At 70.2% G+C, this 57,671-nt stretch carries 42 protein-coding genes and 1 tRNA gene (2 of these 43 cut by a window edge); 10 read left to right on the top strand and 33 right to left on the bottom strand.

The window, feature by feature from the left end; genetic code table 11:
* The 3 genes from G3I60_RS12440 to G3I60_RS12430 form a co-directional block, all read left to right on the top strand.
* A protein-coding gene (locus G3I60_RS12440) for a sensor histidine kinase (RefSeq protein WP_164293370.1) crosses the window boundary here: on the top strand, positions 1 to 791 show its 3' portion. It extends 421 nt beyond the left edge of the window; 791 of the gene's 1,212 nt are visible here — the last part of the coding sequence; its start codon lies off the left edge, out of view; the stop codon is at positions 789 to 791.
* Complete coding sequence (locus G3I60_RS12435) at positions 788 to 1,438, top strand: response regulator transcription factor (protein WP_164293369.1); 651 nt, start codon at positions 788 to 790, stop codon at positions 1,436 to 1,438. The genes G3I60_RS12440 and G3I60_RS12435 overlap by 4 nt, the downstream gene beginning before the upstream one ends.
* A gap of 150 nt (positions 1,439 to 1,588) precedes the next feature.
* On the top strand, positions 1,589 to 3,610 hold the full coding sequence (locus tag G3I60_RS12430) for a glycoside hydrolase family 18 chitinase (protein WP_164293368.1): 2,022 nt from the start codon (positions 1,589 to 1,591) through the stop codon (positions 3,608 to 3,610).
* 184 nt (positions 3,611 to 3,794) lie between these two features.
* Here the strand turns inward: G3I60_RS12430 and G3I60_RS12425 are convergent, their stop codons facing one another.
* From G3I60_RS12425 to G3I60_RS12305, 25 genes are all read right to left on the bottom strand, one after another.
* Entirely contained in the window at positions 3,795 to 4,247 is a 453-nt protein-coding gene (locus G3I60_RS12425; protein WP_138355959.1) for a DUF2550 domain-containing protein, read from the bottom strand.
* A 97-nt stretch (positions 4,248 to 4,344) separates the two neighbouring features.
* Entirely contained in the window at positions 4,345 to 4,740 is a 396-nt protein-coding gene (locus G3I60_RS12420; protein ID WP_138355960.1) for a F0F1 ATP synthase subunit epsilon, read from the bottom strand.
* Between the two features lie 143 nt (positions 4,741 to 4,883).
* Positions 4,884 to 6,326, bottom strand: a complete 1,443-nt coding sequence (gene atpD, locus G3I60_RS12415; RefSeq protein WP_164293367.1) for a F0F1 ATP synthase subunit beta — start codon at positions 6,324 to 6,326, stop codon at positions 4,884 to 4,886.
* A 5-nt stretch (positions 6,327 to 6,331) separates the two neighbouring features.
* The gene (locus G3I60_RS12410; RefSeq protein WP_164293366.1) at positions 6,332 to 7,258 is read right to left on the bottom strand and encodes a F0F1 ATP synthase subunit gamma; all 927 of its coding nucleotides are present in this window, start codon (positions 7,256 to 7,258) and stop codon (positions 6,332 to 6,334) included.
* A 2-nt stretch (positions 7,259 to 7,260) separates the two neighbouring features.
* Positions 7,261 to 8,832 carry a F0F1 ATP synthase subunit alpha gene (atpA, locus tag G3I60_RS12405; RefSeq protein WP_164293365.1) on the bottom strand — a complete coding sequence of 524 codons (1,572 nt, stop codon included), beginning with the start codon at positions 8,830 to 8,832 and terminating at the stop codon, positions 7,261 to 7,263.
* A gap of 124 nt (positions 8,833 to 8,956) precedes the next feature.
* Complete coding sequence (locus G3I60_RS12400; RefSeq protein WP_164293364.1) at positions 8,957 to 9,772, bottom strand: F0F1 ATP synthase subunit delta; 816 nt, start codon at positions 9,770 to 9,772, stop codon at positions 8,957 to 8,959.
* Positions 9,769 to 10,314, bottom strand: a complete 546-nt coding sequence (locus G3I60_RS12395; protein ID WP_164293363.1) for a F0F1 ATP synthase subunit B — start codon at positions 10,312 to 10,314, stop codon at positions 9,769 to 9,771. The genes G3I60_RS12400 and G3I60_RS12395 overlap by 4 nt, the downstream gene beginning before the upstream one ends.
* A gap of 33 nt (positions 10,315 to 10,347) precedes the next feature.
* Positions 10,348 to 10,584 carry an ATP synthase F0 subunit C gene (gene atpE, locus G3I60_RS12390; RefSeq protein ID WP_138355966.1) on the bottom strand — a complete coding sequence of 79 codons (237 nt, stop codon included), beginning with the start codon at positions 10,582 to 10,584 and terminating at the stop codon, positions 10,348 to 10,350.
* 66 nt (positions 10,585 to 10,650) lie between these two features.
* Positions 10,651 to 11,466, bottom strand: coding sequence for a F0F1 ATP synthase subunit A (gene atpB, locus G3I60_RS12385; protein ID WP_164293362.1), 816 nt, complete (start codon positions 11,464 to 11,466; stop codon positions 10,651 to 10,653).
* 222 nt (positions 11,467 to 11,688) lie between these two features.
* The gene (locus G3I60_RS12380; RefSeq protein ID WP_138355967.1) at positions 11,689 to 12,102 is read right to left on the bottom strand and encodes a hypothetical protein; all 414 of its coding nucleotides are present in this window, start codon (positions 12,100 to 12,102) and stop codon (positions 11,689 to 11,691) included.
* A 261-nt stretch (positions 12,103 to 12,363) separates the two neighbouring features.
* Complete coding sequence (locus G3I60_RS12375) at positions 12,364 to 13,668, bottom strand: MraY family glycosyltransferase (protein WP_138355968.1); 1,305 nt, start codon at positions 13,666 to 13,668, stop codon at positions 12,364 to 12,366.
* 160 nt (positions 13,669 to 13,828) lie between these two features.
* On the bottom strand, positions 13,829 to 15,130 hold the full coding sequence (gene glyA, locus G3I60_RS12370; protein ID WP_164293361.1) for a serine hydroxymethyltransferase: 1,302 nt from the start codon (positions 15,128 to 15,130) through the stop codon (positions 13,829 to 13,831).
* A gap of 128 nt (positions 15,131 to 15,258) precedes the next feature.
* A complete protein-coding gene (locus G3I60_RS12365) occupies positions 15,259 to 15,897 on the bottom strand; it encodes a protein-tyrosine-phosphatase (protein WP_138355970.1) in 639 nt (212 codons plus the stop codon).
* Complete coding sequence (locus G3I60_RS12360) at positions 15,894 to 16,541, bottom strand: L-threonylcarbamoyladenylate synthase (protein WP_138355971.1); 648 nt, start codon at positions 16,539 to 16,541, stop codon at positions 15,894 to 15,896. Before G3I60_RS12360 ends, G3I60_RS12365 begins: the two co-directional genes overlap by 4 nt.
* 58 nt (positions 16,542 to 16,599) lie before the next feature.
* Positions 16,600 to 17,445, bottom strand: coding sequence for a peptide chain release factor N(5)-glutamine methyltransferase (gene prmC, locus G3I60_RS12355; protein ID WP_138355972.1), 846 nt, complete (start codon positions 17,443 to 17,445; stop codon positions 16,600 to 16,602).
* Between the two features lie 56 nt (positions 17,446 to 17,501).
* The gene (gene prfA, locus G3I60_RS12350) at positions 17,502 to 18,590 is read right to left on the bottom strand and encodes a peptide chain release factor 1 (protein WP_164293360.1); all 1,089 of its coding nucleotides are present in this window, start codon (positions 18,588 to 18,590) and stop codon (positions 17,502 to 17,504) included.
* A gap of 108 nt (positions 18,591 to 18,698) precedes the next feature.
* On the bottom strand, positions 18,699 to 18,926 hold the full coding sequence (rpmE, locus tag G3I60_RS12345) for a 50S ribosomal protein L31 (protein WP_138355974.1): 228 nt from the start codon (positions 18,924 to 18,926) through the stop codon (positions 18,699 to 18,701).
* 201 nt (positions 18,927 to 19,127) lie between these two features.
* Positions 19,128 to 20,249 (bottom strand): LCP family protein, encoded by a 1,122-nt coding sequence (locus G3I60_RS12340; RefSeq protein WP_164293359.1) that lies wholly within the window; start codon positions 20,247 to 20,249, stop codon positions 19,128 to 19,130.
* Between the two features lie 229 nt (positions 20,250 to 20,478).
* Positions 20,479 to 22,575 carry a transcription termination factor Rho gene (gene rho, locus G3I60_RS12335; protein ID WP_343241938.1) on the bottom strand — a complete coding sequence of 699 codons (2,097 nt, stop codon included), beginning with the start codon at positions 22,573 to 22,575 and terminating at the stop codon, positions 20,479 to 20,481.
* 373 nt (positions 22,576 to 22,948) lie between these two features.
* Complete coding sequence (thrB, locus tag G3I60_RS12330) at positions 22,949 to 23,872, bottom strand: homoserine kinase (protein WP_138355997.1); 924 nt, start codon at positions 23,870 to 23,872, stop codon at positions 22,949 to 22,951.
* Positions 23,873 to 24,196: 324 nt separating this feature from the next.
* Positions 24,197 to 25,288 carry a threonine synthase gene (gene thrC, locus G3I60_RS12325; RefSeq protein ID WP_232485219.1) on the bottom strand — a complete coding sequence of 364 codons (1,092 nt, stop codon included), beginning with the start codon at positions 25,286 to 25,288 and terminating at the stop codon, positions 24,197 to 24,199.
* Positions 25,289 to 25,294: 6 nt separating this feature from the next.
* Positions 25,295 to 26,587, bottom strand: a complete 1,293-nt coding sequence (locus G3I60_RS12320; protein WP_138355976.1) for a homoserine dehydrogenase — start codon at positions 26,585 to 26,587, stop codon at positions 25,295 to 25,297.
* Positions 26,588 to 26,699: 112 nt separating this feature from the next.
* Complete coding sequence (gene lysA, locus G3I60_RS12315; RefSeq protein ID WP_138355977.1) at positions 26,700 to 28,091, bottom strand: diaminopimelate decarboxylase; 1,392 nt, start codon at positions 28,089 to 28,091, stop codon at positions 26,700 to 26,702.
* A gap of 14 nt (positions 28,092 to 28,105) precedes the next feature.
* Positions 28,106 to 29,125 carry an ArgS-related anticodon-binding protein NrtL gene (nrtL, locus tag G3I60_RS12310; RefSeq protein WP_164607124.1) on the bottom strand — a complete coding sequence of 340 codons (1,020 nt, stop codon included), beginning with the start codon at positions 29,123 to 29,125 and terminating at the stop codon, positions 28,106 to 28,108.
* 113 nt (positions 29,126 to 29,238) lie between these two features.
* Complete coding sequence (locus G3I60_RS12305; RefSeq protein ID WP_244809421.1) at positions 29,239 to 29,706, bottom strand: response regulator; 468 nt, start codon at positions 29,704 to 29,706, stop codon at positions 29,239 to 29,241.
* A gap of 222 nt (positions 29,707 to 29,928) precedes the next feature.
* Between G3I60_RS12305 and G3I60_RS12300 the strand changes: the two genes are divergently transcribed.
* Positions 29,929 to 30,000 (top strand) — tRNA-Arg (locus tag G3I60_RS12300).
* Between the two features lie 216 nt (positions 30,001 to 30,216).
* Here the strand turns inward: G3I60_RS12300 and G3I60_RS46355 are convergent.
* The 6 genes from G3I60_RS46355 to metK form a co-directional block, all read right to left on the bottom strand.
* Positions 30,217 to 31,899, bottom strand: coding sequence for a hypothetical protein (locus G3I60_RS46355; protein WP_164607122.1), 1,683 nt, complete (start codon positions 31,897 to 31,899; stop codon positions 30,217 to 30,219).
* A gap of 85 nt (positions 31,900 to 31,984) precedes the next feature.
* Entirely contained in the window at positions 31,985 to 33,430 is a 1,446-nt protein-coding gene (ahcY, locus tag G3I60_RS12290; RefSeq protein WP_164607120.1) for an adenosylhomocysteinase, read from the bottom strand.
* On the bottom strand, positions 33,408 to 34,331 hold the full coding sequence (gene metF / locus G3I60_RS12285) for a methylenetetrahydrofolate reductase [NAD(P)H] (protein ID WP_164607138.1): 924 nt from the start codon (positions 34,329 to 34,331) through the stop codon (positions 33,408 to 33,410). Before metF ends, ahcY begins: the two co-directional genes overlap by 23 nt.
* A gap of 53 nt (positions 34,332 to 34,384) precedes the next feature.
* The gene (gene metH / locus G3I60_RS12280) at positions 34,385 to 37,867 is read right to left on the bottom strand and encodes a methionine synthase (RefSeq protein WP_164607118.1); all 3,483 of its coding nucleotides are present in this window, start codon (positions 37,865 to 37,867) and stop codon (positions 34,385 to 34,387) included.
* Between the two features lie 2 nt (positions 37,868 to 37,869).
* Positions 37,870 to 38,862: a carbohydrate kinase family protein gene (locus G3I60_RS12275; protein ID WP_164607137.1), complete on the bottom strand. Its 993-nt coding sequence runs from the start codon at positions 38,860 to 38,862 to the stop codon at positions 37,870 to 37,872.
* Positions 38,863 to 38,903: 41 nt separating this feature from the next.
* Complete coding sequence (metK, locus tag G3I60_RS12270; protein ID WP_138355984.1) at positions 38,904 to 40,103, bottom strand: methionine adenosyltransferase; 1,200 nt, start codon at positions 40,101 to 40,103, stop codon at positions 38,904 to 38,906.
* Positions 40,104 to 40,314: 211 nt separating this feature from the next.
* On the opposite strand from metK, the gene G3I60_RS12265 reads away from it, so the two are divergent.
* On the top strand, positions 40,315 to 40,881 hold the full coding sequence (locus G3I60_RS12265) for a hypothetical protein (protein WP_164293354.1): 567 nt from the start codon (positions 40,315 to 40,317) through the stop codon (positions 40,879 to 40,881).
* Between the two features lie 205 nt (positions 40,882 to 41,086).
* Here G3I60_RS12265 and G3I60_RS12260 read toward each other — a convergent pair whose 3' ends face one another.
* Positions 41,087 to 41,338 carry an acyl-CoA carboxylase epsilon subunit gene (locus G3I60_RS12260; protein WP_138355986.1) on the bottom strand — a complete coding sequence of 84 codons (252 nt, stop codon included), beginning with the start codon at positions 41,336 to 41,338 and terminating at the stop codon, positions 41,087 to 41,089.
* A gap of 5 nt (positions 41,339 to 41,343) precedes the next feature.
* Complete coding sequence (locus tag G3I60_RS12255) at positions 41,344 to 42,972, bottom strand: acyl-CoA carboxylase subunit beta (protein ID WP_164293353.1); 1,629 nt, start codon at positions 42,970 to 42,972, stop codon at positions 41,344 to 41,346.
* A 294-nt stretch (positions 42,973 to 43,266) separates the two neighbouring features.
* Between G3I60_RS12255 and G3I60_RS12250 the strand changes: the two genes are divergently transcribed.
* The 5 genes in view from G3I60_RS12250 to G3I60_RS45350 are tightly spaced (at most 13 nt apart) and all read left to right on the top strand, a layout consistent with a single transcriptional unit that may run on beyond the window.
* Complete coding sequence (locus G3I60_RS12250; RefSeq protein WP_232485217.1) at positions 43,267 to 44,160, top strand: ACP S-malonyltransferase; 894 nt, start codon at positions 43,267 to 43,269, stop codon at positions 44,158 to 44,160.
* Position 44,161: 1 nt separating this feature from the next.
* Positions 44,162 to 45,835, top strand: a complete 1,674-nt coding sequence (locus G3I60_RS12245; protein WP_164293352.1) for an AMP-binding protein — start codon at positions 44,162 to 44,164, stop codon at positions 45,833 to 45,835.
* A gap of 13 nt (positions 45,836 to 45,848) precedes the next feature.
* Complete coding sequence (locus G3I60_RS12240; RefSeq protein ID WP_244809419.1) at positions 45,849 to 47,390, top strand: AMP-binding protein; 1,542 nt, start codon at positions 45,849 to 45,851, stop codon at positions 47,388 to 47,390.
* Positions 47,387 to 48,664, top strand: coding sequence for a type III PLP-dependent enzyme (locus G3I60_RS12235; protein ID WP_138355990.1), 1,278 nt, complete (start codon positions 47,387 to 47,389; stop codon positions 48,662 to 48,664). Before G3I60_RS12240 ends, G3I60_RS12235 begins: the two co-directional genes overlap by 4 nt.
* On the top strand, positions 48,664 to 57,671 hold the 5' portion of the coding sequence (locus G3I60_RS45350) for a type I polyketide synthase (protein ID WP_239069763.1). 1,828 nt of this gene lie beyond the right edge of the window; the window shows 9,008 of its 10,836 coding nt (coding positions 1-9,008); its start codon is at positions 48,664 to 48,666; its stop codon lies off the right edge, out of view. Before G3I60_RS12235 ends, G3I60_RS45350 begins: the two co-directional genes overlap by 1 nt.

Genomic DNA, 57,671 nt, shown 5'->3' with positions numbered 1-57,671 from the left:
GCGCGCTGATCTCGGTGGCCCCGGCCTGGAGCGGGATCATCGTCCGCCAGCACCGCGACACCGCGGACGCGGCGACGCTGCGGGCCGAGCAGACGACGCTGCTGGCCGAGCTGGACCGGCAGCAGGCGGTGACGGCGGAGCGCGCCCGGATGGCGCGGGAGCTGCACGACATGGTCGCCAACCACCTCTCCGCGATCGCCATCCACTCCACGGCCGCGCTGTCGATCGACAAGCGCGAGGGCCCGGCGCGTGACGCGCTCGGGGTGATCCGGGAGAACAGCGTCCAGGGACTCTCCGAGATGCGCCGGCTGATCGGGCTGCTCCGGGACACCGAGGGGGACGCGGCGCCGGCTGCCGCGCCCACGCTGAAGGCGCTGGACGCGCTGCTGGAGCACGCCCGCGTGGGCGGCGCCGAGAGCGGGCAGACGTTCGCCCTGCGGGACGACCGCCCGCACGACGCTCCCCCGCTGTCGACCCCCGTCGAGCTGGCGGCGTACCGGATCGTGCAGGAGTCGCTGACCAACGCGCTCAAGCACGCGGCGCCCGGCGAGGTCCTGGTCGTGCTGGAGCAGGACGAACGGGCCCTCACCGCCACCGTCAGCAGCCCGTTCGGCGACCGGGACGGTCCGCGCGCGCCCGGTTCCGGTTCGGGTCTGATCGGTATGCGGGAGCGGGCGGAGCTGCTCGGCGGCTCCTTCGAGGCGGGCCTGGAGCAGGCCGCGGACAGTGACGGCAAGGTGTGGCGGGTGCGGGCGGTCCTGCCCTTCGACGGCGGGGGACGAGCAGGATGATCCGTGTGGTGGTCGCCGAGGACCAGAGTGCCGTGCGCGCCGGACTGGTGATGATCCTGCGCTCCGCCCCCGACATCGAGGTGGTCGGCGAGGCCGCCGACGGCGAGGAAGCGGTGCTGCTGGCCCGCGAACTGCGCCCTGACGTGGTGCTGATGGACATCCAGATGCCACGTCTCGACGGCGTCGAGGCCACCCGGCGGGTGGTCGCCGAGCAGCTCGCGGACGTCCTGGTGCTGACCACCTTCGACCTGGACGAGTACGTCTTCGGAGCACTGCGCGCGGGCGCCGCCGGCTTCCTGCTCAAGGACACCGACGCGGAGCGGCTGCTGGAGGGGGTGCGGCTGGTGGCGCGCGGCGACGGGATGATCGCCCCTGCGGTCACCCGGCGGCTCATCGGAGCGTTCGCCGGGCAACCGGCGAAGCGGTCCGCCGACCCCGCCGTTCTGGACGTTCTGACCCCCCGTGAGCGCGAGGTGCTGGCGTGTCTCGGCAGCGGGCAGTCGAACGCCGAGATCGCGGTGCGGCTGGAGATGGCCGAGGCGACGACGAAGACGCACGTCAGCCGGATCCTGGCGAAGCTGGAGATGCGCAGCCGGGTCCAAGCGGCGGTACTGGCACAGGAGTTGGGTATGGTCCAGACCTCTTGACCTATGGTCCAGACCTTTCTACGCTCACCCACACAACAGATGGTGAGCGGACCATGACAATCACGCGATGAAACACCGTCGGAATGACTGTCGGGCGTGCTCTCCGGGCGGCGCAGGTTCCCCCCTTCCCCCCAACCTCGAGGAGCACCCTTGAGAACAGGAACCGCACAGCTCATCCGGCGCAGATCAGCGGCGGTCGCCACCGCGCTGCTGCTCCCGCTGGCCGCGATCGTGGGCCTGGCCACCCAGGCGAGCGCGGCCGCGGCCGCCACCGCGACCTACGCCAAATCGTCCGACTGGGGCACCGGATTCGGTGCCGGCTGGACCATCAAGAACACCGGCACGACGACGATCACCTCCTGGACCGTCGAATGGGACTACCCGACCGGCACCTCGGTCACCTCCTTCTGGGACGCGACCGTCACCCACACCGCCAACCACTGGACCGCCAAGAACGTGGGCTGGAACGGCACCCTCGCCCCCGGCGCCAGCGCGAGCTTCGGCTTCAACGGCGCGGGCTCCGGCAGCCCGAGCGGCTGCAAGGTCAACGGCGGTTCCTGTGACGGCGGTACGGTGCCGGGCGACAACCCGCCCTCCGCCCCTGGCGCCCCCACGGCCAGCGGCATCACCAACACCTCCGCCACCCTGTCCTGGACGGCGGCGACCGACGACAAGGGCGTCAAGAACTACGACGTCATCCGCGACGGCACCACCGTGGCGACCGTCACCGGCCTCACCTACACCAACACCGGTCTGACCGCGGGCACCGACTACGTCTACACCGTCAAGGCCCGCGACACCATCGACCAGACCGGCCCGGCCGGCAACGCGACCATCGTGCACACCACCGGCGGAGGCGGCGGCGACCCCGGCGGCACGTACGCCAAGGTCGGCTACTTCGTGCAGTGGGGCATCTACGGCCGCGGCTACACCGTGAAGTCCCTGGTCAGCACGGGCGCGGCGGCGAAGCTCACGCACATCAACTACGCCTTCTCCAACATCGACCCGACCAACCTGACCTGCATGAACGGCGTCACCAAGGCCACCACCAGCAACCCGGAGGACCCCAACCAGGGGGACGGCGCCGGTGACTCCTGGGCGGACTACGAGAAGGGTTTCAGCGCCGGCGAGTCCGTCAACGGCAGCACCGACACCTGGGACCAGCCGCTGGCCGGCAACTTCAACCAGATCAAGCAGCTCAAGGCCAAGTACCCGAACCTCAAGGTCAACATCTCGATCGGCGGCTGGACCTACAGCAAGTACTTCTCGGACGCCGCCAGGACCGCGGCCTCGCGGCAGAAGTTCGTGCAGTCCTGCATCGACATGTACCTCAAGGGCAATCTGCCCGTCAGCAACGGACGCGGCGGCCCCGGCTCCGCGGCCGGTGTCTTCGACGGCGTGGACATCGACTGGGAGTGGCCGGGCTCGCCCGACGGGCACCCCGGCAACCACTACTCCACCGCGGACAAGGCCAACCTCACCGCTCTGCTGGCCGAGTTCCGCACCCAGATGAACGCGCTCACCACGACCACCGGGAAGAAGTACCTGCTCACCGCGTTCACCCCGGCCGACCCGGCCAAGGTCGACCTCGGCTGGGACATCAGCGCCAACGGCATCTTCAAGTCGATGGACTTCGCCAACGTCCAGGGGTACGACTTCCACGGCTCCGGCAGCGACAACAGCTGGGAACCGCTCCGCACCGGCCACCAGGCCAACCTCTATCCCGACACCCAGGACCCGTACACCACGCACTTCAGCGTCGAGGGCGCCGTCAACAAGTACCTCGGCGCCGGCGTCAGCCCGCGCCAGCTCACCATCGGCCTCGCCTTCTACGGGCGCGGCTGGCAGCAGGTCACCGACGGTGGCGTGCACGGTGAATGGCAGGCGGCCAACGGGGCCGCGCCCGGCCAGTTCCCCGAGGAGTCCGGCACCCGCGGCTACAGCAACCTGATCGCCTCGGTCGGCGGCCTCACCGTCTACCACGACGAACAGTCCGTGGCGACGTACGGCTACACCGGCGCCAACGGCCAGTGGTGGAGTTTCGACGACACCTGGTCGATCGGCAAGAAGAGCGCCTGGATCAAGTCCAAGAACCTGCTCGGCGCGATGATCTGGGAGATGTCCGGTGACACCGGAACCCTCATGACGTCCGTGGACAGCGGGCTCAAGTAGAAGCCCCCCGGCCGGGGCCCGACACGCCGCCCGTCGTCCCCGGCCGGGGACACACAGAAAACCCTCAAGCGCCGGGCGGGCTGAATGATCAGCCCGCCCGGCGCTTGAGGGCAAAGCACTAAGCCACATTGACTCTCCCCCAGACTCCGTCCGGGGGTGCCCCCATACAGCGAGGCCTCTCTATTTAAGCCACATTGACTCGCTGGCCGGGAGGCGCGGCCTCCAGCCAGGCCAGGAAGCCCGTCAGGGCGTCCTCGCTCATCGCCAGCTGCAGCCGGGTGCCGCGGTGCGCGCACAGCAGCACGGTGGCGTCGGAGAGCAGTGCCAGCTCCTCCTGCCCCTGCGGGGGCCGGCGGCTGAGCACCTCGATCGCGGGACGGTCCAGCACGCGCCGCGGCCGCGGCGAGTACGAGAAGACCCGGAACCACTCGATCCGGTCACCGCTGTACCGGGCCACACCGTAGACCCAGCCCTTGCCGGTGGACTCGACCTCTTCCCCGTCGGCCGGGGCCGGTCGCAGACTGCAGTCGAAGGTGCCGCCGGGGCGCTGGATCAGCCGCCGGCGGAGCCCGAAGACGAACAGTCCCAGCAGCGCCGCTGCCACAATCCCGCCACACACCTGAAAAGCGAGGATCACGCCCACCGACCTCCTCGCCTAGGAATGGCTACTGCCCTTACTGTGCCGGAGCCGCGGACCGCCCCATGGGCTGTCCGCGGCATCCAGGTATATCCGCTCAGTGACCGCTCGAAACGGCGGCCAGCCGGACCTCGGCGCGCCTTTCGGCGGCTGCGTCGGTGTCGGCCTTGGAACGCTCCAGAGCCCGCTCGGCACGCGCGACATCGATCTCGTCGGCGAGCTCCGCGATCTCGGCGAGCACCGAGAGCTTGTTGTCGGCGAAGGAGAGGAATCCACCGTGTACGGCGGCGACCACGGTGCCACCGTCGCTCGTACGGATCGTCACGGGACCGGACAGCAGCACACCCAGCAGCGGCTGGTGTCCCGGCATGACGCCGATGTCACCGGACGGCGTGCGCGCGATGACCATGGTGGCTTCGCCGGACCAGACACTGCGGTCCGCTGCGACCAGCTCGACGTGCAGCTCAGCCAAGACGGCTCCTCGGTTCGGCACCCACCGCTTCCGGCGGGTGTTGGGTCAAAGAATAGTGGAGGTTTCCCCGGCGTTACCGCCAAGGACCCGCTCCCGCGGGTGCGCAGGGGGTGAAAGGTGCTGTCGTGCGCACCGTCCACCCCCCGCGCGTCGTGCCGCCGGACTCAGCTGACGCCGAGCTCCTTGGCGTTGCGCACCAGGTCCTCGATACCGCCGCACATGAAGAACGCCTGCTCGGGGAAGTGGTCGTAATCACCATCGGCGATGGCGTTGAACGCCGTGATCGACTCCTCGAGCGACACGTCGGAGCCGTCCACACCGGTGAACTGCTTCGCCACGTGGGTGTTCTGCGACAGGAAGCGCTCGATCCGACGGGCGCGGAAGACGGTGAGCTTGTCTTCTTCACCCAGCTCGTCGATGCCGAGGATCGCGATGATGTCCTGGAGGTCCTTGTACTTCTGCAGGATGCCCTTGACGCGCATGGCGCAGTCGTAGTGGTCCTGCGCGATGTAGCGCGGGTCCAGGATCCGGGACGTCGAGTCCAGCGGGTCGACCGCCGGGTAGATGCCCTTCTCCGAGATCGGACGCGACAGAACGGTCGTCGCGTCCAGGTGGGCGAAGGTCGTCGCCGGGGCCGGGTCGGTCAGGTCGTCCGCGGGGACGTAGATCGCCTGCATCGAGGTGATCGAGTGACCGCGGGTCGACGTGATGCGCTCCTGCAGGATGCCCATCTCGTCGGCCAGGTTCGGCTGGTAACCCACCGCGGACGGCATACGGCCGAGCAGGGTGGACACCTCCGAGCCCGCCTGGGTGTACCGGAAGATGTTGTCGATGAAGAAGAGCACGTCCTGGCCCTGAACATCGCGGAAGTACTCCGCCATGGTCAGACCGGCAAGCGCCACGCGAAGACGGGTGCCCGGGGGCTCGTCCATCTGGCCGAAGACCAGCGCGGTCTTGTCGATGACGCCGGACTCGGTCATCTCCTCGATGAGGTCGTTGCCCTCACGGGTACGCTCACCGACACCCGCGAACACCGACACACCGTCGTGGTTGTTGGCGACGCGGTAGATCATTTCCTGGATCAGCACGGTCTTGCCGACACCGGCACCACCGAACAGACCGATCTTGCCGCCCTTGACGTACGGGGTCAGCAGGTCGATGACCTTGACGCCGGTCTCGAACATCTCGGTCTTGGACTCGAGCTGGTCGAAGGCCGGGGCCTTGCGGTGGATCGGCCAGCGCTCCGTGATCTCGACCGTGGACGGGTCCACGTTCAGGATCTCACCGAGGGTGTTGAACACCTTGCCCTTGGTGACGTCGCCGACGGGGACGGTGATGCCCGAGCCCGTGTTGGTCACCGGGGACTGGCGGACCAGACCGTCGGTGGGCTGCATCGAGATGGTGCGGACCAGGCCGTCACCCAGGTGCTGGGCGACTTCCAGGGTCAGCGTCTTCAGCTTGCCGTCCTCGGCCGGGTCAGCGACCGTGACGTGCAGAGCGTTGTAGATCTCCGGCATCGCGTCGACGGGGAATTCCACGTCGACGACCGGGCCGATGACCCGAGCGACGCGGCCAGTAGCCGTGGCCGTTTCAACAGTGGTGGTCATAGTGGTTAGTCACTCCCCGCGCTAGCGTCGGCGAGGGCGCTCGCGCCACCGACGATCTCGCTGATTTCCTGGGTGATTTCGGCCTGGCGGGCCGCGTTGGCAAGCCGGGAGAGCTTCTTGACGAGGTCTCCGGCGTTGTCGGTCGCCGACTTCATCGCGCGACGGCGGGCAGCGTGCTCGGAAGCGGCGGCCTGCAGCAGTGCGTTGTAGATACGGCTCTCGACGTACCGCGGCAGCAGGGCGTCGAGGACGCCCTCAGCCGACGGCTCGAAGTCGTACAGCGGCAGGATCTCTCCCTTGCCGTGCGACTCCTCCTGCGCCTCCAGCGCCTCCGCGTCGAGGCTGAGCGGCAGCAGCCGGTTGTCCACCGGCGACTGCAGCATCATCGAGACGAACTCGGTGAACACGATGTGGAGCTCGTCCACACCGCCCTCGGCCGTGTCCTGCTGCACCGCCGCGATCAGCGGTGCGGCGATCGCCTTGGCGTCCCCGTAGGACGGCTGGTCGGTGAAGCCCGTCCAGGACTCCACGACCTTCCGCTCACGGAAGTTGTAGTACGCGACGGCCTTACGGCCGACGAGGTACGAGTCGACCTCCTTGCCCTCCGAGCGAAGCCGCTCGGTGAGCCGGTCCGCAGCCTTGATCGCGTTGGACGAGTACCCGCCGGCCAGGCCGCGGTCGCTCGTGATGAGCAGAACCGCGACCCGGGTGGGCGACTCGACCTCGGTGGTCAGGGCGTGCTTGGTGTTGGAGCCCGTGGCGACCGCGGTCACCGCGCGGGTGAGCTCGGTCGCGTACGGACCCGATGCCGCCACCTGACGCTGCGCCTTGACGATGCGCGAGGCGGCGATCATCTCCATCGCCTTGGTGATCTTCTTGGTCGCGGTTACCGACTTGATGCGACGCTTGTAGACCCTGAGCTGGGCTCCCATGCTCAGCCCTCACCCAGGAGCTTGCCGTCCGACGTCTCAAACTGCTGCTTGAAGGTGGCAACGGACTCGGCAAGCGCCTGCAGCGTGTCGTCGGACATCTTCGCGCCCTCGACGATGCTGTTCATCAGGCCCTTGTGCTCGCGGCCCATGTAGTCGAGGAGCTCCCGCTCGAAGCGGCGGATGTCCTCGACCGGGACGTCGTCCATCTTGCCGGTGGTGCCGGCCCAGATGGAGACGACCTGGTCCTCGACCGAGTACGGCGCGTACTGGCCCTGCTTCAGCAGCTCGACCATCCGCTTGCCGCGCTCCAGCTGCGCCTTCGAGGCCGCGTCCAGGTCGGAACCGAAGGCGGCGAACGCCTCCAGCTCGCGGTACTGGGCGAGGTCGACACGCAGTCGGCCGGACACCTGGCGCATGGCCTTGTGCTGCGCGCTGCCGCCGACTCGCGAGACCGAGATACCGACGTTCAGCGCCGGGCGCTGGCCCGCGTTGAACAGGTCGGACTCCAGGAAGCACTGGCCGTCGGTGATGGAGATGACGTTGGTCGGAATGAACGCCGACACGTCGTTCGCCTTGGTCTCGACGATCGGCAGACCGGTCATCGAACCCGCGCCCATGGCGTCCGAGAGCTTCGCGCAACGCTCGAGGAGACGGGAGTGCAGGTAGAAGACGTCACCCGGGTACGCCTCGCGGCCCGGCGGGCGGCGGAGCAGCAGGGAGACGGCGCGGTAGGCGTCGGCCTGCTTCGACAGGTCGTCGAAGACGATCAGGACGTGCTTGCCCTGGTACATCCAGTGCTGGCCGATGGCCGAGCCGGTGTACGGGGCGAGGTACTTGAAGCCGGCCGGGTCGGACGCCGGAGCCGCGACGATCGTCGTGTACTCGAGAGCGCCCGCCTCCTCCAGCGCACCGCGCACGGACGCGATGGTGGAGCCCTTCTGGCCGATGGCGACGTAGATGCAGCGGACCTGCTTCTTCGGGTCGCCGGAACGCCAGTTGTCACGCTGGTTGATGATCGTGTCGACAGCCAGGGCGGTCTTGCCCGTCTGGCGGTCGCCGATGATCAGCTGACGCTGACCGCGGCCGATCGGCACCATCGCGTCGACGGCCTTGAGGCCGGTCTGCATCGGCTCGTGCACCGACTTACGCACCATGACGCCGGGAGCCTGCAGCTCCAGGGCGCGACGGGCGTCCGTCTCGATCTCGCCGAGGCCGTCGATCGGGTTGCCGAGCGGGTCGACGACCCGGCCCAGGTAACCCTCGCCGACTGCGACGGACAGGACCTCTCCGGTGCGTCGCACCGGCTGGCCCTCCTCGATACCGCTGAACTCGCCGAGGACGATAGCGCCGATCTCGCGCTCTTCGAGGTTCAGCGCGAGACCGAGGGTCCCGTCCTCGAACTTCAGCAGTTCGTTCGCCATGGCCGAGGGAAGACCCTCGACCTTCGCGATGCCGTCACCGGCCTCGCTGACCGTGCCGACCTCCTCGCGCGAGGCGGCGTCCGGCTGGTACGACTGGACAAAGGTCTCCAGCGCGTCCCGGATCTCCTCCGGCCGGATCGTGAGCTCCGCCATCTGGGTTCCCTGCTCTCCTTGTTGGGCCCGAAGTTTCCTGCGGGTGCCTGGGGGTCGTCCCCGGCAGGCACCTCGCTACGGCCCAACTCGGGCCGCGGTCATGCTCTTGAGTTGGTGGCTGGTCTCAGCCGGCCATCCGCCGGGCCGCCTCTTCGAGGCGGTCGGCGATGGTGCCGTTGATGACCTCTTCGCCTACGTGCACCGTGATCCCGCCGAGGACCGTCGGGTCCACGTCGAGGTTCAGGTGCACCTGCCGGCCGTACAGCTTGGCCAGCGCGGCGCCGAGGCGCTGCTTTTGCTGGTCGGTCAGCGGTACGGCCGAGACCACCACCGCGACCATCCGATTACGGCGGGCGGCTGCCAGCTTGGACAGGGCTTCGAGCCCTGCTTCCAGGCTACGTCCCCGCGGGTGGGTGACAAGCCGGGCGACCAGTCGCTCGGTGACCGGGCTGACCCGGCCGTCGAGCAGTGAGCGCAGCAGCTCGGCCTTGGCCGAGGTCACGGCGACCTTGTCGGTCAGCGCGGCCCGCAGCTCGCTGCTGCCGGAGACGATCCGGCCGAAGCGGAACAGCTCGTCCTCGACGTCGTCGAGAGCGCCCGCGCGCTGGGCGGCGACCAGGTCGGCGGCGTAGGAAAGCTCCTCCACCGCGTCCGTCAGGTCACGCGACCGGGACCAGCGGGAGCGGACCAGGCCCGACACGAGGTCGAGGGTCTCTCCGCCGATCTGGCCGCCGAGCAGCTGCTCGGCCAGTCCTGCCTTGGCCTCGCCGGTCTTCGCCGGGTCGGTCAGGGCACGCCGCAGCGATCCCTCACGGTCGAGCAGCCCCGTGACGGAGGCCAGCTCTTCCCCGAGCTTCGCCGCGTCGACGGACGTGTTGTCCGTCAGCGCGTCGAGCTGCTCGCGTCCGGCGGCCAGTGCCTCGCGGCTCGCGCCGTTCATCGCGTGGCCTCGGCCTTCTCCTCGAGCTCGTCGAGGAAACGGTCGATGGTGCGGCTCTGCCGGGCGCTGTCCTCGAGGGACTCGCCGACGAGCTTGCCGGCCAGGTCGGTGGCGAGCTTGCCCACGTCCTGGCGCAGCGCCTGCGCGGCTGCCTTGCGGTCGGCCGCGATCTGCGCGTGGCCGGCCGTGACGATGTCCTCGCGCTGCCGTTGGCCTTCCGCGCGCATCTCGGCGATGAGCGCGGCGCCCTGCTCCTGCGCCTCCTGGCGCAGTCGCGCGGCTTCGTGCCGGGCCTCGGAGAGCTGCTCGCGGTACTGCTCGAGCGTCTGCTGCGCCTCGGCCTGGGTGGCCTCGGCCTTCTCCATGCCGCCTTCGATGGCCTCGCGGCGCTCGTCCAGAACCTTGTTGATGTTCGGGAGGAGCTTCTTGGCAAGGAAAATGAAGACGATGGCGAAGGCGATCAGCCCGATGATGAGCTCGGGGATCGGCGGGATGAGGGGGTTTTCCGCCTCCTCCGCAGCGAGCTGAACCAGGGGGTTCACATCAGTGCCTTTCGTCGAAGATGCGTCGGCTGATTACTTGCCGAACACGAACGGCATGACGATGCCGATCAGCGCGAGTGCCTCACAGAACGCGAAGCCGAGGATCTGGTTCTGACGGATCAGGCCGGCGGCCTCGGGCTGGCGGGCCAGGGCCTGCGTGCCGTTACCGAAGATGATGCCGATACCGATGCCGGGGCCGATGGCCGCGAGGCCGTAGCCGATCGAGCCGAGGGAGCCGGAGACGGCAGCGAGGTTCTCCACAGCGGACATGCTGTTTCTTCCTTCTCTTTCACAAGCCGGTGGGGGTTGGCCACCGGACGTCTGGGTGGGATGGGCTCAGTGGTGCTCGGCGAGCGCGCCCTGGATGTAGTTGGCGGCCAGGACGACGAAGACGTACGCCTGGACTGCCTGGATGAAGAGCTCGAAGGCGGTCAGCACGATCACCATCACGAACGAGACACCGGCGTAGGCGATACCGACATCGTTGAGCAGGTACCAGCTGGCGATGGTGAACATCAGCAGCAGCAGGTGGCCGGCGAACATGTTCGCGAAGAGCCGGACCGTGTGCGTGAAAGGACGCACAAGGACGTTCGAGAAGAACTCGATGCCGACGGCCATGGGGAGCACCGCGCCGAGCGACTTGTCGTAGCCGGTGATGTTCTTCAGTCCGCCGACGAACCCGTGCGTCTTGAAGGTCAGCGTCATCCAGGTGATGTAGACGATCAGTGCCATCCCCGCGGGGAAGGCGATGATCGACGTCACCGGGAACTGGGCGACCGGAACGATCGACCAGAGGTTCATGATCCAGATCATGAAGAACAGCGAGACCAGCAGCGGAACGTACTTCTCGCCCTGCTTCTTGCCGAGCGACTCGTAGACGATCCCGCGACGCACGAAGTCGTATCCGGCCTCGCCGATCATCTGCAGCTTGCCCGGGACCAGCTTCGGCTTGTTGAAGGCCGCCCAGAAGAATCCGACGACGATGACCGTGCTCAGCAGAGCGAGCAGCATCGGCTTGTTGAAGTCGAAGCTGCCGATACTGAAGATCGGGTCGAAGACGAAGGAGTGCAGACCCGGGGAGGGGAAGCCGCAGTGGCTCGAGTCGAAGATGTGGCAGTCGGTCTCGAAGGCGAGAACCTGGTCAGCACTCACCGCGAGCTCCTTCAGCGTGGCACATGGGTAGGGCAACCTCGATGTGTCGGCGCGGCGTGCAGCCACGGAACGGCACTGGACTGGTCTTGCAGATGTGGGGGCGGCGCATCGGCTTCGAACCGAGAGGCTGGGCAGGCAATCTCGCCGCCCGCGCCAGCTCTGCCGCAGTTGAGACCGGACGATAGCAAATGAGCGGCGACGCCTTTACCGCGCCCCTACCATTCACGACGTGGACCCTGCGGAATCCGGGTCCACGTAGAAGATCTTGGCCTTCATATGAGCGCGAGCCTGGGCAAGGATCCAGACCAGGGACGCAGCGAGCACCGAGAAGGCGAAAGTCGGCAGGTCGAACAGCGTGGTGTGCTTGAACAGCGCAAGGATGATCGCGAGCACCAACAGCTGAGTCGTGTAGAGCATCAGGCCCATGGCCTGGAACAGATGTGGCAGGGACCTCGCGGTCCGCTGCAGCGCGAACAAGCCAATACCCATGAAGATCATGACGATCACAGCACCGAGGGCGCCGCCGATCGCTCCTTTGCCACCGGTGACCATGCCACCGACAGCGACAGCGATGACGCCGGCCGCAACGGTGGGGACAGCGCAGTGAAGGAACGTTCGGACGTCGTTGGACTGCATGGTGGCAGCTCCTCCGGCGGGAGTTGGGGGAAAGCGGCTGGTCGTCGGAGACGAGCGTAGACCCGGACCGAGGACGTGCCTCACGCCGGAAGACCGTCGCACTAGGGTCTTTCGGCTTGTTTCCCGGGTTTCGTGAACGGTATCACAAAGTATTTGATGCGGTCTTTACCTTGTAAGTGTGCTGCCTGTCACACGGAAGGAGTAGTCGGCGTGTCGTCCGGCTGACGTCCAACTCGACGTCTGGTAGAGGCGAACAGCCGATTACCTGCGGCTGTCGACCGGGCGTCGGTCGGGCAGCCGGGAGCGGTCGCCGATGGCCGTCGAACCGTGCACGCCGGCCGCTCCGCCGGCGCGGATCAGCTGCTCGGCGGCGAGCTGCGCGGCCTGCGTCGTCCGGCGCTTGCGGCGGTAGCGCGGCGGCACGAACGCCTCGGCCCAGCGCGGTGCGCGCGGCCGGAACCGCGGCAGCAGCAGCACGACCAGGCCGACGGCGCTGAGGACCATGATCACCAGCACGATCCACAGGCTGGAGGAGTTGAGCGAGAAGGCGACCGCGCCGAACGCGATCAGCGCCGACCAGAAGTACATGATCAGCACGGCCCGGCTGTGCGAGTGGCCGATCTCCAGCAGCCGGTGGTGCAGATGTCCGCGGTCGGCGGCGAACGGCGACTGCCCGTTCCAGGTGCGGCGCACGATGGCCAGCACCAGGTCCGCGGCCGGGATCGCGATCAGGGTGAGCGGCAGCAGCAGCGGCATGTAGACCGGCACCATGAAGTGCACGGTCTCCCGGGTGGACCCCGTCATGTCGGTGATGGCGTCCGGGTCCACCTGGCCGGTGATGGAGATCGCGGACGAGGCGAGGACCAGGCCGATCAGCATCGAGCCGGAGTCGCCCATGAAGATCCGGGCCGGGTGCAGGTTGTGCGGCAGGAAGCCCAGGCACATCCCGATGAGGATCGCGCTGAACAGCGTCGCGGGGGCGGCCGCCTCGACGCCGTAGCCGTACCACATGCGGTAGGCGTACATGAAGAACGCGATGGCGGCGATGGCGACCATGCCGGACGCCAGGCCGTCGAGGCCGTCGACGAAGTTGACGGCGTTGATGGTGATCACGACCAGCGCGACGGTGAGCAGCGTGGACTGGATCGGCGACAGTGAGACGGTGCCCACACCGGGGACCGGCAGCCACAGGATCGTCAGACCCTGCAGCACCATGACGCCCGCGGCGATCATCTGGGCGCCGAGCTTGATCAGCGCGTCCACGCCCCACTTGTCGTCCAGCACGCCCAGCAGCCAGATCAGGCCCGCTCCGGAGAGCAGCGCCCGCGGCTCGTTGGACAGCTCGAAGACGCTGCTGAGGTTCCACAAGTGGGAGGAGACCAGCAGACCCGCGCACAGCCCGCCGAACATCGCGATCCCGCCGAGCCTGGGTGTCGGCTCCCGGTGCACGTCCCGCTCACGGATCTCCGGCATGGCGCCGGCCGCGATCGCGAACTTCCGCACCGGGCCCGTCAGCAGATACGTGACGGCGGCGGTCACACAAAGCGTCAGCAGATACTCGCGCACAGGGCTGCCTCCGGCAGGGTCGGCCGGACGAAGCGGTGCTTCAGGGGCGTCGGGCAGGTCCTCACAGCGTCACACCTTAGTGGCGTCGTACTCCCAGCTGCGAACATCTGCGAAGACTCACAGATACCGGCCCGCGGTTCCAGTGTCGCGGGACGGCCGGTCACGCCGGGTACGGCGGGAAGCCTCCGACGAACTGCGCGACCTCGGCGGCGAGCCCCTGCTCCTCGCGCAGCGCCCGGGCGATCAGGGGTGCGACCTGCGACATCTCCGGTTCCGCCATGCCCTGGGTGGTCACCGCGGCGGTACCGATCCGGATGCCGGACGCGATGTCGGACGGCTGCGGATCGTACGGCAGCGCGTACTTGTCGAGGACGATTCCGGCGGCGGCGCAGCGTCCTCGCGCCTGTACTCCGGTGACACCCAGCGGAGTGACATCGGCGGTGATCAGATGGGTGTCGGTACCGCCGGTGGTGATCGTCATCCCCTCGGCGGCGAGCGCGTCGGCCAGCAGCCGCGCGTTGGCGACGACCTGGTGGGCGTACGCGGCGAACGCCGGGGTCGCGGCCTCGGCGAAGGCCGCCGCCTTCGCGGCGATGGAGTGCAGATGCGGGCCGCCCTGCGAGAACGGGAAGACCGCCCGGTCGATGCGCTGGGCGAGATCGGCGCCGCACAGGATCAGCCCGCCGCGCGGTCCGCGCAGCACCTTGTGGGTGGTGGCGCACACCACGTCCGCGTACGGCACGGGGCTGGGCGCGGCACCGCCGGCGACCAGGCCCAGGGTGTGCGCGGCGTCCACGATCAGATACGCGTCGACCTCGTCGGCGATCTCCCGGAACGTCCGGTAGTCGATGTGCCGGGGGTACGCGATGGCGCCGCACACGATCGCCTTGGGACGGTGCTCCCGGGCCAGCGCGCGTACCTGGTCGTAGTCGATCCGTCCGCCGCCGTCCGGGGCACCGGGCGGCGTCACCCCGTAGCCGACGAAGCGGAACCAGCGGCCGGAGAAGTTCGCCTGCGAGCCGTGCGTGAGGTGGCCGCCGTGCGGCAGCGCCATCGCGAGCACCTTGTCACCGGGGACCAGCAGCGCCGCGTACGCGGCCAGGACGGCCGAGGACCCGGAGTACGGCTGCACGTTGGCGTGCGCGGCGCCGAACAGGCCGGTGGCACGCTCCACCGCCAGCCGCTCCGCCACGTCGACCAGTTCGCACCCGGAATGGTGACGGCGGGAGGGATAACCCTCGGCGTACTTGTTGGCGAGCGGCGAGCCGAGCGCGGCGAGGACGGCGGACGAGGTGAAGTTCTCCCCCGCGATCAACTGCAGCGTGGTGCTCTGCCGTTCCAGCTCGGCGAGCAGCACACCCGCCAGCTCCGGGTCCTGCCGACGCAGCGCGTCGAAGTCCGGTTGCCACGTCTGGGCGGCGGGCCGCAGCGGGGTGGGTGAAGTCGTTTCGGCGACCGGCATGGCTGGACTCCCGCAGGAGGGTCGGGTTACTGCACCCAACTGTAGGGGCGCCGCCGCCGCGGCGCCCGGCGAGCGGAGCATCACGTGCCGGATCCGGCCGCGCCCGGCCTGCCGGGGGGCTCGGGGCCCTACCGGGGGGTCGGGGTACGGATTCCGGTCAGCGCGGTGACGACCGGGTCGAGGGAGCTGTGGATCTCCTCGCCGATGCTGCGGAAGAACCCGATCGGGGCGCCGTAGGGGTCGTAGACCTCGTCGGCCTCGGCGCTCGGGGCCAGCAGCCAGCCGCGCAGCGCGGCGGCGGCACGGACCAGCGCGCGGGCACGGTCGGACACACTGCCCTCGGGGAGGGTCGCGGGATCTATCGCCCGCACCAGCCGGGTGAACTCCTTCAGCGTGAAGGTGCGCAGCCCCGCCGCGTGCCCCATCGAGATGACCTGCGCGCGGTGGTCGCGGGTCGCGGTCAGCACCAGGTCGGCGTCGATGACGTGGTCGTCGAGCAGCTCACGGCCGATGAACCCGGACGCGTCGGCGCCGTACTCGGTGAGGACGGCGGCGGCGTGCGCCTCCATGGGCGCGCCTTCGTGCCCCCAGGTGCCGGCGGACTCGACGAGGATCCCGTCGGCACCGTCACCGAGGCGCAGCGTCAGCTCATGACGGGTCAGCCGCTCGGCGATCGGCGAGCGGCAGACATTGCCGGTGCAGACGTGGAGGATGCGGAAGCGGTCATCGCGCTGACCCGGTATGCCACGCCTTTCGGGCGCGGTCAATTGCGCTCCTCCAGGTCGGGTACGACCTCTCGGAGCTGGTCGGCGCTGATCGCGCCGGCCCGCAGCAGCACCGGGATCTTGCCGGTCACGTCGACGATGGACGACGGGACGGTGGCGGGCGTCGGCCCGGCGTCCAGGTACACCGCGACGGAGTCCCCGAGCATCTCCTGGGCGGCGTCGCAGTCCTCGGGGGAACGGTGGCCGGTCAGATTGGCGCTGGACACCGCGAGCGGGCCGGTGGCGGTCAGCAGTTCGATCGCGACGGGGTGCAGCGGCATCCGGACCGCGACGGTGCCGCGGGTGTCGCCGAGGTCCCAGTTCAGGGACGGCTGGTGCTTGGCGACGAGGGTGAGCGCGCCGGGCCAGAAGGCGTCGACGAGCTCCCAGGCCTGCTCGGAGAAGTCCGTGACCAGGCCGTGCAGCGTGTTCGGGGAGCCGACCAGCACCGGGGAGGGCATGTTGCGGCCCCGGCCCTTGGCCTCCAGCAGATCGCCGACGGCCTGTGCGTCGAACGCGTCCGCGCCGATGCCGTACAGGGTGTCGGTGGGCAGCACGACGAGCTCACCACGCTTGATGGCGGACGTCGCTTCGCGCAGTCCGGCGGCGCGGTCGGTCGCGTCCGAGCAGTCGTAACGCCGTGCCATTAGCTGACCTCCAGGCTGTGCGCCGCTGCGGCGCCGTGCGTGCAGTTGACCCGCGTCATCATGGCGTCGCCTTGCGGGCCGTGGTGAAGCGGGGCCGGTTGTTCAGGTCGGGGTGGTCGGCGGCGTCGGCCCAGCCGGCGTCCTCCTTGAAGATCCACGGAACCTGACCGCCCTGGGAGTCCGCGTGCTCGATCACGACGACGCCGCCCGGCCGCAGCAGCCGGTGCGCCGTGCGCTCGATGCCGCGGATGGTGTCGAGGCCGTCCTCACCCGAGAAGAGGGCAAGTTCGGGGTCGTGGTCACGCGCTTCGGGCTGTACGTACTCCCACTCGGTGAGCGGGATGTACGGCGGATTGCTGATGACGAGGTCCACCTGGCCGTTGAGCTCGGGGAACGCGCTGAGCGCGTCGCCGTGCTCCAGCTGGACCTTGCTTCCTTCGATGTTCTTGCGGGCCCATTCCAGGGCCTTCTCCGACAGCTCCACGGCGTGCACGCGCGACCGCGGCACCTCCTGGGCCAGTGCCAGCGCGATGGCGCCGGAGCCGGTGCACAGGTCGACGATCAGCGGCTCGGCCACGTCCATGGCCCGTACGGCGTCTATCGCCCAGCCGACGACCGACTCCGTCTCGGGGCGGGGGACGAAGACGCCCGGCCCGACCTGGAGCTCCAGATACCGGAAGAAGGCGCGCCCGGTGATGTGCTGGAGCGGTTCGCGGGCCTCGCGGCGGGCGACCGCCTCCCAGTAACGGGCGTCGAATTCGGAGTCGGCGACCGAGTGCAGCTCGCCGCGCTTGACGCCGTGCACGTACGCGGCCAGTTCCTCCGCGTCGAAACGCGGGGACGGCACGCCGGCGTCGGCCAGCCGCTGGGCGGCCTGCGCCACCTCGGCGAGCAGCACGTTCACTGATTGCCCTCCTGTTAGCTCGCGCTGTGGCTGGTCAGCCGGCGCTTCGGCTGGTGTCAGCCGGCGTCGCCGGCCGCGGCCAGCTTGGCGGCGGAGTCGGCATCGACACACGCCTGGATCATCGCGTCGAGGTCCCCGTCGAGGACCTGGTCCAAGTTGTACGCCTTGAAGCCGACGCGGTGGTCCGAGATGCGGTTCTCGGGGTAGTTGTACGTCCGGATCCGCTCGGAGCGGTCCACCGTGCGGACCTGGCTGCGGCGCGCGTCGGAGGCCTCCTGGTCGGCTTCCTCCTGCGCGGCGGCGAGCAGCCTGGAACGCAGGATACGCATCGCCGACTCCTTGTTCTGGAGCTGGCTCTTCTCGTTCTGGCAGGAGACGACCAGACCGGACGGCAGGTGCGTGATGCGCACCGCGGAGTCGGTGGTGTTGACGGACTGGCCGCCGGGGCCCGACGAGCGGTACACGTCGATGCGCAGATCGTTCGGGCCGATCTCGACCTCGACCTCCTCGGCCTCGGGCGTGACGAGCACGCCGGCCGCGGAGGTGTGGATCCGGCCCTGCGACTCGGTGGCGGGCACCCGCTGCACGCGGTGCACCCCGCCCTCGTACTTCAGCCGCGCCCAGACGCCCTGGCCGGGCTCGGTGGCACCGTTGCCGCCCTTGGTCTTCACCGCGACCTGGACGTCCTTGTAGCCGCCGAGGTCGGACTCGTTCGCCTCGATGATCTCGGTCTTCCAGCCGACGCGCTCGGCGTACCGCAGATACATCCGCAGCAGGTCGCCGGCGAACAGCGCGGACTCCTCGCCGCCCTCTCCGGCCTTGACCTCGAGGATGACGTCCTTCTCGTCGTGCGGGTCGCGCGGTACGAGCAGCAGCCGCAGTTTCTCGGTCAGCTCGACGCGCTGCTTGTCCAGCAGCTTGAGCTCGGCCGCGAAGTCCGGATCGTCCTGGGCGAACTCACGGGCGGTCTCGATGTCCTCGCCGGTCAGCTTCCAGGAGCGGTAGGTGCCGATGATCGGCGTCAGTTCGGCGTAGCGCTTGTTGAGCTTGCGGGCATTGGCCTGATCCGCGTGCACCGCGGGATCGGCGAGCCGCTTCTCGAGGTCGGCGTGCTCGCCGATCAGTTCCTCGACTGCCTCGAACATTGCTGTGCCTCTCCTGAACAACCCTGGACTGCTATCGGTACCGGACGACAAAGCGCCGGTCCGGTCCCCCGAGGTGTCGGGAGACCGAGAACCGGCGCTTTCGGGTCGCTACTTCTGGGCGGACCCGGCGGCCTTCTTGCCGAAGCGGGCCTCGAAGCGGGCCACGCGGCCACCGGTGTCGAGGATCTTCTGCTTGCCCGTGTAGAACGGGTGGCACGCGGAGCAGACGTCGGCGCGAATCACGCCGCTCTTCTCGGTGCTGCGGGTCGTGAACGACGCGCCACAGGTGCAGGTGACCTGGGTCTCGACGTACTCGGGGTGGATTTCGCGCTTCAAGGGATGCTCCTAGGTTCGGGAGGGCGCCGGGTCGTGGAGCGGGTTTGCGTCACGTGAACCGGGGCCAGCGGTCCAGTCTGCCAGCACCGGCCGCATCTCCCAAAACGAGAGGCGGCCGGATTTCATTCCCGACGGCCCCGCACGGTCCGGAAAAGGCCCGGAACCGGTGCGGGAACCCGTTCGGGGGGTTCGGGAACGGCTTCAGGAACCGGTTCCGACGACGCCCTTGGCATCGGTCTCGTCGGCGGCGGAGCCCTTGGTGGCGGCGGCCGGTATCGGCAGGTCCGCCTTGAGCGCCTGCCAGACCAGGGCGGCCTGCGAGTCCATGGGCTCGACGCGGTTCGCGTCGCTCTTGGCGTACTGGACCGGCAGCGTCACCATGTTGATGTTCTCGGACTTCAGGCCCTTGAGGCTCCCCGCCAGGCTCTTCAGACCGCTGATGGAGGCCAGGTCCGAGTCCGTGGTGATGGCCTTCGTGGCCTTGTCCGCGACCTTGTAGAGCTGCGTGGGGCTCGACAGCAGGCCCAGGCCGTTCACCCGGTCCATGAGCGCCTTCATGAACGCCTGCTGCAGCTGTATGCGGCCCAGGTCGCTGCCGTCGGCCACCGCGTGCCGGGTGCGGACCAGGCCGAGCGACTGCTCGCCGTTGAGCGTGTGGGTGCCGGCCGCGAGGTCCAGGTGGCTGGACGTGTCGTGGATCGCCTTGCTCGTGGTGACGGGGACCCCGCCCAGGGCGTCGATCAGGCCCTTGAAGCCGGTGAAGTCGACCTCGATGTAGTGGTCCATGCGGATACCGGTCATGGACTCGACGGTCTTGACCGCGCACGCGGGGCCACCGACCGAGTACGACTCGTTGAACATCACCTTGTTCACCTTGGGCGAGGTGCCGCCGCCGGTCCTGGCGCACTCCGGGCGGGTGATCAGGGTGTCGCGCGGGATGCTCACCACGCTGGCCGTCTTGTGGCCCTCGTAGAGGTGCACGATCATCGCGGTGTCGGAGCGGGCGCTGCCCTCGTCCGTGCCGTACTTGTCGTTCGCGCCGGCGCGGGAGTCGGAACCGAGGACGAGTATGTCCTCCGAGCCGTTGTCGACCTGCTCCGGCCGGTCGTCACCGAGCGCCTGGTTGATGTTGACGCCCTTGATGTTGCCGTTGAGCTTGAAGTACAGGTAACCGGCGCCCGCACCGCCCACCACGACCAGTCCCGCCACGGCCCAGACGGCTATTCGCAGCAGGCGGCGGCGCGGGGCCGTCCGCCGGCGGCGGCCGGAGGCGTGCTGGGAGCCGCCGTTCGTCCCCCGCGTATCGCTCGTGTCGTCCGCCATGGCCTCAGTCCTCGTCCGTCGTCGGTGTGCTGCTACCCCCAGCTGTGTCGCTCAGGCGTGGCTTGTCTTGTATGTCAGACGGCGAACCGCCCGACGTGGTTCCTGGCGAGTGTGCACGCCGCACATAAGAACGGGCTCCCAGGGACCCCTTCCGGGGAGCCTGAGAGCCCGTTCCGAGCCTCCTGAGGCCCTTCTGTGACATACGTCTCGGAAGGGTCCCGAGCCCGGGTCAGTCGTTGCTGTTGCCCGGGGTCGTCTTGGCGATCTGCATCAGGAACTCGGCGTTCGACTTCGTCTGCTTCATCTTGTCCAGCAGCAGCTCGATCGCCTGCTGCGAGTCGAGCGCGTGCAGCACCCGGCGGAGCTTCCAGACGATCGCGAGCTCGTCGCGGTCGAGCAGGATCTCTTCCTTACGGGTACCGGACGGGTCGACGTCCACCGCGGGGAAGATGCGCTTGTCGGCGAGCTTGCGGTCGAGCTTGAGCTCCATGTTGCCGGTGCCCTTGAACTCCTCGAAGATCACCTCGTCCATGCGCGAGCCGGTCTCGACCAGCGCGGTGGCCAGGATGGTCAGCGAGCCGCCGTCCTCGATGTTGCGCGCCGCACCGAAGAAGCGCTTCGGCGGGTAGAGCGCGGTCGAGTCGACACCACCGGACAGGATGCGGCCGGAGGCCGGCGCCGCGAGGTTGTACGCGCGGCCCAGACGGGTGATCGAGTCCAGCAGGACGACCACGTCGTGACCCAGCTCGACGAGACGCTTGGCGCGCTCGATGGCCAGCTCGGCGACGGTGGTGTGGTCCTCGGCGGGACGGTCGAAGGTCGAGGAGATGACCTCGCCCTTCACCGACCGCTGCATGTCGGTGACCTCTTCCGGACGCTCGTCGACCAGGACGACCATCAGGTGGCACTCGGGGTTGTTCACGGTGATCGCGTTGGCGATCGCCTGCATGATCATGGTCTTACCGGTCTTCGGCGGGGCCACGATCAGACCACGCTGGCCCTTGCCGATCGGCGCGACCAGGTCGATGATCCGGGTCGTCAGCACACCCGGGTCGGTCTCCAGGCGGAGCCGGTCCTGCGGGTACAGCGGGGTCAGCTTCTGGAACTCCGGACGGCCGCGGCCGGAGTCCGCCGCCATGCCGTTCGCCGAGTCCAGCCGGACCAGCGCGTTGAACTTCTCGCGGCGCTCACCGTCCTTGGGCTGGCGGACGGCGCCGGTGACGTGGTCGCCCTTGCGCAGACCGTTCTTGCGGACCTGGGCGAGCGAGACGTACACGTCGTTCGGACCCGGGAGGTAGCCGGACGTCCTGATGAACGCGTAGTTGTCGAGAATGTCCAGGATGCCCGCGACGGGGATCAGGACGTCGTCGTCGTTGACCGTCGGCTCGTTGCCGAACTGCTGCTGCTCATCGCGGCGGTTGCTGCCCCGCCCGCGGCGGTCGCGGTAACGGCCCCGACGGCGGCCGCGGCCGTCACCGAACTCGTCGTCGTCCTGCGCGTTCTGACCCTGGCTCTGGTCACGGCCCTGACCCTGACCGCCCTGGCCCTGGTTCTGGTCGCGGCCCTGGCCCTGGTTCTGGCCGCCCTGGCTCTGGCCCTGCGGGCTCTGGCCCTGGCCGCCGCCCTGGTTGCCGCGGTTCTGGCGGTTGCCGCCCTCCGCGCCGCCGCCCGCGGCGGCCGCGCCGTTCTCGTCGCCACGGTTGTTGCGGCGCTCGCGCTGCCGCTCCTGCCGCTCGCGGCGGTCGTTCTGCCGGTCGCCGCGCTGGCCGCGCTGGCGGTCCTGGCGCTCCTCGCCGGCCGCGGTCCTGCCGTCGGCGGCGGGCTTGCCCTCGGCACCGTCAACAGCGGCCTCGGCGCGCTCGCCGGCCCGCTCGTTCCTGGCAGCCTTGGGCTGCTCACCGGCGGGCTGGCCGGGAATTTCGATCTGCTTCGCCTCGGACGGCGCGGTGGCGGCCGGAGCCGCGACAGCGGGCTCGGAGCTCTCCACCGTGCGGGCCCGGGAGGTCGCCCGGCGCTTCGGCTTCTCGGCAACGGGCTCGGCGGTCGCCGTCCCGGCTACCGCGGCGGCCTTGGGAGCGCTGGTGGCCGCACCCTTGCCGGCCTGCGTCTCCTTGATCGTCTCGATCAGCTGGCTCTTGCGCATCCGCGCGGTGCCCTTGATACCGAGACCGGAGGCAAGCTGCTGCAGCTCTGCCAGGACCATGCCGTCGAGGCCGGTCCCCGACCGGCGGCGCTTGGGGGCAGCACCGGTGGCAGGCGCGGCAGCGGCGTCCGGAGCGGGCGCGGCGTCTGCACGCACGCCCATCAGATCGGTGGTGTCGCTCACGAAGGGTCCTTCCCTGGAGCGGACGTCGGCCTGTCTGGCTCGGCGACCGGTTGTGCTGTCCGGATCTGGGCGTTTCCGCTGCTCAGAGCCGGGGCGATGGTCCGCCTGATGGCGGAAGAAATACCTACATGGTTCCGGCGCGAAGGTTAAAGGAGATAATTCGCGCCGACTCCGGAGCGTGCTCGACACTGCTTAGGCAGGATGCTCAGGCAGTGTGGGAGGCTCCCGGAAGAGTGGCGGTCCCCAGAAGGGACACAGATCACTTCTGCGTGCACTTCGGCACCATTCGTATGCATGGGCCGTCGAGTGCAGGCTTGACATTAACACTACCGGATCCAACAAACATTCCCCCTCTCTCCAACCGGCAATCGTGTCACTGCCCCACTGCCAGGGGCAGTACACAGGCCCCTGCCGCGTCGAGGGCCAGACGGTTCGCCGCCCACCCCTCGCCCGCGAGCCGGGAGACTTTGTCCGCGGCGCCTTCCTCGGTGAGCGCGAGGACCGTGGGCCCCGCTCCCGAGATGACTGAAGGGACGCCGTCGGCACGCAGCCGGTTCACCAGAGCCACACTTTCGGGCATGGCGGGAGCACGGTAGTCCTGGTGCAGCCGGTCCTCGGTGGCGGGCAGCAGCAGCTCGGGACGGCGGGTGAGCGCCTCCACCAGCAGCGCCGCGCGGCCCGCGTTCACCGCGGCGTCCACATGCGGGACGGTGCGCGGCAGGAGGCCGCGGGCGACCTCGGTCAGTACCGGCTTGGACGGTACGAACACCACCGGGACGACGGAGGCCGCCGGATCCATCCGGATCGCGCGGGCGGCACCGGACTCGGTCCAGGCGAGGGTGAAGCCGCCGAGCAGACAGGCGGCGACGTTGTCGGGGTGGCCCTCGATCTCGGTGGCCAGTTCCAGCAGCGCGGCGTCGTCGAGACGCTCGGGGCCGCCTATCGTCACGGCGCGGGCGGCCATGATCCCGGCGCAGATCGCGGCGGACGAGGAGCCCAGGCCGCGGCCGTGCGGGATGCGGTTGGCGCAGACCACCTCGAGGCCGCGCGGCTGTCCGCCGAGCAGATCGAAGGCGGTCCGCATCGAGCGCACGACCAGGTGCTTCTCGTCGCGGGCCAGATTCTCGGCGCCCTCGCCGGCGATGTCGACATGCAGCCCGGAGTCGGCGACCCGGACCACGACATCGTCGTACAGGCCCAGCGCCAGGCCGAAGGCGTCAAAGCCGGGCCCGAGGTTGGCGCTGGTCGCGGGGACGCGCACTCGGACCGCGGCGGCGCGGAACGCGGGACCGGCCATCGTTCGACGATTCTCCTTGTGCTGGTGCTTGTTCTGGTGCAGGTGGTGCTCGTTGCGCTGGTGCCTGTTGTGCAGGTGCTTGTTCTGGTGCTTGTTCCGGTGCGAAGGGCGGTTCTGCCCCGGAATGCCAGCCATCGGCGGTGTGCGGCGGGGCTGCGGTGTGCGGCAGGAGCGGCAATGCCTGTGGCATGAGCCGGATCGGCGCACTGCGGCGCCGCTGGGGTCAGCCTATCGAAGGAAGGTTCTGCTGCGACATAGGGCGCACGAACAGCGCGTGATGCGTGTCGCGAGCTTCTTCGTGCGCCCCTTCGCCACGGCGCCGCGTCAGACCAGCCCGAGCTTCTCGGCCGCGGCGTCGGCGTCGACCGCCACGGTGACCGGCTGGGGCGCTCCGGCGACCGCCCAGTCCGGGTCCTTGAGGCCGTTGCCGGTCACGGTGCAGACGATCCGCTGACCCGGGTCGACCTTGCCCTCTTCGAGCGCCTTGAGCAGACCCGCGACGGAAGCGGCCGAGGCGGGCTCCACGAAGACGCCCTCCTTGGCGGCCAACAGTCGGTAGGCGGAGAGGATCTGACGGTCGGTCACCGCTTCGATCAGACCGCCGGACTCGTCCCGCGCCTCCTCGGCGAACTGCCAGGAGGCGGGGTTGCCGATCCGGATCGCGGTCGCGATGGTCTGCGGGCTGCGCACCGGAGCGCCGTTGACGATCGGAGCGGAACCGGACGCCTGGAAGCCCCACATGCGCGGCTTGCGGGTGGAGATGCCGTCGGCCGCGTACTCGCGGTAGCCGCGCCAGTACGCCGTGATGTTGCCCGCGTTGCCCACCGGAAGCAGGTGAATGTCGGGCGCGTCGCCGAGCGCGTCGACGATCTCGAACGCCGCGGTCTTCTGGCCCTCGATACGTACCGGGTTGACCGAATTGACCAGCGCCACCGGGTACTTCTCCGACAGTCCGCGGGCCAGGTCCAGGCAGTCGTCGAAGTTGCCGTCGACCTGCAGGATCTTCGCGCCGTGGATCAGCGCCTGGCCCATCTTGCCGAGTGCGATCTTGCCCTGCGGCACCAGAACCGCGCAGACCATTCCGGCGCGCACCGCGTAGGCTGCCGCCGAGGCGGAGGTGTTGCCGGTGGAGGCGCAGATGACGGCCTTGGCACCCTCCTCCTTGGCCCGGGTGATCGCCATGGTCATCCCGCGGTCCTTGAAGGAGCCGGTGGGGTTGGCGCCCTCGACCTTGAGGAACACGTCGCAGCCGGTCAGCTCGGAGAGCAGCTGGGCGGGAACGAGCGGAGTGCCACCCTCCAGGAGCGTGACGACCGGGGAGTCCGCCGAGACCGGCAGCCGGCTGCGGTACTCCTCGATGATGCCGCGCCACTGGTGGGTGCCGGACATTCGGGGGTGGTCGGTGACAGCGTTCATAGTGGGTTACTCCCCTTCCACGCGCATGATGCTGGCGACACCGCGCACGGTGTCGAGCTTCCGCAGTGCTCCGACGGTCGCCGACAGGGCGGCGTCGGGCGCACGGTGAGTGACGACGACGAGGGACGCTTCGCCGTCCTTGCCCTGCTGGCGGACCGTGTCGATCGACACGTCGTGTTCCGCGAAAACGGTGGCGACCTGGGCGAGAACGCCCGGTTTGTCCGCCACGTCAAGGCTGATGTGGTAGCGGGTGACCACATCGCCCATCGGGCTCACCGGCAGTTGCGTGTACGCGGACTCGCCGGCGCCTGTGGTGCCTGCCAGTTTGTTGCGGCAGGCGGCCACGAGGTCGCCGAGTACGGCGGAGGCGGTGGGTGCGCCGCCCGCGCCGGGACCGTAGAACATGAGCTGACCCGCGGCCTCCGCCTCGACGAAGACCGCGTTGTACGCCTCACGGACGCTCGCCAGCGGGTGGCTGAGCGGGATCATCGCCGGGTGGACCCGGGCGGTGACGGACCTGCCGTCGACGCTGCGCTCGCAGATGGCCAGCAGCTTGACCGTGCAGCCCATCCGCTTGGCGGACGCGATATCGGCGGCGGTGACCTCGGTGAGGCCCTCGCGATACACATCGTCCATGGTCACACGGGTGTGGAAGGCGATCCCGGCCAGGATCGCGGCCTTGGCGGCGGCGTCGAAGCCCTCCACGTCGGCGGTCGGGTCGGCCTCGGCGTAGCCGAGCGCGGTGGCCTCGTCGAGCGCCTCGGAGTAGCCGGCGCCGCTGGAGTCCATCTTGTCGAGGATGAAGTTCGTCGTGCCGTTGACGATGCCCATCACCCGGTTGATCTTGTCGCCGGCCAGCGACTCGCGCAGCGGGCGGATCAGCGGGATGGCACCGGCCACGGCGGCCTCGTAGTAGAGGTCGACCTTGTGCGCGGCGGCGGCGGCGTGCAGCGTCGCGCCGTCCGCGGCGAGCAGCGCCTTGTTGGCGCTGACCACGGACGCGCCGTGCTCGAAGGCGGTGGTGATGAGGGTGCGGACCGGTTCGATGCCGCCGATCACCTCGATGACGACGTCGATGTCGCCCCGTTTGACCAGGGCGGTGGCGTCGGTGGTGAGCAGCTCGGCGGGCACTCCGGCGCGCACCCGGTTGGGGCGCCGCACCGCGATGCCGGCCAGCTCGACCGGGGCTCCGATCCGCGCGGCGAGATCGGCGCCCTGCGTCGTCATGATGCGCGTCACCTCTGAGCCGACCACACCACAGCCCAGCAGCGCCACCTTCAGCGGACGCGTACGCATCATCCGACCTCGTTTCTCACAGCTCTCGGGGTGGGACCAGTCTCACGCACCGGACGCGAGAATCCATCCCGTGTCCGGTGTGTGAGATCAGCCCCGCTATTTTTGAGATTTCACGTCAGCCGACGTCAAGACGCAGGAGATCGTCCTCCGTCTCCCGTCGCACGATCACCCGCGCCCCGCCATCATTCACGGCCACCACGGGCGGCCGCAGAGCATGGTTGTAATTGCTCGCCATGGAACGGCAGTACGCCCCGGTCGCCGGAACCGCGAGCAGATCGCCGGGCGCGAGGTCGGCGGGCAGGAACGCGTCCTTGACGACGATGTCGCCGGACTCGCAGTGCTTGCCGACGACCCGCGCGAGCATCGGCTCGGCCGTGGACGTCCTGGACACCAGGGAGACGCTGTACTCGGCGTCGTACAGCGCGGTGCGGATGTTGTCGGACATCCCGCCGTCCACGCTCACATACGTCCGCAGACCCTCCAGCGGCTTCACGGTGCCCACCTCGTACAGCGTGAACGCCGTCGGGCCGACGATCGCCCGGCCCGGCTCCACGGACAGCCGCGGCACGCCCAGCCGGTTCGCCTCGCACTCACGGGTGACGATCTCCCGCAGCGCCCTGGCGATGTCGTGCGGCTCGGCCGGGTCGTCCTCCGAGGTGTAGGCGATGCCGAGGCCGCCGCCCAGGTCGATCTCGGGCAGCTCCACACCGTGCTCGTCACGGACCTCGGCGAGCAGCGACACCACGCGGCGCGCGGCGACCTCGAAGCCGGCCATGTCGAAGATCTGCGATCCGATGTGCGAGTGGATGCCGACCAGGTCCAGCGCGTCGAGCTTCAGGACCCGGCGCACCGCCTCGGCCGCCTGCCCGCCGGCGAGCGCCAGCCCGAACTTCTGGTCCTCGTGCGCCGTCGCGATGAACTCGTGCGTGTGCGCCTCGACACCGACGGTCACCCGGATCTGCACCCGCTGGCGCTTTCCGAGCCGCTCGGCGACGTGCGCGACCCGGACGATCTCCTGGAACGAGTCCAGGACGATCCGCCCGACACCCACCTCGATGGCGCGCTCGATCTCCTCCAGCGACTTGTTGTTGCCGTGCAGCGCGATGCGGTCGGCCGGCATCCCCGCCGACAGCGCCACCGCCAGCTCGCCGCCGGAACACACGTCGAGGTTGAGCCCCTCCTCGAACAGCCACTTCACGACCGCCCGCGACAGGAACGCCTTCCCCGCGTAGAACACGTCCGCGCCCTCGCCGAACGCGTCGCGCCAGGCGTGGCAGCGGGCCCGGAAGTCCTCCTCGTCGAGGAAGTAGGCGGGCGTGCCGAACTCCTCGGCGAGATCGCGCACGTCCAGGCCGCCGACCTCGGCCGCACCGTCCGTGTTGCGGGTGACCGTACGGGCCCACACGCGCGGATCGAGGACGTTCAGGTCGGCGGGGGGCGCGGTGTAATGCCCCTCGGGCATGACGTCGGCGTAGCGGGGCCCGGCGGGGTGGGCGGATCTACTCACGGGGCTCTGTCTCCTCAGAGGTGTTCTGGCGCGCTGATGCCGAGCAGGTCCAGGCCGCCTGCCAGCACCGTGCCGGTCGCTTCGGCGAGCGACAGCCGGACACGGTGGGCGGCCAAGGGTTTCTCGTCGCCGCGCGGCAGCGGCGGGCACTCGTCGTGGAAGCGGAGGAAAGCGTCGGCGAGCCGTTCCAGATGGCGGGCGACCCGATCGGGGGCGCGGTGCCGGGCAGCGGTCTCTACGACACGGGGGTAGTCGGCGATCAGGCCGAGGAGGTCCGTCTCCGCGGGATGGTGAAACGTACCGTCCGAAGCGTCTGAGGAGGGTTCGATGCCCAGATCGTGGGCGTTGCGGAGCAGTGCCCGGCTGCGGGCGTGCGCGTAACGGACCCGGAAGAGCGGATTGCCGGAGCGCTGAGAGAGCAGGACGGCGGGATCCAGGGACGGTGCGTCGTCGGCCGGGGGGCGCAGTAGCGCCCAGCGGGCGGCGTCGGGGCCGAGGAGCTCGCAGAGCTGGGCGGCGGTGGCGCCGGCGGGACGGACGGAGACGGGTTCGGGGGGTGCGGGTTCGGCGGGGCCTTCAGCCCCGGTATTGGCACCGCAGGAACGCAGCAGCCGCTCCAGCGCCTCGGCGGTGACCGCCGCGCGGGGCTCGCCGTCATGGACGGGTGTCACGTTCGTGCCGGCGAGGGAGTCGCCGTGGCCGTAGGCCGCGCCCCGCTCCAGCACCTTGCGCACCACGTCCCCGTAGGCCGCCGTGTCGAGCGTGATGTTCAAGAAGCCGGGGCCCGCGATCACCACCTGAGCGATACCGGGTTCCGTCGCCAGCCGCTTGCGCAGCACCTCCGCGACCTCCCGCGGCGGGCACCCCGCGGCGCCCGCGAGCTGCAGCGCGACATTCGTCGCGTAGTCGCCGCACCCGGGCCGGGGCGGACGCTGCACGCTGATCCGGTCCGGCACCGTCACCCGCAGCTCATCGGCCGCGACGGCGCGGCGAACCGTGCTCAGAACAGCACGGGAGAGCTCAGCGGGGGTCACACGGAAAGGGTAGGCGAGGAGGGGGGTGCCCATGCGACCGGGTTTCGCCGCCCTCCACTCTTTCGCGAGCGGTGAAGGCGCCGGACGGGGCGGGCGTCACCCCACCGACAACCTCAGCCGCAACCGGTACCGGGGGCCGCGGCCGCCTGGCCCTCGGTGGGCGCGCCGGCGGACGATTCACCACCGGGAGCGCCGGGGGCGCCCGGTGCGCCATGGGCCAGCCGCCGCACCATGTTCACCAGATCGGAGGGCTCGAACGGCTTCCCCAGGAACGCGTCCACCCCGGCCGCCACGCCGCGCTCGACCTCGAGCTGGGTGCACGCGCTGACGATCGCGATCCGTATGTCCCGCGTCCGCGCGTCGGACCGCAGCCGGGCCGCCGTACGCAGTCCGTCCAGCCGCGGCATCACCACATCGAGCGTGATCACATCGGGCTGCACCCGGTGGACGATGTCCAGGCATTCGGCACCATCAGCCGCGGTCACGACCTCGAAGCCCTCCAGCTCGAGATTGACCCTGATCAGCTGCCGGATGACCTTGTTGTCGTCGACCACAAGGACCCGGCCGGACACGCCCGGCACATCTCGAAGAGTAGGCGGGGCCATCGCGATCCGTCCGCGTTTTGCCCACTTCTTCCCCGTGAGAGGGAGCTTTCCGAACCCGCCCCCGCCCACCGCACCCCATGCGCTAAAGCCCTCCCCCACGACCCCCACCCCCTTCGGGCCAACACCCCAAAACCCTGTACCCAGGCACCATGCACAAGCTGGTAGGGTTTCACCCGTCACCGCTACTGCGGACGACACGCCCCCGTAGCTCAGGGGATAGAGCATCGGCCTCCGGAGCCGGGTGCGCAGGTTCGAATCCTGCCGGGGGCACCTTGTAAAAGGTGTCCGAGGACCCCGTAACCAGCGGAAACGCTGGGGACGGGGTCTTCGCGTATCTCCAGCCATATCCAGCCGCACGCCCTTCTGGGCAGACCTGTGTCGTCAGCGGGCGAGCTGTCGTTGCGTCATGCGGGCGGCGCCAGGAGGCGGATAGCGGTCGGCATTCCGGATGTCCGGCGGGAGCCGTCGGGGCCGGGGTGTTCATGGTCAGGGCGTCGGGGTGAGGCGGGGGCCGCAGGGGTGGGTGGGGGTGGTGGCGCGGAGGTGGGTGGAGCGGGGGATGGCGGGGAGGGTGGTGTGTTGGAGGGCCGTGAGGCGGGTGGGGTCGGGGACGGCGGCGCGGCGGATCCAGTCGCCGGTGTCCGTCCGGGTGGAGAGCGGCACGTAGCCGTGGGCGGTGAGGGCTGCGGGGGTGAGGCCGGAGATGGTCGGCCAGGGGTGGTGGACGTGGATGAACGTGGGGCGCACGGTGTCGAAGACGTAGCTGCGCAGGCGGCTCGTGTCGTTCGCCGCGTAGGCGTCCGCGATGGCCGGGTCGGTGAGGCCCGCGAGGTCGGTGATGCGGAGCCGGCTGGTCAGGAGGGTGCCGCCGAGGTCGGGGAGCAGGAGGCCGGCGTCGGGTGGCAGGGCGAGCCGGTCGGCGTAGGTGTTGAACAACCGTCCGTAGCGGTCGGCGACGTAGCACATCGACAGCGTCGGGTCGGCCTGGAACTCCGCCGCGCGGGGCCGCTGTCCGGCCAGTGACAGGACGGATCCGACGAGGAGCGCCGACGCCAGGACCGCGCGTCCGCGCGGCCGTTCGCGGTCCCATACGGTGACGGCGGCCAGCGCGCCGGCGAAGGCCGCGAGCGTCCATACCGGGGTCGCGAAGCGGTAGAGGGCCATCCAGTCGCGCTGCAGCGTCCCGTAGGCGGTCAGGGCAAGGGCGAGCGGGACGAGCACGGCGAGCAGCACCCGGCGGCCCGGACCCGGGCGGGCGAGTACGGCGGCCGTGCAGCCCAGCGCGGCGAGGACCAGGGTCCAGCCCGCGAAGGAGAGCAGCTCGGTGGTGCGGGCGAGGCCGGCCAGGTCCGGTGCCCGCTGGGCCTTCGCGACCGCGGTGTTGGGGACCCAGCGGCCGAACTCCGCATGCCTCCAGAGCAGATGAGTCGCGTAAGGGAGAGCGATGGTCGCTGTCGACAAAGCGATCGCACGAGCCATGCGCCGCCGGCGCGCGAGCAGCAGCGTCGTCAGGGGGTACGCGGCCGCGTAGATGATGCCGTCCGGGCGGGTGAGCGCGGCGAGCAGCGCGAGGAGGCCGGCCACGACGGCGGTGCCCGGCCGCAGCAGGGCGTCGCGGGCGACGGACCGGGCCAGCAGGGCCGCGAGGGTGGTGACGGCCAGGCCGTACAGCGGGTTCTCCAGTCCGGAGAACAGCCAGACCACCAGCGAGAAGTTCCCGGCCATCGCCGCACCGGCGAGCAGCGTCACGGCCCACGCCCGCCCCGGCAGCACCGCCCGCGCCGCGAACGAAACCGCGGCCAGCATGCCGATCACGCACAGCAGCGCCAGCGCTTTGGGGAACCACACGAGGTCCGAGACCCCGAACAGCGCCCCGTGGTCGAACAGCCGCAGCCGCCGCCCGGCCACCAGCAGCGCCAGCCACGCCGGGTTGGAGTACCCCTCCACCGGCGGGGCACCGGCCTGCTGGGCCGGGCCGTACCCCTCGTCGATGCTGCGCGCGTAGGCGTACGTGATGGCCGCGTCGTCGACGATCCACTGCCCGAGCCGCAGCGCCTGCACCCCGACGAGGACGGCGCCCGCCAGGACCGCGGCCGGATCGGCGAGCGACCTCACGAGAGGGACGAGGAGGTTGAAGCGCGGCAGCCATGACTGCGAGGTTCCGTTCACATGGAGATGAACCCCGCAGCGCCCGTCACGTCACGCCCTCCACCCACCGGTACCGGGTGGATCAGTGGCGATATCAGGAGTGGTGTCAGTAGCGGTAGTGGTCCGCCTTGTACGGGCCTTCGACCGGGACGCCGAGGTAGGCGGCCTGCTCCGGGCGCAGGGCGGTGAGCTTCACCCCGAGGGCGTCGAGGTGGAGGCGGGCGACCTTCTCGTCCAGGTGCTTGGGGAGCACATAGACACCGATGGGGTAATCGGCGGTCTTGGTGAAGAGTTCGATCTGGGCGATCGTCTGGTTGGCGAAGGAGTTCGACATCACGAAGGACGGGTGGCCGGTCGCGTTGCCGAGGTTCATCAGGCGGCCCTCGGACAGCACGATGATGGTGTGCCCGTCGGGGAACTTCCAGGTGTGGACCTGAGGCTTGACCTCGTCCTTGACGATGCCGGGGACCTTGGTAAGGCCCGCCATGTCGATCTCGTTGTCGAAGTGGCCGATGTTGCTGACGATGGCCTGGTGCTTCATCTTCGCCATGTCGGCGGCCATGATGATGTCCTTGTTGCCGGTCGTCGTCACGAAGATGTCACCCTCGGAGACGACCTCCTCCAGGGTCGTGACCTGGTAACCGTCCATCGCCGCCTGCAGTGCGCAGATCGGGTCGATCTCGGTGACGATCACCCGGGCGCCCTGGCCGCGCAGCGACTCCGCACAGCCCTTGCCGACGTCGCCGTAGCCGAGGACGACGGCGACCTTGCCGCCGATCAGCACGTCCGTGGCACGGTTGAGGCCGTCGATGAGCGAGTGGCGGCAGCCGTACTTGTTGTCGAACTTCGACTTGGTGACGGAGTCGTTGACGTTGATCGCGGGGAAGAGCAGGCCGCCGTCGCGCTGCATTTCGTAGAGCCGGTGGACGCCGGTCGTGGTCTCCTCGGTGACGCCCTTGATGAGGGCCGCCGTGGTGGTCCACTTGCCGGGGCTCTCCGCCTGGGTGCGGCGCAGCAGGTCGAGGATGTAGCCGTACTCCTCGGAGTCGCCCTCGGCGGAGTCCGGGACCGCGCCGGCCTTCTCGAACTCGACGCCCTTGTGGATCAGCAGCGTGACGTCGCCGCCGTCGTCCAGGATCATGTTCAGGCCGCCGTCGGGCCAGGTGACGGCCTGCTCGGCACACCACCAGTACTCCTCCATCGTCTCGCCCTTCCAGGCGAAGACGGGGGTGCCCTGCGGGTCCTCGGGCGTGCCGGTCGGGCCGACCGCGACCGCCGCCGCCGCGTGGTCCTGGGTGGAGAAGATGTTGCACGACGCCCAGCGGACCTCCGCACCCAGCGCGACCAGGGTCTCGATGAGGACGGCGGTCTGGATCGTCATGTGCAGCGAGCCGGTGATCCGCGCGCCGGCCAGCGGCTTGGACGCCGCGTACTCGGCGCGGATCGACATCAGACCGGGCATCTCGTGCTCGGCCATGATGATCTCCTTGCGGCCGTAAGCGGCGAGGGAGAGGTCCGCGACCTTGAAATCAGCGGCGGTGAGGGACGGCATCTGCGCTCCTTGTGTTCTGGTGGATCTCAAGCGTCGCGGTGGACCGGTTGAGGGTGATGTAGTGCAGGCCGGGGGCACCGGCGTCGAGCAGGCGCTGGGCCAGCCGCGTCGCGTGGTCCACCCCGATCCGGTGGGCGGTCGCCGGGGCGTCCTGCGCCGCCGCCAGCTGCTCGGCCAGCGCCGGCGGGAAGGTCGCGTCGCTCAGCTCCGCGAAGCGCCGGATCTGCCGGACGTCGGTGGCGGGCATGATCTCCGGGATGATCGGGGTGTCGCATCCCGCGGCGGCCACCCGGTCGCGCAGCCGCAGGTAGTCGTCCGCGTCGAAGAACATCTGGGTGATGGCGTAGTCGGCGCCCGCCCGGCACTTGTCGACGAAGTGCCGGATGTCGTCGTCCCAGTTCAGGGAGCGGGGGTGGCGTTCGGGGAAGGCCGCCACGCCGATGCTGAAGTCGCCGATGGAACGGACGAGTTCGACGAGGTCCGCCGCGTGGTCCAGGCCTCCGGGATGCCGCTGCCACGGGCCGCGCGGGTCGCCCGGCGGGTCGCCGCGCAGGACGAGGACGTCGCGGATCCCGGCGTCCGCGTACCGGCCGACGATCTGCCGCAGCTCCGCCACCGTGTGGCCGACCGCGGTCAGATGGGCGACCGGGCGCAGCGTCGTCTCGGTGGCGATCCGCCGGGTGACGTCCACGGTCCGGTCGCGCGAGGAGCCGCCGGCGCCGTAGGTGACGGACACGAAGGTGGGACCGACGGCCTCGATACGGCGGACCGCGTCCCACAGGACGCGCTCGCCCGCGTCCGTCTTCGGAGGGAAGAACTCGAACGAGAACGTGCGCTGCCCGGCGGCGAGGACATCGCGCAGGTTGTTGCTGGTCGTCGGCGCATTCACAACGGGGGCCATAGCGGTGGTCAATGCGGTGGTCAATGCGGTGGTCATAGCGGGAACGGTCCTCCTCACGCCTTGTAGTAGCTGGCTTCCGGGTGGTGGATGACGATCGCGTCGGTGGACTGCTCCGGGTGCAGCTGGAACTCCTCGGACAGGACGACGCCGATACGTTCCGGCTTGAGAAGGTCCATGATCTTGGCGCGGTCCTCCAGGTCCGGGCAGGCCGGGTAGCCGAGCGAGTAGCGGCAGCCCTGGTACTCGGTGCGGAACATCGCGTCCAGGTTGTCCGGGTCGGCGCCCGCGATCCCCAGTTCGGTGCGGATCCGGGCGTGCCAGTACTCGGCCAGCGCCTCGGTCAACTGGACGGAGAGACCGTGCAGTTCGAGATAGTCGCGGTAGGCGTTGGCGGCGAACAGCTCGTTCGCCACCTCGGAGACCCTGTTCCCCATGGTCACGACGGTGAGCGCGATGACATCGGGCTCACCGCTGCCCTCGGGGCGGAAGAAGTCCGACAGGCAGAGGTGCCGGTCGCGGTGCTGGCGGGGGAACGTGAAGCGGTGGCTCTCGCCGCCGGTCTTCTCGTCCAGGATGATCAGGTCGTCGCCCTTGGACACGCAGGGGAAGTAGCCGTAGACCACGGCCGCCTCCAGCATGTTCTCGGTGTGCAGCCGGTCCAGCCACATCCGCAGCCGCGGCCGGCCCTCCGTCTCGACCAGTTCCTCGTACGAAGGCCCGCCGCCACGGCCGGACTTCAGGCCCCACTGGCCCATGAACGTGGCCCGCTCGTCCAGCCAGGAGGAGTACTCCGCGAGCGGAATGCCCTTCACGATCCGTGTCCCCAGGAACGGCGCCTTCGGGACGGGGTTGTCGGCGGCCACGTCGGAGCGGGCGGGCAGCGGTTCCGGGGCCACCGGGCCGCGTGCGGGACGGTCCACGGCGGCGACGCGGCGCTGCTTGAGCGGCGGGAGGGTGGCGCCGGGGACGCCGCGCTTGACGGCGATCAGCGCGTCCATCAGCCGCAGGCCTTCGAACGCGTCCCGCGCGTAGCGGACCTCGCCCTCGTAGATCTCGTGCAGGTCCTGCTCCACATACGCGCGGGTCAGGGCGGCGCCGCCCAGGATGACGGGGTAGTCGGCGGCCATCTTGCGCTGGTTGAGCTCCTGCAGGTTCTCCTTCATGATCACGGTGGATTTCACCAGGAGACCCGACATGCCGATCACGTCGGCCTTGTGCTCAGTTGCCGCGTCCAGGATCGCCGCCACCGGCTGCTTGATCCCCAAATTCACGACGTTGTAGCCGTTGTTGGACAGGATGATGTCGACCAGGTTCTTACCGATGTCATGAACGTCGCCACGGACCGTGGCCAGCACGATGGTGCCCTTGCCCTCCGCGTCGGACTTCTCCATGTGCGGTTCGAGGTAGGCGACCGCGGTCTTCATGACCTCCGCGGACTGCAGCACGAACGGCAACTGCATCTGACCCGAACCGAACAGCTCACCGACGACCTTCATGCCTTCCAGCAGGGTGTCGTTGACAATCGCCAGCGCGGGACGGGTCGTGAGCGCCTCATCGAGATCCTGCTCCAGACCGTTCTTCTCCCCGTCGATGATCCGCCGCTGCAACCGCTCGTCCAGCGGCAGCGCAGCCAGTTCCTCCGCACGGCCGGCCTTGACGGACTTCATGTCGACGCCCTCGAACGCCGCCAGGAAGGCCTGCAACGGGTCATAACCCTCACGACGCCGGTCATGGACCAGATCCAGCGCGATCTCCCGCTGCTCCTCAGGAATGCGGGCGATCGGCACGATCTTGCTGGCGTGCACGATCGCGGAGTCCAGGCCGGCGTCCACACACTCGTTCAGGAAGACCGAGTTCAGCACGACACGGGCGGCCGGGTTGAGGCCGAAAGAGATGTTCGACAGACCCAGCGTCGTCTGCACCAGCGGATGGCGGCGCTTCAGCTCACGGATCGCCTCGATCGTCGAGATCCCGTCCTTGCGGGACTCCTCCTGACCGGTGGCGATCGTGAAGGTCAGACAGTCGACGAGGATGTCCGATTCAAGGATGCCCCAGTTGGTGGTCAGGTCCTCGATGAGCCGCTCCGCGATGGCGACCTTGTGCTCCGGGGTGCGGGCCTGGCCCTCCTCGTCGATCGTCAACGCGATCAGCGCGGCACCGTGCTCGGCCGCCAGCGCCGTGATCTGCGCGAACCGGGACTCGGGACCGTCACCGTCCTCGTAGTTCACGGAGTTGATGACGGCCCGGCCACCCAGCTTCTCCAACCCCGCCCGCAGCACCGGGACCTCGGTGGAGTCCAGCACGATCGGCAGCGTCGACGCCGTCGCGAAGCGGCCCGCGACCTCGGCCATGTCCGTGACCCCGTCACGCCCGACGTAGTCGACACACAGGTCGAGCAGGTGCGCGCCCTCGCGGATCTGGTCGCGGGCCATCTCGACGCAGTCGTCCCAGCGCCCTTCCAGCATCGCCTCACGGAACTTCTTCGAGCCGTTGGCGTTCGTCCGCTCACCGATCGCGAGATACGACGCGTCCTGCTTGAACGGCACCGTCTGATAGAGCGACGCCGCACCCGGCTCCGGGCGCGGGCTGCGCTGCACGACATCCAGGCCCCGCACCCGCTCCACGACCTGCCGCAGATGCTCAGGGGTGGTGCCGCAGCAGCCGCCGACCAGCGACAACCCGTACTCGCCCACGAACGTCTCGTGCGCGTCCGCGAGCTCCACCGGCGACAGCGGGTAGTGCGCGCCGTCCTTGCCCAGCACCGGCAGACCGGCGTTCGGCATGCAGGAGACCTGGGTCCGCGCGTGCCGGGCCAGGTAGCGCAGGTGCTCGCTCATCTCCGCCGGGCCGGTGGCGCAGTTCAGCCCGATCATGTCGATGCCGAGCGGCTCCAGCGCCGTCAGCGCCGCACCGATCTCGGAGCCGAGCAGCATGGTGCCCGTCGTCTCCACCGTGACCTGGCAGATCAGCGGCAGGTGGATGCCCGCGGAGCTCATCGCCCGCCGGGCTCCGACGATGGCGGCCTTGGTCTGGAGCAGGTCCTGGGTGGTCTCCACCAGGATGGCGTCCGCGCCGCCCTCGATGAGGCCGGCGACGTTCTCCTCGTAGCCGTCCCGCAGCAGTGCATAGGGGGCGTGGCCGAGGGTCGGGAGCTTGGTGCCGGGCCCGACGGAGCCGAGCACCCAGCGCGGCCGGTCGGGCGTGGCGAAGCCGTCCGCCACCTCGCGGGCCAACCGGGCACCGGAGACCGAGAGTTCATGAATGCGGCCGGGGATGTCGTACTCCCCCAGTGCCGCCAGGTTCGCCCCGAAGGTGTTGGTCTCGACGCAGTCGACACCCGCCGCGAAGTACTCCTCGTGCACCGACCGGACGATGTCCGGCCGGGTGACGTTCAGAACCTCGTTGCACCCCTCCAGGTTCTCGAAGTCGTCCATCGACGGGTCCTGCGCCTGGAGCATCGTGCCCATGGCGCCGTCGCCCACCACCACCCGCGACGCGAACGCGTCCCGCAGCAGCCGCACCCTCTCCTGGCTCACGCTCACAGGGACCTCGCCAGGTAGGACAGCCGCGGTTCGAGCTCGGTGGCGGACTCGGTGCCGTAGCCGGTCCGCAGCCGGGTGAGGAGGTCGGTGCGGTCCAGGTGGTACTCCTGGGTGCCGACCGATTCGAGGACGACGGTGGCCAGGGCGCAGCCCAGTTCGGCCGAGCGCCGGAGGGTGAGATCCCAGGTGACGCCGGCCAGGAACCCGGCGCGGAAGGCGTCGCCGACCCCGGTGGGTTCGGTGGCGCCGGTGGTCGGGGCGGCCGGTACGAGGAGCGGTGCCTCGCCCGCGCGCTCGATGCGGACACCCTTGGCACCGAGCGTGGTGATCCAGGTGCCGACGTGCTGGAGCACCTGGTCGGCGCTCCAGCCGGTGCGTTCCTGGAGGAGCGCCGCCTCGTACTCGTTGCTGAAGAGGAAGCGTGGGCCGTCGAGGAGCAGCCGTACCGACTCCCCGTCCAGCCGGGCGAGTTGCTGCGACGGATCGGCCGCGAAGGGAATGCCCAGCTCACGGCATTCTGCGGTGTGCCGGAGCATCGCCTCGGGGTCGTTGGGCGCGACGACGACCAGGTCGAGGGCGCCGGCGCGTTCCGTGACGGGGGCGAGGGCGATCCGGCGGGCCTCGGCCATCGCGCCCGCGTAGAACGTGGCGATCTGGTTCTGCACCGAGTCGGTGGTGCAGACGAAGCGGGCCGTCTGGTGCTCGTGGGAGATCTGGACGGAGTCGGTGTCGACGCCGTGCTGCTTGAGCCAGACCTGGTAGTCGGCGAAGTCCGGGCCGACCGCGCCGACCAGCACCGGGGCGAGGCCGAGCTGCCCCATGCCGAAGGCGATGTTGGCCGCCACCCCTCCCCGCCGGACCTCCAGGGTGTCGGCGAGGAAGGACAGGGACACGTTCTGGAGCTGGTCGGCGACCAGGTGGTCGGTGAACCGACCGGGGAAGACCATCAGATGGTCGGTTGCGATGGATCCTGTGATGGCGGTGCGCATCTCAGTCACTCACTCCTCCGGTGCTCTTCCTCGGCCGGCTGTCAGAGACCGGCGGCCTGGCGGAGTTTGGCCGCCCGGTCGGTGGACTCCCAGGTGAAGTCGGCGTCCGTCCGGCCGAAGTGGCCGTAGGCGGCGGTCTGCGCGTAGATGGGCCGCAGCAGGTCGAGGTCACGCACGATGGCGGCCGGGCGCAGGTCGAAGACCTGGCTGACGGCGTCCTGGATGCGGGCCACGGGGATGGTCTCGGTGCCGAACGTCTCGACGAACAGCCCGACGGGGGCGGCCTTGCCGATGGCGTAGGCGACCTGCACCTCGCAGCGCGTCGCCAGATCGGCGGCGACGACGTTCTTGGCGACCCAGCGCATCGCGTAGGCGGCGGAACGGTCCACCTTGGACGGGTCCTTGCCGGAGAACGCGCCGCCACCGTGCCGGGCCATCCCGCCGTACGTGTCGACGATGATCTTCCGGCCGGTCAGCCCGGCGTCACCCATCGGACCGCCGACCTCGAACCGTCCGGTCGGGTTGACGAGGAGCCGGTAGCCCTCCGTCGACAGCGTGAGGCCGAGGGCTTCCAGCTCGGGCTCGACGACGAACTCCCGGATGTCCGGGGCGAGCAGGGAGTCCAGGCTGATGTCGGGCGCGTGCTGGCTGGAGATCACGACGGTGTCGAGGCGGACGGCCTTGCTGCCGTCGTACTCGATGGTGACCTGGGTCTTGCCGTCCGGGCGCAGATACGCCAGCCGGCCGCTCTTGCGAACCGCGGAGAGCCGGCGGGAGAGGCGGTGGGCGAGGGCGATGGGCAGCGGCATCAGCTCGGGGGTGTCGTCGCACGCGTAGCCGAACATCAGGCCCTGGTCACCGGCGCCCTGGCGGTCGAGGTCGTCCTCGCCGCCCTCCACCCGCGACTCGTACGCGGTGTCGACGCCCTGCGCGATGTCCGGGGACTGTGCACCGATCGAGACGGACACACCGCACGAAGCCCCGTCGAACCCCTTCGCGGAGGAGTCGTACCCGATATCCAGCACCGTCTGCCGCACGATCGCCGGGATATCGGCATACGCGGACGTGGTGACCTCACCGGCAATATGCACCTGACCGGTCGTGATCAGGGTTTCGACGGCGACCCGGGCGGTGCGGTCCTGCCCGAGGAGTGCGTCGAGGACGGAGTCACTGATCTGGTCGGCGATTTTGTCGGGGTGTCCCTCGGTAACTGATTCCGACGTGAAAAGGCGGCGGGCCATGGATTCCTCCAGATGCGTATCCAACGCTCCGGTGGACCGTGGAGCGATATCCACGAGAGCGTGCGATCGGCTCCTTGCGGACGGCTAAAGCGAAACCTGTGCACGGCCCGCCCGACGGGGGTAGCCTTTTTTGATGCCCTTGCGGGCTGTGGATCGCTTTAGGGGCGCTTTAGTCCCGCCTGTCGCAATGGATGCGAGAAAGGAGCTATCCATGACCCGCTACCTCATCAGCTTCCTCCCGTGGATCGCCTATGCCTTCGTCGCCACAAGCGATGACTGGCGCAAGGGTGCACTGGTCGGGCTCGGGATCGCCACAGTGGTGATCTGGCGCGATCGCAAGTCCGGCAAGAACTGGGACGAGATGGTGATCGAGACCAGCGCGTTCGTGTTCTTCGCGGGGATCGCCTGGCTGTCCTACGCGCAACCGGACTCGGATCTGGTCCGTTACGGGCCGGCTCTTGTCGACGCATGGCTCGCCCTGACCGCCTGGGGCTCGCTGCTCATCCGTCGGCCGTTCACCCTCGGCATCGCACGCAAACTCGTACCGGAGAAGGTCGCCCGCACGGAGGCGTTCTACCGGACCAACGCCGTCATCACGCAGGTGTGGGGGCTCGCCTTCGCGGCCGCCGCCGTCGTGCTGGCCTTCATCATCCGCGCCGACGCGCACGCGACGACGCCCATGATCGTCGTCAAGGTCGCCAGCTTCGTGATTCCCGTGCTCTTCACGATCCGCTACCCCAAAGCCGTCGCCGCGCGCCGAGCGCACCAGACGGCCTGACCCCAACCCGCGCCAACGCTCCCCCCACCGTCCCACCGCCTCAGTGAGTGAGGCGGTGGGTTCAGTGTTGCCCGCCCTTGCCCGCCCGTTGCCCGGCCCAGCAGTTCAGCGCTGCGGATCGCACGCTGCGGACCCATACGGTGGACATACGGCTGTGCCCCGGATCCGCAGCGGATCCGGGGCACAGGCGGAGAGTTCGTGGCTGTCAGCCGTAGGCCCAGGCGCCCGGCGGGCTGTAGCTGTCGGGGGTCCAGCGCGGCGGCCGGCTGCTCTGGCCGCCGCGCCCGCCCTGGTCGTCGTCGGCCACGGCCTTCTGCCGGAGGACCGCGAGCAGGGCGACCGTCGCGGCGGCCACCTGTTCGTCGTCCGGCTCGCCGCGGACGAACTGGATGAGCAGTTCGTCCGCGGCCACGTCTGCTGCCGGCTCCTCTGCGGCCGGTGCGCCCGGTGTCGTCATCGCCGTCACACCGGCGGGTTTCCGTGCTTGCGGGACGGGAGCGTGGCGTGCTTCGTGCGGAGCATCGCCAGCGAGCGGATCAGCACGGAACGGGTCTCCGCCGGGTCGATGACGTCGTCGACGAGGCCGCGCTCCGCCGCGTAGTAGGGGTGCATCAGTTCCTCCTGGTACTGCTTGATGCGCTCGGCGCGGACCGCGTCCGGGTCGTCGGCCGCGGCGATCTCGCGCCGGAAGACGACGTTGGCGGCGCCCTCGGCACCCATGACCGCGATCTCGTTGGTCGGCCAGGCGAAGGACAGGTCGGTGCCGATGGACCGTGAGTCCATGACGATGTACGAACCGCCGTAGGCCTTGCGGAGGATGACCTGGATGCGCGGCACGGTGGCGTTGCAGTACGCGTACAGCAGCTTCGCGCCGTGCCGGATGATGCCGCCGTGCTCCTGCGCGCTGCCGGGCAGGAAGCCCGGCACGTCGACGAGGGTGACCAGCGGAATGCTGAACGAGTCGCACATCTGGACGAAGCGTGCGGCCTTTTCCGACGCGTTGATGTCCAGGACGCCCGCCAGTGAAGCCGGCTGGTTGGCCACGATGCCGACCACCTGGCCGTCCAGCCGCGCCAGCGCACAGACGATGTTGGTGGCCCAGGCGGCGTGCACCTCGAAGAAGTCGCCGTCGTCGACGATCTCCTCGATCACCGGCCGGATGTCGTAGGCGCGGTTGGCGTCGGCCGGCACCAGTTCCAGCAGCGACTCGTTGCGGCGGTCGGCCGGGTCGGCCGTCGCGACGGCCGGCGGCAGTTCCCGGTTGTTCGAGGGCAGCAGCGAGAGCAGATAGCGGACTTCGGCGAGGCACTCGGCCTCGTCCTCGTAGACGAACTGCGCCGCGCCGGAGATCGACGCGTGCACGTCGGCGCCGCCGAGCTGGTCGTGGGAGATCTTCTCGCCGGTGACGGCCTGCACCACGTCGGGCCCGGTGATGTACATCTGCGAGGTGCCGCGCACCATGAAGACGAAGTCGGTGAGCGCCGGCGAGTAGGTGGCGCCGCCCGCGCACGGGCCGAGCATCACGCTGATCTGCGGGATGACCCCCGACGAGCGGACGTTGCGGCGGAAGATGCCGCCGTATCCGGCGAGCGCGGTGACGCCTTCCTGGATCCGGGCCCCCGCGCCGTCGCTGAGGCTGACCAGGGGGGCGCCGGCCGATTCGGCCAGGTCCATCACCTTGTGGATCTTCTCGGCGTGGGCCTCGCCCAGCGAGCCGCCGAAGATCCGGAAGTCATGGGCGTAGACGAAGACCGTGCGGCCCATGACCTCGCCCCAGCCGGTCACCACACCGTCGGTGTAAGGGCGCTTGTTCTCCAGGCCGAAGCCGGTGGCACGGTGCCGGCGCAGCGGTTCGATCTCGGTGAACGTGCCCTCGTCGAAGAGCAGTTCCAGCCGCTCGTGGACGGTCAGCTTGCCCTTGGCCCACTGCTGCTCCGTGGCACGCGGGCCCGGTCCGTCCCTGACCGTCTGTTTGACCAGGTTGAGCAGCGCGACCCGGGACCGCGGGTCCTGGCGGGGTGGCGGGAGCTGTCCCGTCACCGGGGCCAGCGTCTGCGGCCGGGTCGAGGTGATGTCCTCGGCAATGGTCATGGTTCGGTTCACCCATCCACTCGGTCAGGTCCACTCGGTCAGGCGATCGAAGCGATTTCGGAAACAGCCTGAACCTCATTGAAGCCGTGGCTTCGAAGCAGGTGCCACAGCGTCGACCCCCTACCCTCTGCCCGCCCACCCCTATTCCCAGTCCGGTATGGGTGTTGCTAAGGGGCGCGGGCGGGGAGACATAGGGGTTACTCCCCCTTGCGACAGCCCGTAGAAAAGACCGGACGAGGCCAGTTCGCGACAAGGCGGGTTTCAGCGATGACTACGGCAATGGTGTTTCCAGGAATGGGTCCCACCCGTTTCTCCGACCTGGGCAGGTTTCTGCTTCTGAATACCTTTGCCCGCGATCTGCTGCCGATCGCCGACGAGGCCCTGGGCTACTCGGTGTTCGACCGGTTCCGCGAGTCAGGCGAGGATTATTCGGAGGCGGCGCAGGTCGCCTTCATGGTTGCCTCCACGGCGCTCGCCCAGTGGGCTCGCGCCGAACTGGGCGCCGAGGCCGAGATCTGCGCGGGACCCAGCTTCGGCGAGAAGCCGCTGATGGCGTTCTGCGGTGCGCTGGACTTCCCCGACGCGGTGGTGATGACGGCCCGGCTGGCCCGTTGCACCGCCGACTACTTCGCCACCGAGCACCGGGACGTGGTCACCCAGTCCTTCGTCCGGGCCCCCGTCGACGGGCTGCGTGAGCTGCTCGCCGGGATGGACGAGCGGGGCGAGTGGTACGACCTGTCCTGCCGCCTGGACAAGGGCTTCGAGATGATCTCGCTGCGCGAGGAGCATCTGGAGGCGTTCACCGGACGGTTGCGGAAGATCGGTTCGCTGCCGCTGTACGCGATGCGCCCGCCGATGCACTCCTCGCTCTTCACCGGGCTGCGCGACCGGGCCGCCGTCGAGGTCATCGACGCCCTGCCGCTGCGCGACCCCGATCTGCCGGTGCTCGCCGACCAGGACGGCCGGCTCATCGACACCGCCGAGGGGCTCAGGACGATGCTCCGGGACCACTTCGTGAAGCCGGTCGACTGGCCGGCGGTCCTCGCCGAGCTGGGCCGGCGCGGGGTGACGCGGCTCGTGGTGGCCGGCCCCGACGCCCTGTTCAGCCGGGTCGAGTGCGCGGTGCGCAACTTCGACGTCGTCCTGGCCGATCCGAAGCACGCGATGCGTCCCAAGGCAGGTGTCTGACATGAGCGTCATCACGGAGACGGGATCGACGACCGCAGCGGCGGAATCCACCGGACCGACGGCGGCCGCCCTCGACCACACCCTGCACGGCCGGTTCCTGCGCGGCCTCGCGATCGCCCCCGACCGCCCGGCCTTCCGGGTCGGCGGCGTGGACGTCAGCTACACCGAGGCCCACGAGCGCGCCCTCGCCTGGGCGGGTGCCCTCCGGAACGCGGCTCCCGCTGGATCCGGAGGACCGCGCGTCGTCGCCATCCTGGCCACCAAGACCCCTGAGGCCTATATCGGACTGCTGGCCGCCCTCTACCTGGGCGCCGTGGCCGTCCCGGTCAACCCGGACTTCCCCGCCGCCCGCAACCGTTCGATCCTCACGGCGGCCGGCGTCGACGCGGTGATCACCGACCGGCGCGGACTGGCCGCCCTCGACGTCCTGACGGCGGACCAGGACGACCGCGACGCCGCGGACGGCCCGCTGCTCGTGCTCGTCCCGGGCGCGGAACCGCGCCCGGACGTCATCACGGCCACCCCGCGGGAGACCGCCCTCGCGGCGCCGCTGCCGGCCGACGCCGAGGACACCGCGTACATCCTGTTCACGTCCGGCTCGACCGGCCGCCCGAAGGGCGTGCCCACCAGCCACCGCGCGGCCGACAGCTACTTCCGCACGCTGGACGCGCGGTACGGCTTCGGACCCGACGACGTGTTCTCGCAGACCTTCGACCTGACCTTCGACTGCGCCATGTTCGACCTGTTCTGCGCCTGGGGCGCGGGCGGCTGTGTCGTCCCGATCCCGATGCAGGCGTACCGGGACCTGCCGGAGTTCCTGGCCGAGCAGCGGATGACGGTGTGGTTCTCGACCCCCGGCGGCATCGCGCTGGCCCGCCGCACCGGCGCCCTGTCGCCGGGCGCGCTGCCCGGGCTGCGCTGGAGCCTGTTCGCGGGCGAGCCGCTGCACCGGCAGGACGCGGAGGACTGGCTGCGGGCCGCACCGCAGTCCGTGGTCGAGAACCTGTACGGGCCGACGGAGCTGACGATCACCGTCACCGCGCACCGGCTGTCGCCCGGGACCCCGGACGAGCGGTACGTCAACGGCGTCGTCCCGATCGGCCCGGTGCACGACTCGCTCGGCCGGCTGCTGCTCGCCCCGGACGGATCGGTGGACGCCGGAACCGACGGTGGCGGGAGCGAGGCCGGTGAGGGCGAACTGTGCATCACCGGGCCGCAGATGTTCTCCGGCTACCTCGACCCTGCCGAGGACAAGGGCCGCTTCCTGGAGCACGACGGACGGCGCTGGTACCGGACCGGGGACCGCGTACGCCGGTACCCGGACGGCGAGATCGCCTACGTGGGGCGGGCCGACGACCAGGTGCAGGTGCAGGGCTGGCGGGTGGAGCTCTCCGAGGTCAGCCACAGCGTGCGCCGGCTGCCGGGGGTCGAGGACGCCGTCACGGTGGCCGCGGCCGTCGGCGGCAGCCATGAGCTCGTCACCTTCTACACCGGTGAGCCCGCCGCATCGGCCGACCTGGCCCGCCGGTTGACCGCGGACCTGCCGAAGGCGATGGTCCCCCGGCTCTTCCAGCACCTGGAGGAGTTCCCGATGAACCCCAACCGGAAGATCGACCGGTCCACTCTCAGGTCCCGCGCCGAGGCGCTGCTGGACCGCGGCCGGATTCGCAGCTGACAAGGAGATGACCGTGACCACCGTGGACACCGTGAGCGACCACACCGACCGCGCCGCCGACACCCGGCGGCTGCTGCACGAACTGCTGGACACGACGGCGGCCCTGCGGCCCCGGAACATCGCCGTACGCGACTCCAGGGACGCCTGGACCTGGGAGAACCTGGTCCAGCAGAGCCACACCGTGGCCGGCTGGCTGCGCGAGCAGGGGGTGGGCCCGGGCGACCGTATCGTCGTCCGGCTGCCGAACGTCCGCGAGATGGTGGCACTGCTCTACGCCGCCTCCCGCGTCGGGGCGGCCCTCGTGCCGATCAGCGCGGAGATGAAGGAGTTCCACCTCAAGGCCGTCATCGCCAACTGCGAGCCCCGCGTGGTCGTGGTCGTGGACGGCCTGGCCGAGGGTGTCCAGGCGCTGACGGAGGTGCCCGTGCACGAAGTGGGCGCCCTCTGGGCCGCCGCCACCGACACGGAGGTGCGCGTCACGTCCGAGGCGACGTCGGTCGACTCCCCCGCCGTCCTCATCTACACCTCGGGCAGCACCGCCACCCCGAAGGGCATCGTCTGCCCGCACGCGCAGATGTCCTTCGCCGCCGACGCCATCAACCAGGTGCTCGGCTACCGCGGGGACGACGTCGTCTTCTGCCGCGTCCCGCTCTCCTTCGACTACGGCCTGTTCCAGGTGCTGCTGACCTGCCTGTCCGGCGCCGAACTCGTCCTCGCCGACGGGGAGGCCGACCCCAAGCTGCACATCCTGATCCGCGAGACCGGCGCGACCATCCTGCCGCTCGTCCCCTCGCTCGGCGGCCCGCTGATCCGGCTCGCCGAGCGCGACCCGCGCCCGACCAAGCTGCGGATGTTCACCAGCACCGGCGCCGCGCTGGAGCAGCGGATCATCGACGGGCTGTGGCGCTGCTTCCCCGACGCCCGCGTCGTCCGGATGTACGGCATCTCCGAGTGCAAGCGGATCACCGTCATGCCGCCCGACGAGGACCGTACGCGGCCCGGCTCGTCCGGCCGCCCGCTCCCGGGCACCCAGGTGACCATCCTCGACGAGGAGGGAAACGAGGTCCCGGCCGGCGGCAGCGGCGAGATCACCGTCACCGGACCGAACGTCATGGCCGGCTACTGGCGGCTGCCCGAGATCACCGCCCGCACCTTCCGCACCGACCCGGAGACGGGCGTCACCCGCCTGCACACCGGTGACTACGGCTCGCTGGACGCGGACGGCTATCTGTACTTCGAGGGCCGCCGCGACGACATGTTCAAGCGCAAGGGCATGCGGGTCAGCACGATCGAGATCGAAGCCGCCGCCATGGACATCCCGGGGGTGCGGAACGCCGCGGCCCTCAAGCCGACCGCCGACCGCGACCTGCTGCTGTTCGTCGCCGCCGACCTGCCGCCGCAGACCGTGCTGCGCGAGCTGGCGCAGCGGCTCGAGGCCGTCAAGGTCCCGTCGCTGTGCAAGGTCATCGACGACTTCCCGCTGACCGCCAACGGCAAGAACGCCAAGCAGCAGCTCGAGGCGCTGCTCGTGGCGGAAGAGCTGGCCGCCGGATGACCATCACCGAGGCCACGGCGGTTGTGACGGACGAGGTGCTGGTCGCGCGCTACGGATCACCGCTCTACGTCTACGACCTGGACCGGGTCATCGCCGCCCGCGACGATCTGCGGGCCGCCCTGCCGGAGCAGTTCACCCTCTTCTACTCCCTGAAGGCCAACCCGCACCCCGGGCTGGTCCGTGCCCTCGGCGAGGGCGACGGGGCGTGCCGCGCCGAGGTGTGCTCGACCGGCGAGCTGGCGTCCGCGCTCGAAGCCGGTCACCGCGCCGACCGGATCCTCTACTCCGGTCCCGGCAAGACGGCGGAGGAGATCTCCGTCGCGCTGACCGCGGGCGTCCGCACCTTCTCCGTCGAGTCGCTCGGCGACCTGCAACGACTGGGCGCGCAGGCGGTACTCCACGGCACCACCGCCGACGCCCTGATCCGCGTCAACAGCGCGGCGGCCGCGGCCACCACCAGCATCCGGATGACCGGTACGCCCTCCCAGTTCGGCTTCGACGCGGAAGGTCTCTCCGACCTGCTGCCGGAGATCCGCGCGGTGGAGGGGATCCGTGTCGCGGGCGCGCACTTCTTCCCCCTCAGCAACTCCAAGGACGAGGCGAGTCTCATCGCCGAGTTCCAGGAGACCATCCGCGGAGCGGCCCGCCTGGAGGCCGAACTCGGCACGCCACTGAGCCTGTTGGACATCGGCGGGGGCTTCGCCGCCCCGTACTCGGTGCCCGGGAGCCGGCCCGTCTACGGGAATCTGCGCGCCGCACTGGAGGAGACCCTCGACGAGCACTTCCCGCGGTGGCGGCAGGGCGTTCCGGAGATCGCCTGCGAGTCGGGGCGCTATCTGGTCGGCGACAGCGGCCGGCTGCTGACCACGGTCACCAACGTCAAGCAGAGCCGCGGCCGGACCTTCGCGGTGCTGGACGCGGGCATCAACACCCTCGGCGGCATGGCCGGTCTGGGGCGGCTGCTGCCGCTCTCGGTCGAGCCCAAGGCCGGCCGGCGGGACGGCGGCGGCGAAGCGGCGGAGGAGACCGTCGTGACCCTCGCCGGGCCGCTGTGCACCCCCGGTGACCTGCTCTCCCGGTCCGCCCGCATGCCCCTCCCCCGGCCCGGCGACGTGATCGCCGTACCCAACGTGGGCGCGTACGGGCCCACCGCGAGCCTGCTGCTGTTCCTCGGCCGTCCCGCGCCGGCCGAAATCCTGCTCAGAGCCGGTGAAGTGACGTCGGCATCGCGCCTGATCTCTTCCCGCGCAGAAATCGACACTGGAGTTCAGTGATGAGCGAGTCCGCATCCCACGAGTCCATCGCAGACGGCTCCGCCGTCGATCCGGCCGACCGGGCCGAGCTGGTCGATCTGGCCGCACTGGCCGGCCTGGCCGAGGCGGAGCAGTACCGACGCCTTCTCGCGGTGGTCCGAAGGGAGGCGGAAGCGGCGCTGCGCAAGGCCGGTCGGGAGGGGCAGTTCCCTCTCGACCTGTCGCAGCCGTTCCTGCAGCTCGGCTTCGACTCGCTGGCCGTCGTCGATCTGCACCGCCGGCTCAGCGACGCGACGGGTCTCGACCTGCCGATCACCATCGCCTTCGACCACCCGACGCCGACCGCGCTGGCCAGGCAGCTGATGTGGGAGATCTTCGGCGTCCGGTTCGACGGCCGTACGGCGGGCGAGGTCGCTTCGCGTCAGGCCGACCCTGCTGTGGGCTCGGCTTCCGGCTCCGGTTTCGACGAGCCGATCGCGATCGTCGGGATGGCGTGCCGCTACCCGGGCGGCATCAGCTCGCCCGAACAGCTGTGGGACCTGGTGGTGTCGGGCCGGGACGCCATCGGCACACTGCCCACCGACCGCGGCTGGGACGTGGAGGGCCTCTACGACCCGGATCCGGACGCGCCTGGCAAGACGTACACGCGGGAAGGCGGTTTCCTTTACGGAGCGGCCGAGTTCGACGCCGACTTCTTCGGCATCAGCCCGCGCGAGGCCGCCTCCATGGACCCGCAGCAGCGCCTCACCCTGGAGACCTCCTGGGAGGCGTTCGAGCGGGCCGGCATCGACCCGGCCGGGCTGCGGGGATCGGCGACCGGCGTCTTCGTCGGGGCCGAACCGCAGGAGTACGGGCCCCGGCTGCACCAGGCGCCCGAGGGCTACGAGGGCTATCTGCTCACCGGCAGCGCCACCAGCGTCATCTCGGGGCGCGTCGCTTACACCCTGGGCCTGGAAGGCCCGACGCTGACGGTCGACACCGCCTGCTCCGCGTCGCTCGTCGCCCTGCACCTCGCGGTCCAGTCGCTGCGCGCCGGCGAGTGCTCGCTCGCGCTCGCGAGCGGCGTCGCCGTGATGTCCAGCCCCGGCGCCTTCACCGCGTTCAGCCGGCAGCGCGGACTCGCGCCGGACGGACACTGCAAGCCGTTCTCCGAGGCCGCCGACGGAACGTGCTGGGGCGAGGGCGTCGGCGTCCTCGTCGTCGAACGGCTCTCCGACGCGCGCCGCAACGGCCACCGGGTGCTGGCGGTCGTGCGCAGCAGCGCGATCAACCAGGACGGCGCGAGCAACGGTCTCACCGCCCCCAACGGCCCGTCCCAGCAGCGCCTCATCCAGCAGGCCCTGGTGAGCGGCGGGCTCACCGCCGCCGACGTGGACGCCGTCGAGGCGCACGGCACCGGAACGAAGCTCGGCGACCCCATCGAGGCCCAGGCCCTGATCGCCACGTACGGGCAGGGCCACGACGCCGACCACCCGCTGTGGCTGGGCTCGGTGAAGTCCAACATCGGCCACACGGCCGCCGCCGCGGGCGTCGCGGGGATCATCAAGATGGTGCAGGCGATGCGGCACGAGACGCTGCCGCCCACCCTCAATGTCGATACACCGACACCGCATGTGGACTGGTCGGCGGGGTCTGTCGAGCTGTTGACGGAGGCGCGGCCGTGGCCGGTGCGGGAGCGTCCGCGTCGTGCGGGTGTGTCGTCGTTCGGGATCAGTGGGACGAACGCGCATGTGATCGTGGAGGAGGCTCCGGCCGAGGTCGTGACGGATGCGGTTGCTTCGGTTGAGCTGCCGGTGGTGCCGTGGGTGCTGTCGGGCAAGACGCCGGAGGCGTTGAAGGCTCAGGCGGCCCGGTTGCGGGAGTTCGTGCTGGCCGATGCGAGTCTGGATCCGGCGGTGATCGGTTCGGCGCTGGCGACCACGCGTGCGGGCTTCGCGCATCGTGCGGGTGTGGTGGCGGCGGACCGTGAAGGCTTGCTGACCGCTCTGGACGCGGTCGTTGACGGCGAGGCCAAGACGACTGTGGCCGGCACCGGCGATCTGGCGTTCCTCTTCACGGGGCAGGGCAGCCAGCGGGCGGGGATGGGGCGTGAGCTCTACGCCGCGTTCCCGGTGTTCGCGGAGGCGCTGGACGCCGTCGCGGAAGCGTTCGACGAGCACCTGGACCGTCCGCTGCTGGATGTCCTTTTTGCGGACGACAGCCGGCTGAACGAGACGGGCTGCACCCAGCCCGCGCTCTTCGCGCTGGAAGTCGCACTGTTCCGGCTGCTCACGTCGTGGGGCATCCGTCCGCAGGTGCTGGCGGGCCACTCCATCGGGGAGTTGGCTGCAGCGCACGTGGCGGGTGTCTGGTCGCTGGAGGATGCGGCGCTGCTCGTCGCGGCTCGTGGCCGTCTGATGCAGCAACTTCCCGCCGGTGGTGCGATGGCGGCGATCCAGGCCACCGAGGCCGAGGTCCTGCCGCAGCTCACCGAGAAGGTGGGCATCGCGGCCGTCAACGGCCCGACATCCGTCGTCGTCTCCGGCGACGAAGACGCCGTGGCCGCCGTGATCGCGCACTTCGACGGCATCGGACGGAAGACCAAGCGGCTGACCGTCAGCCACGCCTTCCACTCCGTCCACATGGAGGCGATGCTCGACGAGTTCCGGCGCTTCGCCTACATCCTGGAGTATTCGGCACCGTCCATCCCGATCGTGTCGACGCTGACCGGGCAGGCCGCGACCACCGATGAGCTGACCGACCCCGAGTACTGGGTCCGGCACGTGCGCGAGGCCGTGCGCTTCGCCGACGCCGTCACCACCCTTGAGGGCCAGGGCGTCACCACATTCCTGGAACTCGGCCCGGACGCGGTGCTCACCGCCATGGGTGCAGAGAGCGCCACCGACGCCGTCCTCATCGCCACGCAGCGCCGCGGCCAGGACGAGGCGCTGGCCCTCGTGTCGTCCGTCGTCGACCTGCACACGCAGGGCACGGAGGTCGACTGGCGGGCCTTCTTCGGCACGGGTGCCACCACCCCGCTGCTGGATCTGCCCACCTACGCCTTCCAGCGGGAGCGCTACTGGCTGGACGACGTGTCGGGCTCCGCCGACCCCTCGGCCCTCGGGATCGAGGCCACCCCGCATCCGCTGCTCGGCGCTGTCGTCGCGGTGGCGGGCTCCGACCGGCTGGTGCTCACCGGCCGGCTGTCGCTGCAGACGCACCCCTGGCTCGCGGACCACGCGGTGGGCGACACCGCGCTGCTCCCCGGCACCGGCTTCGTCGAACTGGCCGTCCAGGCCGGCGACCGCGTCGGCTGCCCCGTACTGGAGGAGCTGACGCTCCAGGCGCCGCTGCTGCTCGACGGTTCCGGCGCGGTCGAATTCCAGCTGGTCGTGGAGGAACCCGGTCAGGACGGCAAGCGGCCGCTGGGCATTTTCTCCCGTCCCTCCGGCGCCGACGACTCGCTCTGGACGCGGCATGCCGAAGGCCTGCTGCGGTCCGAGGACACGGCTGCCGTCATCCCGGCGGCCGACAGCGCATGGCCGCCCGCCGGAGCCAAGACCATCGAGGTCGAGGGCGCCTACGACCGGATGCGCGACCAGGGATACGGCTACGGCCCGTCCTTCCAGGGCCTGCGCGCCGCCTGGCGGCTGGGCGAGGAGGTCTTCGCGGAGGTCGTCCTGCCCGAAGGTGTCGACGCCACCGGCTACGCCCTGCACCCCGCCCTGCTCGACGCCGCCCTGCACGCCATCGGCATCGACCGCCCCAGCGAGAACGCCGAGCTCCCGTTCGCCTGGACCGACGTCGTCCTGCACGCCTCCGGCGCGACCGCCCTCCGGGTCCGCGTCACCCCGGCCGGCTCCGGCTACTCGCTCCACCTGTCCGACGTTCAGGGCGGTCCGGTCGCCGATGTCGGCGCGCTGGTGCTGCGGTCGGTCGTGGCCGCCGAGTTGAAGGTCTCCCAGTCCACGGGCGGGCGGGACCTCTACCACGTGGAGTGGTCCGCACCCCGGGCCGGCGGAACGGAATCCACCGGCGAGACGGTGCTGGTGCGCGTGCCCGCGCGGGTCGAGCCGATCGAGGCACTGACGGCCGTACTCACCGAACTGCAAACGCTGTTGGCCCTCGACGACGACCGCCGTTTGGTGGTGGTGACGCGGGGTGCGGTGGCTGTTCTGCCGGGTGAGGATGTTGCGGAGCTGGGTCAGGCGGCGGTGTGGGGTCTGATCCGTTCCGCGCAGTCCGAGCACCCTGACCGCATTGTCCTGTTGGACTCCGACACTGACGAGATCCCGGAGGGTGTGCTGGTCTCGGGTGAGCCTGAGCTGGCGCTTCGTGGCGGGGAGATCCTCGTCCCGCGCCTGGCCCGCATTGCTCCGGCCGCTGGGGTCGCCCCGGTGGTGTGGCGTTCGGATGGCACGGTGCTGATCACCGGTGGTACCGGTGGCCTGGGCGCCCTGCTGGCCCGCCACCTGGTCACCGCGTACGGGATCCGTGACCTGCTGCTGACCAGCCGCCGCGGCCCCGACGCCCCCGGCGCCACCGAACTCACCGCAGAACTGACCGCGTTGGGTGCGACGGTGAAGATCGCCGCGTGCGACGTGTCGGACCGGGACGCGCTCGCAGCGCTTCTGGACGGGGTCACCCTGACCGCCGTGATCCACACCGCCGGTGTGCTGCGTGACGCGACGTTCGCCGCGCTCACCCCGCAGCACCTGACGGAGGTCCTGGCACCCAAGGCGGATGCCGCCCGTCACCTGCACGAACTGACCGCGCACCTGACTCTCGACGCGTTCGTGCTGTTCTCCTCCGCTGCCGCCACGTTCGACGGCACCGGACAGGGCAACTACGCCGCAGCCAACGCCTACCTCGACGCCCTCGCCACCCACCGCCGCACCCAAGGACTCCCCGCCACCTCCCTCGGCTGGGGCCTATGGGCACCCGAAACCGGCGGAATGGGCGCAGGACTCTCGGCCAAGGACGTGGAGCGGGCCGCACGTGCCGGGACCCCGGCGCACAGTGCCGCCTCAGGTCTGGCGATGTTCGACGCGGCCTGGGGCGGGGAGTACGCCCACGTCCTGGCGCTGCGGCTGGAGTCCGGCGCGCTCGGGCGCCGGGCGGCTGCCGACGGTGTACCCGCGCTGCTGCGCGGTCTGGTCCGTACCCCGGCCCGGCTCGCCGCCGCCTCGGGGTCCGCGGGCGGCGACTCATTGGAGGAGCAGCTCGGCCGGCTGCCGGCGGCGGAGCAGGAGCGCTTCCTGCTCTCCCTCGTCCGTACGCAGGTAGCGGCCGCTCTCGGTCACTCCGGCCCGGACGCGGTCGATCCGGCGCGCGGTTTCGGCACCCTGGGCTTCGACTCCCTCGCGGCCGTCGAACTCCGCAACCGGCTCGGCACCGCCACTGGCCTGCGGCTGCCCGCGACCCTCACCTTCGACTACCCGAACGCGACCACGCTCGCCCGCTACCTGCGGGAGAAGCTCGTCGGCGACGGGACGGCCGGAGCCACGTCCTCCGCTGCCGCCGCCGTTGTCGCGGCCCGGCAGTCCACGGACGACGACCCGATCGCGATCGTCGGCATGTCCTGCCGCTTCCCGGGCGGGGTGCGCAGTCCCGAAGGGCTGTGGGACCTGCTCGCCGCGGGCCGGGACGCCGTCGCGGACTTCCCCGAGGACCGCGGCCCGAGCTGGTACGACGCCTATGACCCCGACCCGAACGCCATCGGCAAGACGTACTCCAAGGAAGGCGCGTTCCTCGACGACGCGGGCCGGTTCGACGCGGACTTCTTCGGCATCAGCCCGCGCGAGGCCCTGGCCACCGACCCCCAGCAGCGCCTGCTGCTGGAGGCGTCGTGGGAGGCGTTCGAGCGGGCCGGTATCGACCCGGAGAGCCTGCAGGGCACGGCAACAGGGGTGTTCGCGGGCGTCATGTACCACGATTTCGCGCCCCGCCTCCGTGACGTACCCGAGGAGCTCGCGGGCTACCTCGGCAACGGCGGCCTCGGCAGCGTCGTCTCCGGCCGGGTCTCGTACGCCCTGGGCCTGGAAGGCCCCGCGCTGACAGTCGACACCGCCTGCTCGTCCTCCCTCGTCGCCGTCCACCTGGCCGGCCAGGCGCTGCGCGCCGGCGAGTGCTCGCTCGCGCTGGCCGGCGGCGTCACCGTGATGACCACCCCGGACACCTTTGTCGACTTCAGCCGCCAGCGCGGCCTCGCCGCCGACGGCCGCTGCAAGCCGTTCGCGGAGGCGGCGGACGGTACCGGCTGGGGCGAAGGGGTCGGCGTCCTCGTCCTGGAGAAGCTCAGCGACGCGCGGCGCAACGGCCATCGCGTCCTGGCCGTCGTCCGCGGCAGCGCGATCAACCAGGACGGCGCCAGCAGCCAGCTGACCGCCCCCAACGGCCCCGCCCAGCAGCGCGTCATCCGGCAGGCCCTCGCCGCCGGTTCGCTCACCACGGATGACGTCGACGTGGTCGAGGGCCACGGCACGGGCACCCGCCTGGGCGACCCGATCGAGGCGCAGGCGCTGCTGGCGACGTACGGGCAGGAGCGGGCGGACGGTCAGCCGCTGTGGCTGGGTTCGGTGAAGTCGAACCTCGGGCACACGCAGGCTGCCGCCGGTGTCGCGGGCATCATCAAGATGGTGCTGGCGATGCGGCACGAGGAGCTGCCGCGCACACTGGGCGTCGATGCTCCAAGTTCGCACGTGGACTGGTCGGCGGGTTCCGTCGAGCTGTTGACGGAGGCGCAGCCGTGGCCGGTGCGGGAGCGTCCGCGCCGTGCGGGTGTCTCGTCCTTCGGCATCAGCGGAACGAACGCCCACGTCATCGTGGAAGAAGCCCCCGCAGAGGCCCTCGCGGCCGAAGGTGCCGCTGTCGACCTGCCGGTGGTGCCGTGGGTGCTGTCCGGCAAGACGCCCGACGCCGTCCAGGCCCAGGCCGCCCGGCTCCGTGACTTCGTCCTCGCCGATCCGGAACTGGATCCGGCGGCGATCGGATCCGCCTTGGCCACCACGCGCGCGGCCTTCACCCACCGCGCGGGCGTCGTCGCCGCCGACCGCGACGGCCTGCTGGCCGGACTGACCACCCTCGCCGAAGGCGGCACCGCGGCTGGAACGGTGTCCGGAACTGCCGGTTCCGGACAGGTGGGATTCCTCTTCACCGGGCAGGGCAGCCAGCGCGCGGGGATGGGACGCGAGCTCTACGCCGCCTTCCCCGTCTTCGCCTCAGCGCTGGACGACGTGGTGGCCGCGTTCGGCGACCGACTGGAACTGCCGCTGCTGGATGTGCTGTTCGGGGACGACGGCCGGTTGAACGAGACGGGCTTTACGCAGCCGGCTCTGTTCGCGCTGGAGGTCGCGCTCTTCCGGCTGCTGGAGTCCTTCGGGGTCCGGCCGCAGGTTCTCGCGGGTCACTCCATCGGCGAGCTCGCGGCAGCCCATGTGGCAGGGGTCTGGTCGCTGGAGGACGCGGCGCTGCTGGTTGCGGCTCGTGGCCGGCTGATGCAGCAACTGCCCGCCGGTGGTGCGATGGCGGCGATCCAGGCCACCGAGGCCGAAGTCCTGCCGCAGCTCACCGACAGGGTGGGGATCGCGGCCGTCAACGGGCCCACCTCCATCGTCGTCTCCGGTGATGAAGACGCCGTGGCAGCCGTCATCGCGCACTTCGACGCGACGGGTCGCAAGACCAAGCGCCTCACCGTCAGCCACGCCTTCCACTCCCTCCACATGGAGCCGATGCTCGAAGAGTTCGGCACCATCGCAGCAGGCCTCACCTACACCGCACCGTCCATCCCGATCGTCTCCACCCTCACCGGACAACCCGCCACCACCGAAGAACTCACCGACCCCGCCTACTGGGTCCGCCACGTCCGCGAAGCCGTCCGCTTCGCCGACGCCGTCACCACCCTCCAGGACCAAGGCGTCAGCACCCTCCTGGAGCTCGGCCCCGACGCCGTCCTGACCGCGATGGCGGCCGAATCCGCCACCGACACCACCACCCTCATCCCCGCCCTCCGCCGCGACCACGACGAAGCCCAGGTCTTCGTCACCTCCCTCGCAACCCTCCACACCCGGGGCGTCACGGTCGACTGGCCGGCCCTCTTCGGCACCGGCCACACCCCCGTCGACCTCCCCACCTACGCCTTCCAGCACCAGCACTACTGGCTCGCCGACAGCACGGTCTCCACCGGCGACCCCTCCGGGCTCGGCCAGGGCACCACCACCCACCCGCTCCTCACGGCGGCGATCACCCTCCCCGACACCGACGGGCTGCTCTTCACCGGGCGGCTCTCGCTGGCCACCCACCCGTGGCTCGCGGACCACGCCGTCAACGGCACCGTCATCGTCCCCGGCGCCGCGCTCGCCGACCTCGCCATCCACACCGGCGACCACACCCACACCAGCACGCTGCAGGAGCTCACCCTCTCCGCACCCGTCGTCGTTCCGCAGACCGGTGCCATCCATCTGCGGGTCAGGATCGGCGGGGCGGAGGAGCGGACGCTGTCGGTGTTCTCGCGCCCCGAAGGCGCGGCGGAGGACGAGCCCTGGACGCGGCACGCGGACGGGCTGCTCACCTCGCACGCCGCCGAGCCCGGTTTCGACCTGGTGCAGTGGCCGCCGGCCGGGGCCGAGTCGGTGGCGGTCGACGAGCTGTACGGGACGATGGCCGCGAGCGGCCTGGAGTACGGGCCCGTGTTCCAGGGGCTGCGCGCCGCCTGGAAGCTCGGTGACGAGGTCTTCGCCGAGGTCGCGTTGCCGGAGGGCATCGACACCAACGGGTTCGGGCTGCATCCGGCGCTGCTCGACGCGGCGCTGCACGGCATCGGGTTCTCCGGGGCCGACAGCGGAGTGGCCGAACTGCCGTTCGCCTGGTCCGACGTCGCGCTGTACGCGACCGGCGCCTCCGCGCTTCGCGTGCGGATCTCCCCGGCGGGATCGGGCTATGCCCTGCACCTGGCCGACGCGCAGGGTGCTCCGGTCGCCTCCGTCGGGATGCTCGCCCTGCGTCCGGTGAACACGAGCGAGTTGGCGGCGGCCCAAGCCGCCCAGGCCCG

Origin of the sequence: Streptomyces sp. SID13666 (genome assembly GCF_010548325.1) — a bacterium.
Lineage (GTDB): Bacteria > Actinomycetota > Actinomycetes > Streptomycetales > Streptomycetaceae > Actinacidiphila > Actinacidiphila fildesensis.
The sequence above is the reverse complement of the archived record's forward strand: the minus strand, read 5'-3'. Positions and strand labels throughout refer to the sequence as shown.

Bases quoted from the DNA above. Each gene is read 5' to 3' on its own strand.
- G3I60_RS12380 (WP_138355967.1), bottom strand. From the start codon at position 12,102: ATGCAGTCCAACGACGTCCGAACGTTCCTTCACTGCGCTGTCCCCACC.
- ahcY (WP_164607120.1), bottom strand. From the start codon at position 33,430: ATGCCGTCCCTCACCGCCGCTGATTTCAAGGTCGCGGACCTCTCCCTC.
- G3I60_RS12400 (WP_164293364.1), bottom strand. From the start codon at position 9,772: ATGAACGGCGCGAGCCGCGAGGCACTGGCCGCCGGACGCGAGCAGCTC.
- G3I60_RS12235 (WP_138355990.1), top strand. From the start codon at position 47,387: ATGACCATCACCGAGGCCACGGCGGTTGTGACGGACGAGGTGCTGGTC.
- G3I60_RS12410 (WP_164293366.1), bottom strand. From the start codon at position 7,258: ATGGGAGCCCAGCTCAGGGTCTACAAGCGTCGCATCAAGTCGGTAACC.
- G3I60_RS12260 (WP_138355986.1), bottom strand. From the start codon at position 41,338: ATGACGACACCGGGCGCACCGGCCGCAGAGGAGCCGGCAGCAGACGTG.
- G3I60_RS12255 (WP_164293353.1), bottom strand. From the start codon at position 42,972: ATGACCATTGCCGAGGACATCACCTCGACCCGGCCGCAGACGCTGGCC.
- G3I60_RS12265 (WP_164293354.1), top strand. From the start codon at position 40,315: ATGACCCGCTACCTCATCAGCTTCCTCCCGTGGATCGCCTATGCCTTC.
- thrB (WP_138355997.1), bottom strand. From the start codon at position 23,872: ATGGCCGGTCCCGCGTTCCGCGCCGCCGCGGTCCGAGTGCGCGTCCCC.
- thrC (WP_232485219.1), bottom strand. From the start codon at position 25,288: ATGAACGCTGTCACCGACCACCCCCGAATGTCCGGCACCCACCAGTGG.
- G3I60_RS12275 (WP_164607137.1), bottom strand. From the start codon at position 38,862: ATGCGCACCGCCATCACAGGATCCATCGCAACCGACCATCTGATGGTC.
- metK (WP_138355984.1), bottom strand. From the start codon at position 40,103: ATGGCCCGCCGCCTTTTCACGTCGGAATCAGTTACCGAGGGACACCCC.
- glyA (WP_164293361.1), bottom strand. From the start codon at position 15,130: ATGCCGGTCGCCGAAACGACTTCACCCACCCCGCTGCGGCCCGCCGCC.
- G3I60_RS12250 (WP_232485217.1), top strand. From the start codon at position 43,267: ATGGGTCCCACCCGTTTCTCCGACCTGGGCAGGTTTCTGCTTCTGAAT.
- G3I60_RS12340 (WP_164293359.1), bottom strand. From the start codon at position 20,249: ATGGCGGACGACACGAGCGATACGCGGGGGACGAACGGCGGCTCCCAG.
- G3I60_RS12320 (WP_138355976.1), bottom strand. From the start codon at position 26,587: ATGATGCGTACGCGTCCGCTGAAGGTGGCGCTGCTGGGCTGTGGTGTG.
- G3I60_RS12360 (WP_138355971.1), bottom strand. From the start codon at position 16,541: ATGGCACGGCGTTACGACTGCTCGGACGCGACCGACCGCGCCGCCGGA.
- prfA (WP_164293360.1), bottom strand. From the start codon at position 18,590: ATGTTCGAGGCAGTCGAGGAACTGATCGGCGAGCACGCCGACCTCGAG.
- metF (WP_164607138.1), bottom strand. From the start codon at position 34,331: ATGGCCCCCGTTGTGAATGCGCCGACGACCAGCAACAACCTGCGCGAT.
- atpE (WP_138355966.1), bottom strand. From the start codon at position 10,584: ATGTCCGCTGTGGAGAACCTCGCTGCCGTCTCCGGCTCCCTCGGCTCG.
- atpD (WP_164293367.1), bottom strand. From the start codon at position 6,326: ATGACCACCACTGTTGAAACGGCCACGGCTACTGGCCGCGTCGCTCGG.
- G3I60_RS12245 (WP_164293352.1), top strand. From the start codon at position 44,162: ATGAGCGTCATCACGGAGACGGGATCGACGACCGCAGCGGCGGAATCC.
- G3I60_RS12435 (WP_164293369.1), top strand. From the start codon at position 788: ATGATCCGTGTGGTGGTCGCCGAGGACCAGAGTGCCGTGCGCGCCGGA.
- atpA (WP_164293365.1), bottom strand. From the start codon at position 8,832: ATGGCGGAGCTCACGATCCGGCCGGAGGAGATCCGGGACGCGCTGGAG.